The sequence below is a fragment of the Rhizobium sp. GW821-FHT14E12 genome (assembly GCF_058803745.1).
Window position 1 is genome coordinate 1 of sequence record NZ_JBXAPH010000004.1, and the last position, 55206, is coordinate 55206.

The window sequence follows — 55206 nt, forward strand, 5'->3', positions numbered from 1 at the left end:
CCGACGCAAAATCAAAAAGGCCGGATGGGATGACCAATTCCTAACCGAACTCCTCGCTCATATGCGATAGCCCTGCCGCCTCCGGGGAGAGGGCTAGGGTGAGGGGCTACCGCGGGTCCGGCAAACTCTGCCGCCGCGGCTGATATCGAGAAGGCCCCTCATCCGACCTGGAGCAATTTCGCTACGCTCAACTGCTCCAACCCACCTTCTCCCCGCTTTTGCGGGGCGAAGGGGTTAAATCACTTCCCGCCCAGATCCCTGACGGCGCCACGGTCGGCGCTGGTCGCAAAGGCCGCATAGGCCTTCAGCGCCGTGGTGACATTGCGCTTGCGCTTTTCGGCCGGGAACCAGCCCTTGGCGTTCTGGGCTTCACGACGGGCGGCGAGTTCCGTCTCGTCGACGCGCAGGCTGATCGTGCGGTTCGGGATGTCGATGTCGATCATGTCGCCTTCGCGCACCAGACCGATCGTGCCGCCGTTTGCCGCTTCCGGCGAGGCGTGGCCGATGGAAAGACCCGAGGTGCCGCCGGAGAAGCGGCCGTCAGTGATCAGTGCGCAAGCCTTGCCGAGGCCCTTCGACTTCAGATAGCTGGTCGGATAGAGCATCTCCTGCATGCCGGGGCCGCCCTTCGGGCCTTCATAGCGGATGACGACGACGTCACCGGCCACAACCTCGTTGCTGAGGATGCCCTTGACGGCGGAATCCTGGCTTTCGAAAACCTTGGCCGGACCGGAGAACTTCAGGATCGATTCATCGACGCCGGCCGTCTTCACGATGCAGCCGTCGAGCGCCAGATTGCCCTTCAAGACGGCGAGACCGCCATCCTTGGAGAACGGGTGCTGGGCATCGCGGATGACACCCTTTTCACGATCGAGATCAAGCTCTTCCCAGCGCGCACTCTGGCTGAAGGCGACCTGCGTCGGGACACCGCCAGGGGCAGCGCTGAAGAGCTCCAGAGCCGCCTTGTTGTCGGTAACGGCAATATCCCATTGCGCCAGCGCCTCGCCCAGCGTTGGGGCGTGGACGGTCGGCAGATCGGCATTCAACAGCCCGGCACGGTTCAGCTCGCCAAGGATCGCCATGATGCCGCCGGCGCGATGCACGTCTTCCATGTGAACGTCTGCCTTGGCTGGTGCCACTTTGGAAAGGCAGGGAACGCGCCGAGACAGACGATCGATGTCATCCATGGTGAAATCGATTTCACCCTCATGCGCTGCCGCAAGGATATGCAGAACGGTATTGGTCGAGCCGCCCATGGCGATGTCGAGCGCCATGGCATTCTCGAACGCACCCTTGCTGGCGATCGTCCGCGGCAGTGCCGTCACATCGTCCTGCTCGTAATAGCGCTTCGCGAGGGCGACGACACGGCGGCCAGCTTCGAGGAAGAGTTCCTTGCGGTCCGAATGGGTGGCAAGCGTCGAGCCATTGCCCGGCAACGAAAGGCCGAGCGCTTCCGTCAGGCAGTTCATCGAATTGGCTGTGAACATGCCGGAACAGGAACCGCAGGTCGGACAGGCCGAGCGCTCGATGGTCGCGACGTCCTCGTCGCTGATCTTGTCGTCGGCAGCGGCAACCATGGCGTCGACCAGGTCGAGCGCGACCTTCTTGCCGTGCATGATGACCTTGCCGGCTTCCATCGGGCCGCCGGAGACGAAGACCGTCGGGATATTGAGGCGCAGCGACGCCATCAACATGCCGGGGGTGATCTTGTCGCAGTTGGAGATGCAGACCATGGCATCGGCGCAATGGGCGTTGACCATGTACTCGACGCTATCGGCGATCAGTTCGCGCGACGGCAGCGAATAGAGCATGCCGTCATGGCCCATGGCGATACCGTCATCGACGGCGATGGTGTTGAATTCCTTGGCGACGCCGCCGGCCGCTTCGATTTCACGCGCGACGAGCTGACCGAGATCCTTCAGGTGGACGTGGCCGGGCACGAACTGGGTGAAGGAGTTGACCACCGCAATGATAGGCTTGCCGAAATCGCTGTCCTTCATACCCGTCGCGCGCCAAAGGCCGCGCGCGCCCGCCATGTTGCGGCCGTGGGTTGTGGTTCTGGAACGATAAGCTGGCATGGTGTATTCCTCGTCGTCTCGGAAATTGTGAGGCGCCGGCTGTCCCTGGCTTTGCGCTAGAGGGAGCGCCGACATTCCTGCTTTTTGGAATTGTCCTAATCCAATCGCACCGGACTGTCACTATCAACTCAACCGAATCCGGTACTGCGCATGAATGCAAAACTCAGACGAAAATCGCGAAATGGTGTTTATGTAGCTCAAATAGTCATCGGTAGCTAAAACGCTACGTTTAAGGAAACTAATTTGGAAGAGATCACGTTTGAGCCACCTCTTTACGTCTATCATTTGAGTGGGGGGCTACGCCTACTATGGGGTAGCAACGATATTTGTTGGTTGATGGAGCCTAACTCTACCGAAATGATTGTGTTTCCGGCGACCGGAAGAGACCTCGAAGAGGTATTACGGGATTATTCGGGAATACGTTTTTTGGGTTGGAACAAATATGATCTTGTAGAGGAACTTCACGACGTTATAGCGGATAACTTTTCTCTCGACGTGACCGATAAGCAAGGCTGGTGCTTGGCCTATAGTCAGCATACGCACTGGAGCGGAGTTGCAAATGGTCTTCATCAAGATGGGAAAAATGATGAAGCACTTATGTGCAACCGACTTAGCACTCAAATTATAAAGTCGACGAGACGCTTGGAAAAATTGTCTAGAGCGTATGGATTTGCATTAGAGAATTCAAAACCCGACAGGAAATCACTCTTCTCTATCAAGTCGGACAAATATTCGGCTAACGTTGGATACGAATTCGGCTCGCTGCTAGACGACCTTTACGCAACTAGAGATGCGATTGGGGCGATAGTATTACGAATATACTTAAACGATCCGGGAAATTTTTCCACGAAAAAGCTTAAAAGCAAGATTATTTCGTCGCCTAGCTCACCGCTCTTGGCGATGATTTCCGAGTCGATGTTTTTGCCTGACGCTGGCGACATGCTTATCTCGCGAATGTCGACTTATCGAGGCGTGGCGCTTCACTGTATGGGAACCTCCAACCCGATAACACACGACAGTCTGCTTATGAAATCGGAAAACGGTAGATTTGGTGAAATTTATCGAGTGATTTACCCACTTTATGACGATCTAGATGAGCTCAAGAGGATTGAGAAAGGCGAGTCCGCTCTAACGCTAAAAGATCGTACCGAGGAATTCCGCCGCTTTGCTATGTTGGAGCATCATATTGATGCGCTAGAGTTCGGTTACGATTGCCTCGTTCGCTTGCTAAAAATAGCCGAGTTGTTGGCTGCAGCTATACCATTACCCTCACAGCCGCTTCGGCTGACGGAAAAAAACATATTAAAAATTGAATATACGGACAAAAGCGGCAAGCGGGTCAGACTAAAGCGCGATGAAGCAAGTGGAAAGCTAGTCGAGGATTAACGACCGTACCGCGAATTCGATTACACAAAAAGTTGCTTTCACTTCCAAAGAAATGGCGGCCTAAGAGTGTAACAAAACCTGCGTCCGCTGCGTATGGCTCATATCGAAGCCGCTATCGCATAAAGGAATTGTTTCATGCCTTCCTATCGCCCGCCAAAAATCACCTCCTCCGAGATCACGCCGCGCTCGATCTATCTGAGGCGCCGGGAGTTCCTGACAGCTGCCGTGGCTGGAGCCGGCATGGCCATCGCCGGCGGCAAGAGTGCGCTGGCGGATCCGCTAACCGCGACCAAGAGCAGCTATACGGTCGACGAGAAGCTAACGCCGATCAAGGATGTCACCACCTACAATAATTTCTACGAATTCGGTCTCGACAAGGCCGATCCGGCAAAGCTTTCCGGCAACTTCAAACCGCGCCCGTGGACCGTCAAGGTCGATGGAATGGTCAACAAGCCCGGAACCTTCGACATCGATGCGCTGATCAAGGAATTCCCGCCGGAAGAGCGTGTCTACCGCATGCGCTGCGTCGAGGCCTGGTCGATGGTCATCCCCTGGGACGGCTTTCCGCTCTCGGCCCTGCTCGACAAGGTGGAGCCGCTGGGTAGTGCCAAGTTCGTCGCCTTCGAGACGGTCGTGCGGCCATCGGAAATGCCGGGGCAGTCGGGCCTCCTCCAGTCCCTGGACTGGCCCTATGTCGAGGGGCTGCGGCTCGATGAAGCCCGCAATCCGCTGACGTTGCTCGCCGTCGGGCTCTATGGCGAGACGCTACCGAACCAGAACGGTGCACCGATCCGCCTCGTCGTGCCTTGGAAATACGGTTTTAAGGGCATCAAGTCGATCGTGCGTATCACGCTCACCGACAAGCAGCCGATGAACACATGGCAGGTCGCCAACAGCCAGGAATATGGCTTCTACGCCAACGTCAATCCGGCGGTCGATCATCCGCGCTGGAGCCAGGCAACCGAGCGGCGTATCGGCGAAGGCGGCTTCTTCAGCGCCAACCGTCACCCCACCCTGCCCTTCAACGGCTATGCCGATCAGGTCGCAAGCCTCTATACGGGCATGGATCTGAGGGCGAATTTCTGATGGCTGTCTCTCTCGCTCTGCCCAAGCGCTGGCAGCCCGCTTCCGTCTGGGCGCTCTATGTCGTCGGGCTGATACCGGCGGCATGGGAATTCTATCTCGGCGCCACCGACCAACTCGGCGCCGATGCGGTGAAGACCTTCGAGCTCTTCCTCGGGCTCTGGGCGATCCGCTTCCTGCTTTTGACGCTCGCCGTCACTCCGGCGCGCGATCTGTTCGGCTGGAACTATCTGCGCTATCGCCGCGCGCTCGGCCTGCTCTGCTTTTACTACGCGCTGTTGCATCTGGCTGTTTACATGATCCTCGATCAGGCGCTCGACGTCGGAGCGGTGATCGACGATGTGCTGAAGCGGCCCTTCATCATGTTCGGCATGGCCGGACTGGTGATGCTGCTGGCGCTGGCTGTGACCTCCAACAGTTTCTCGATCAAGCGACTCGGCAAGAAATGGATCTGGCTGCACCGGCTGGTCTATATCGTCGCCGCCTGCGGCGCGCTGCATTTCGCACTGTCGACCAAAATCCTGTCGCTGGAGCAATTTATCTATATCGGCCTGTTGATCGCCATGATCCTTTACCGGTCATACCGGCCGATCATGATGGAGCGGCGCAGGGCGGCACGGAAACCATCCGCCTCTGCCCGATCAAAGGCTGCGTGACGCGCCGGCTTTATCCGGCGCCTCGTTTAGCAAGAGGCTATTCGACCGGTGAACCGAGCGAAGCCTGCTTTTGCTGACCGTCGGAGATCTCGACGGTCGCCGTCAGGCCGGCGATCAGCTTGGTGCCGTCTGGCACCTTGTCGAGCGCAATGCGAACCGGCACGCGCTGCGCCAGGCGAACCCAGCTGAAGGTGGGCGTGATATTGGCGAGCATGCTGCCGGATGTGCGCTCGCGATCCTCGATGCCGTTGGCGATGCTTTCCACATGGCCGGTCAGCTTTTCCGTCTGGCCCATCAGATGGATGGAGACCTCGTCACCGACATGGATGCGTGGCAGTTTGGTTTCCTCGAAATAGCCCTCGACGCGCAGGGAATCGCTATCGATCAGCGCCACTTCGGCGCTGCCGGCGGTCACGTAGTCGCCCGGACGCAGGCTGAGGTTCGAGATCCTGCCGTTGACGGTGGCGCGAACCTCGGAGCGATCGAGATTGAGCTGGGCGAGATCGCGACTGGCTTGCGCCTGACGGAAGGATGCATCGGCCTGCTGCTCGGCGGTCAGCGCCTGCTCTTTCTGCTGCAGGGAACCTGCGTCGCCAAGGCGAGATTGCCGCTGGTTTTCGCGGTGGGCCTGATCGAGCGCGGCCTTGCTGCTCTCCAGCGCCGCATCCGCCTGCGCCAGCGCGATGGCGAAGCGCTCCCGATCGACGCGGAAGAGGACATCGCCCTTGTTGACGGTCTGGTTGTCCTTGACCAGCACTTCACTGACAAGACCCGCGACATCCGGCGCGATGCCGACGACATCGGCGCGCAGGCGCGCGTCGCGCGTCCAAGGTTCATCCATATAATGCCCCCAGAGCTCACGGCCGACGAAGACGGCTCCGACGACAAAGACGAGGGTAACGAAAAGGCGGCCGATCATTTTGAACGTGTTCATGTGAAGTACCAACGGGAGAGTGAGGAGACGGCGCCAAGCAGCAGGACGTAGAGCGCGAGATCAAAGAGACCGCGATGCCAGACCAGGGCGTAGGCCCCGATCCTTGCAAGAAGGCGCCGGAGGGGAATGACGGCAAGCAGCGTCACCAGCATGAGGACGAGGAGGCGTGGGATATAGACGCCGTAAAGATCGAATTCTGCGGGCATGATGCTACTCGGCGGCAATGGAAAGAGGTGATGATGTGTCCGACATGGGTGGCTGCCAGCTCTCCGGCGGCTCCGCATGGGGAAAGAGCGCACGGCGCAGGCCAACCAGAGCATCAAGGCTCGGGCGACCCGCCGACCCATCCCGGAGCGCGATGGCTTCCAGGCTGTTATCGATCGACTGGCGCAATCCATCCGATGGGTCGATGGCGTTCCCTACCTTCACCCGCGAGCGATAGAAATCCGCGACGCCGGACAGAACCGAGCCGACCGACGAGGCACCGGCGGTGCTGAGCTGCGGGCGTTCCTTCTGAAGCATCAGCACATTGAAGCCGAGGCGAACATCGGCATAGCCGTCGACCTTTTTCAGCTCGCGGTCCTCGACGGCGGCAAGGCGGGGCACAAGTTGGCCGAGGCGATCCAGAATGCGGCCGGACAGACGCGAATGATCGCCTCTACGCGCACCGACGGCGGTTTCGGCGAGGTCGCTCCAACCGGCGCGCACCAGCCGCGATGCGGCAAGTTCGGAGCCGAACGGCCGCGTGAGTTGCGTCCAGACGAGCGCGAAGCCGACGCCCGCCAAGGCGGCGATCGCGCCATTGATGAAGGTGCTGAAATCGGCCGTATAGTGATCCTGCAGTGCGATGAAGGTGGCGCCGTTCACTGTCAGCAGCATGGCGAGCATATTCGACTGCGGCCGCGGGATCAGCAGGCCGATCACCAGGAATGGCGGCGCGAAGGCCAGCACGAGCAGTTCGTAGCTGTTGATGCCCGGCAATATGCCAAAGAGATAGATGAAGGCGATCACCAGGCTGAATGCAGTCCAGACGAACATCGAGGTGATGAACGGCGCCGGGCGGTCAAGCCCGGCGAAGAAGGAGCAGGCGACGGCGGCCATGGTCACGAAGCCGGCGCCGTCTTCCCAGCCGGTCACAATCCATAAGAAGCAGGCCACGAAGATGCCGACGACGACCGACCCGGCGGAGAAGGCCAACAAGGCATAATCGTAGTGCCGGTTGCGCCCGACAACGTCGCGATGGCGAAAGGAGGGACGCCAGGAACCAGTTTGCTTGCCAGCAACGATCTCATTGCGCAGCGTCAGGCAATCCTGCCACAGATCGACGATTTCCCTCAGTCGTGCGAGAGCGCTGGAAAGCACAAGATCATCCCAGCTCAGATCGGGATCGGCATTCTGCAAAGCCTCGATCTTTGCGGAGAGGACGATGGCCGTCTTGTCGGCCTCGCTCTTGCCGCCCTTACTCAACCAATCAGCCACGTCATTCATGACCGTGAGGAGCTCCGGCGGCAGTGCCTTCTCCCTTGCCTTCAACGCATGCAGACGATCGGCGAGCGATGAGAAGAGCGGCAGCAACATCAGGAGACGGCCGCGCAGCTCGCGGGAATGACGGACGATATCCCGGCTGTCCGCATCATAGCCGAGCTGGCTGATGATGAGATCGAGCCCGGTGACATCCGAGGCAAGCTTCTGACGCTTCAAGGGTGTGGCAGGTGACGCACCCTCCCCGCGCAGGATTTCATCGGCCCAGCCGCCGGCATCATCGAGCCATGTCGTGATGCGCTGTCCGAGGACCGAGCGCACGCTGGTCGGGAAAAAGACGGCACTGACGACGCTGGCGCAGACGATGCCGATGATGATTTCCTCGGAGCGCGCCAGCGCGACGTCGAAGACCGTCTCCGGTGAGCCGACGGTCGGCAGGGCGATCATGGGCAGCGTGTAGCCTGCCAGCATGAAGACGTAGCTGCGCGAGGTCCGGTCGAGCATCGATATAAACAGCAGCGTGCCTGTCCAGAGGGCAACGACGATGGAGAGGAGCATAGGCGCATTGACGAAGAGCGGAACGAAGAAGACAGCGGCGGACGCTCCGAGCAGCGTGCCGAGCGCGCGATAGAGCGCTTTCGAGCTCGTTGCCCCCGCAAGCGGATTGGCAACGACATAGACAGCCGCCATCGCCCAATAAGGGCGCGGAAGGTCCAGAGACAATGCGATGAACAACGCGAGCATGGCGGCCACGAAGGCCTTGGCGGAAAACAGCCAGTCACGCCAGGATGGGAGGCTCATAATGCGTCCTCGCGCTGCTGATTGGCTCCGGACGCCTTCGGCGCCTCGAAATCCTCAAAGGCCTGCAAGACACGGATCGCAGCTTCGATATCGGCCTTGTCGACATTAGCGAGGATCCTGCCCCGCAATTCGTCAAGCGTCTCCTCCATGCGCGCCGCAAGCGCCTCGCCTTCGGCGGTCAGCCACAGACCTTTCGCCCGCCGATCCGTCGGATCATCCTTGCGCACGACAAGTCCCAGACCTTCGAGCTGATCGAGCAACCGCACCAGCGACGGGCCTTCGATACCGACGTAATTCGCAAGCACCACCTGTCGTACCCCGCCACCGAGACGACCGATCCACAACAGAGGTGCTGCGGACGCCTCCGAGATCCCATGCGAGCTCAGGACAAGGTCGACGACCTTCCGCCACTGGCGGCCGGTCGACAGGAGATTGGCGGTGAAGATGCGCTGGAGAGCGTTGAACGATTTCATGGCTATCTATTAGCATTAAATTAGTTAGGATTCAAACGATATAGAGGCAATGAGCCTGCCAAATTGGAAAGGCAGCTATGCAGCCAGGGAAGAGAGCTGAAGCGGATTTTCATCCGGCAGGCTTCTATCGAACATTCCTTACAGCCATAGAGGCGGCATCAAGCGCCAGAGCGACGGCTATTCCCGCGGCATAGGCCAATATGTTCCACAGGGAAAACACCCGCCCCAGCAACAGAGCGCCCACCGTCGTCAATCGAAAGGTGTCCAGCCATGGCGTGTGAACCAGCCGGAAAAATTCGACGCAGATGGCAATCAAAGCCGCGGTTCCGGCGATTCTCTCAGGTTTCGCAGTGACCCGTATCGACGCCGATAGAAGATAAACCATCGATCCCCACAGGATCGAGCCGCCATATTTGACGACCGTAAAAGGCAGGTGCGCCTCGTATCCAAAGCGCCTGAGCGCGAGACCGCAGGCGATGATCAGGGCCAGAGCGGAAAGCAGCAGTACCCTTCTCGATGAGCTCTTTTCTTGGACTTCCAAACGTCATCCCTCACTGGCAAAGCGGGCATCAACCTTTGACGCAGGTAGCCCGCCATCCCCATGAAAAGCAAGAGCATGCCGCGCGACTCTGGATACGGAAAATTCACGGGTGCCGATACAATGTTAAGCTGCAATTTCGCCACGCTCTTCCTGTCATCAGCATTGTCACCCGAGACGTCATCAACGCCACGAGCGAGAACCATTGAATGTCTAAAGCCGCTGCACTCGAAAAGCTTCTGCCGTCTCTCGATAATTATCTTACCCGCGCGCCTGCCCGTTCCGATCTGAAGGGTGTCCGCCGATTTGCCGTCGAGTTCCTATTCTTCGGCATCAAGGAAGCACGCGCCTGTCTTTTCGTGGGGCTGTTTTTCCTGGCGATTTTCACGGTTCCGCACGCGGGGATCCTAGGCATCCCACGCTATGACGTCCTGCTGATCGTAGCGCTCTCCGTTCAAATCGGGATGGTCTGGGCGAAGCTGGAAAGTTTCGACGAGTTGAAGGCCGTCTGCCTCTTCCATGTCGTGGGCTTTGCACTCGAAGTCTTCAAGACGTCCGGCAGTATTCAATCCTGGGCCTATCCTGACTTTGCCTACACCAAGCTCTTCGGCGTGCCGCTATTTTCCGGCTTCATGTATGCCGCCATCGGCAGCTACATCATCCAGGCATGGCGCCTGCTCGATCTTCGTATCAAGCATCATCCGCCCTATTGGATGGCGGGCCTCATGGCGGTCGCGATCTACGCTAATTTCTTCACGCATCATTATATTGGCGATTATCGCTGGTATATTGTCGCTTGCACGCTGGGGCTCTATTCGCGCTCGACGGTCACCTTCCGTCCTTACGACCGCGACCGTCGCATGCCACTGCTACTGTCCTTCATCCTGATCGGGTTCTTCATCTGGCTGGCGGAGAACATCAGCACCTTCTTCGGCATCTGGAGATACCCAAATCAGCTTGGCGCCTGGTCCGTGGTCCACATCGGAAAATGGAGCTCCTGGTCTCTTCTCGTCATCATGATCTTCACCATCGTCGCCAATCTGAAGCACATCAAGAAACACGTACATATTCCCCAATAGTGCTGCGGCATGAAAAACAGCGGTCAGGACACAAGGAACACAAAAAGGCCGGATGATCGCTCATCCGGCCTTTTGATTGTCTATCTGAAGCGAGCCTTAAGCGGCTGCGGCTTCTTCCTCGGCAGCAACGCGGGCCTTGTCGGCTGCGCCCTTGGCAGAGGTGTCGCGATCGACGAATTCGACGACGGCGAGAGCGGCATTGTCGCCCTGGCGGAAGCCGGCCTTCATGATGCGCAGGTAGCCGCCGTTGCGGGTGGCGTAACGCGTTGCGATCGCATCAAACAGCTTGGCAACGACAACGGCGTCGCGGATCTGCGAGATGGCCTGACGACGAGCGTGCAGGTCGCCGCGCTTGCCGAGGGTAACCAGCTTCTCGACGATCGGACGAATTTCCTTCGCCTTCGGCAGAGTGGTGACGATCTGCTCATGGGTGATGAGCGAAGCCGCCATGTTGGCGAACATCGCCTTACGGTGGCTAGCGGTTCTATTCAGCTTGCGGCCGGCTTTACCGTGGCGCATTGCTATTCTCCTTCACTTGCAGGCTAAATCTACCTGCAGTTTGATTGGTTAGTATTGGTCTTCGTAGCGCTTGGCGAGATCTTCGATGTTCTCAGGCGGCCATGCCGGCACTTCCATGCCGAGGTGCAGACCCATGGAAGCGAGAACTTCCTTGATTTCGTTCAGCGACTTGCGACCAAAATTCGGCGTGCGGAGCATTTCTGCTTCGGTCTTCTGAATGAGGTCGCCGATATAGACGATGTTGTCGTTCTTCAGGCAGTTTGCCGAGCGAACAGACAGTTCCAGTTCGTCCACCTTCTTGAGGAGTGCCGGGTTGAAAGCAAGTTCAGTAACTGCTTCTTCTTCGGCTTCCTTCTGCGGCTCGTCGAAGTTGACGAACACGCCAAGCTGATCCTGGAGGATGCGAGCCGCAAAAGCGACAGCATCTTCACCGGTGATCGAACCATCGGTTTCGATCGACATGCTCAGCTTGTCGTAGTCGAGAACCTGTCCTTCGCGGGTATTTTCTACCTTGTAGGACACCTTCTTGACCGGCGAATAAAGGCTGTCGACCGGGATGAGACCGATCGGAGCATCTTCCGCACGATTACGCTCGGCCGGGACATAGCCCTTGCCGTTATTGACGGTGAATTCCATGCGGATTTCGGCACCCTCGTCGAGCGTGCAGATCACATGCTCGGGGTTGAGGATTTCGATATCGCCGACCGTCTGAATATCGCCAGCCGTTACGACGCCGGGGCCTTGCTTGCGGACCACCATGCGCTTGGCATCATCGCCATCCATCTTGATGGCGATTTCCTTGATGTTCAGCACGATGTCCGTCACATCTTCCCGGACGCCCGGGATAGAGGAGAACTCATGCAGCACGCCGTCGATCTGCACGGCCGTCACAGCGGCACCGCGCAGAGAGGACAGCAGAACGCGACGCAACGCGTTGCCGAGGGTGAGGCCGAAGCCACGCTCCAGCGGTTCGGCCACGAGCGTTGCCTTGGTACGGCCGCTCGAGGTGAACTCGACCTTGTTCGGCTTGATCAGTTCCTGCCAGTTTTTCTGAATCATATTCTTGCCTTCCGTTCGTTGCCACCATCCAATCGTGACAACCGAGCTTGAAAAGCACCGAGCCGGACACATGTGCGCCGGCCGGTGTCGTGAGTGGCGATGATCAGACGCGGCGCTTCTTGCGCGGGCGGCAACCATTGTGCGGGATCGGCGTCACGTCGCGGATGGACGTGATCATGAAACCAGCAGCCTGGAGCGCGCGCAGAGCCGATTCACGACCGGAACCCGGACCGCAAACTTCAACTTCCAGCGACTTCATGCCATGTTCCTGGGCCTTCTTGGCGCAGTCTTCAGCAGCGATCTGGGCAGCGAACGGGGTCGACTTGCGCGAACCCTTGAAACCCTTGGCACCAGCGGACGACCAGGCAATAGCGTTGCCCTGTGCGTCGGTGATGGTGATCATCGTGTTGTTGAAGGTCGAGTTGACGTGCGCAACGCCCGACGAAATATTCTTACGCTCGCGACGGCGAACGCGTACGGCTTCCTTGGCCATGGTAGTCCTTTCTTGGATCTCTGCACCGCCGTAATGCCAGCGGCTCCACCGGAGCGGCGCCCGATCGGCGCCGTTCCAAACTCAAAAGAGGCCGGCGCAGACCGCCAGCCTCCCAAATCCGGTTTCCCGGAAATTACTTCTTCTTACCAGCGATAGCCTTTGCCGGACCCTTGCGGGTGCGGGCATTGGTGTGGGTGCGCTGGCCGCGAACCGGAAGGCTGCGACGATGGCGCAGGCCACGGTAGCTGCCAAGGTCCATCAGACGCTTGATGTTCATCGAGGTTTCACGACGAAGGTCGCCTTCGACCTGATAATCGCGATCGATGGTTTCGCGGATCTGCAGAACTTCAGCGTCCGTCAACTGGTTGACGCGACGCTCAGCCGGAATACCGACCTTCTCGCAGATTTCCTGTGCAAACTTCGGTCCGATCCCGTGAATGTAGCGAAGCGCAATAACTACGCGCTTTGCAGTCGGGATGTTGACGCCAGCGATACGAGCCACGCCTGTTCTCCTTGCATTCCTTTTGCCTGAGCAAAGGGCTTTTGTTATGCAGCCCGGAAGCTGCTTGTTCGATTAGATCCGTAACACGTCAAAACGACCGTACCCGGACTTCCCGATGGAAATCCGCGCCGATCGCTTGGTATGTCGCGAGTTGGCGCGGTGTTTAACGGAATCAGTGCAAAAAAGCAACCGCTCCCGGCAAGTTTATTTTAAGCTATCTAAAGCTTAGAGAGGATCGCCTCGATATTGGCGGTCACATGTTCGATATCCGCCATGCCGTCGACCGACTGAAGCTTGCCCTTGGCATAGTAGTAGCCAATGAGCGGCGAGGTTTCCTTGTAGTAGACCTGTAGACGCTCGACGACCGTTTCCCTGTTGTCGTCGGCCCGGCGCTTGAAATGTGTAGAACCGCAACGGTCACACACACCCTCCACCTTAGGTCTCAGATTTTCGTCGTGATAGCCGGCGCCGCAGTTGGCGCAGGTATAACGGCCCGAAATACGATCGGCGAGCACGGCGTCATCCACCTTGATCTCGATCACGGCGGAGAGTTCGAGACCCTTCGCCTTCAACATCGCTTCCGTCGCGTCGGCCTGAACGAGCGTGCGCGGAAAACCATCGAGGATGAACCCCCTGGCGCAATCCGGTTGATCGATTCGCTCGGACACGATGGCATTGACGATGTCGTCTGAAACAAGCTTGCCGGCATCCATGACGGCCTTGGCGCGCTTGCCTACTTCAGTCCCGGCCGCCACGGCGGCCCTCAGCATATCTCCCGTGGAAAGCTGCGGAATGCCATGCTTTTCCACGATACGCTGGGCCTGGGTTCCCTTACCTGCACCCGGCGGCCCTAAAAGTATCAATCTCATCGCCCCCTCTTTCCTCCACGCAACTTCGATTTCTTGATCAGGCCTTCGTACTGCTGTGCGATCAGATGACCCTGAATCTGTGCCACCGTATCCAGCGTTACGCTAACCACGATCAGAAGCGAAGTGCCACCCAGAGCCAACGGAATACCGGTCTGGGACACGAGAATTTCGGGCAGAATGCAGACGAAGACGAGATAGATCGCGCCGATGACCGTGATGCGGGTCAGCACATAGTCGATATATTCGGCGGTACGATCGCCCGGGCGAATACCCGGAATGAAGCCGCCATGCTTCTTCAGATTATCGGCCGTATCCTTCGGATTGAAGACCAGCGCGGTATAGAAGAAGGCGAAGAAGGCGATCAGGGCGGCGTAGAGCACCATGTAGAGCGGCTGGCCGTGGCCAAGGGCCGCGACGATCGAGGTGACCCAGGTCGGCAGCGCCGTGTTATTGCCGAGACCGGCGATGGTGGCCGGCAGCAGCAGCAGCGACGACGCGAAGATCGCCGGGATAACGCCTGATGTGTTGAGCTTCAGCGGCAGATGCGACGTGTCACCCTGGAACATGCGGGTGCCGACCTGGCGCTTCGGATACTGAATCAGCAGGCGGCGCTGGGCGCGCTCCACGAAGACGATGAGCGCGATGACCAGGACGGCCACGACGAGCACGAGGAGAATGAGGCCCGTCGACAGAGCGCCGGTGCGGCCAAGCTCAAGCGTACCGGCAAGTGCCGTCGGCAGACCGGCTGCGATGCCCGCGAAGATGATCAGCGAAATACCGTTGCCGATACCGCGCGAGGTCACCTGCTCGCCGAGCCACATCAGGAACATCGTGCCGCCAAGCAGCGTGATGACCGTCGAAATACGGAAGAACCAGCCCGGATCAAGAACGACGCCGTTGCCATGCTCAAGGCCGATCGCAATGCCATAGGCCTGCAAAGCGCCGAGCAGCACCGTGCCGTAGCGGGTGTACTGGTTGATGATCTTGCGGCCCTGCTCGCCTTCCTTCTTCAGGTTCTCGAGCGCCGGCACGACCGAGGTCATGAGCTGCACGATGATCGAAGCGGAGATGTAGGGCATGATTCCGAGCGCGAAGATCGCCATGCGCTGAACGGCGCCACCGGAAAACATGTTGAAGAGGCCGAGAATGCCGCCAGACTGATTCTGGAACGCCTGGGCATAGGCCGCCGGGTTGAGACCCGGAAGCGGGATATGGGTTCCCAGTCGGTAAACCAGGAGAGCTCCGAGCGTGAACCACAAGCGCTTCTTGAGATCCTCGGCTTTGGCAAAGGTCGAGAAATTGAGATTGGACGCCAATTGTTCCGCAGCAGAAGCCATGCAAATCTCCGCACTACCAATTCCGGCAAAATCGGCCGGGTCCGGAATCAGTTTTCAAATTGTTCAAAAGCCGGGCTTTGGACGGATTGCACTGCAATCGGATGCCTCACCCTGGGGTCCCGTTATTCACCGGAAAGACACAGCTGCATCATTCAGGTTCGTGAGGCTCACATATGGGAGCAAAATCGCCCGGTGTGAAGCACCCCGGGCGACTTATTGATAAGATTATTCTGCGGCAGAAGCGAGCAGCTTGATGGAACCGCCAGCCTTTTCGATCTTTTCGACCGCCGGCTTGGAGGCGCCTGCAACTTCCAGCGAAATCTTCGCCTTCAGTTCGCCGTCCGAGAGAACCCGAACGCCGTCCTTGACGCGACGAATCACGCCGGCAGCCTTGAGAGCGGCGGCATCGATGGTCTTCTTGGCATCGAGCTTGCCGGCATCAACCGCAACCTGGATGCGTGCCAGCGATACGACAACGTAATCGGCAGCGAAGATGTTGTTGAAGCCGCGCTTCGGCAGACGACGGTAGATGGGCATCTGACCGCCTTCGAAGCCGTTGATCGCAACGCCCGAACGGGATTTCTGACCCTTCACACCACGGCCACCGGTCTTGCCGGAGCCGGAGCCGATGCCGCGGCCGAGGCGCTTGCGGCTATGGGTCGAGCCTTCGTTATCCTTGATCTCATTCAATTTCATAGCGATTACCTCCGGCTCACTTCTCGTCGACAACGCGAACGAGATGCTGGACAGCACGGATCATGCCACGAACAGCCGGGGTATCTTCCAGCGTGCGGCGACGGTGCATCTTGTTCAGTCCGAGACCGATCAGCGTCTTTTGCTGAACATCCGGACGGCGGATCGGGCTGCCAATCTGCTCGACCGTAACGGTCGCCTTGGCTTCAGCCTTCTTGGTCGTCTTGGCCATAGGTCAAACTCCCTTATTCTTCAGAGGCATTGCCCGAAGCGCCACGGCGAGCCTGCAGGGTGGCATACTTGATGCCGCGCTGAGCTGCGATGTCCTTCGGGTGAACCTGGTGCTTCAGGGCGTCGAACGTAGCGCGAACCATGTTGTACGGGTTCGACGAACCGGTCGACTTGGCAACAACGTCATGAACGCCGAGCGTTTCGAAAACGGCGCGCATCGGGCCGCCGGCGATGATACCGGTACCGACCTTGGCCGAGCGCAGCAGAACCTTACCGGCGCCATGACGGCCATGGACGTCGTGATGCAACGTACGGCCGTCACGCAGCGGTACGAAGATCAGGTCGCGCTTGGCGCTTTCGGTGGCCTTGCGGATAGCTTCCGGCACTTCGCGTGCCTTGCCATGACCGAAGCCTACGCGGCCCTTCTGGTCACCAACAACGACGAGAGCGGCGAAACCGAAACGGCGGCCACCCTTTACGACCTTGGCGACGCGGTTGATCGCGACCAGCTTGTCGACGAATTCGCTATCGCGCTCTTCACGGCTCTGACGGTCATCCCGCGAGCCCCTCTTTTCCTGTGCCATTGTCCTCTTCCTTTTTCTTTTCCGGGTGCAATCGGCAAACAACAAGGACCGCATGCCCTCCCCTTACGGGGAAACGTGCGGTCCGGTGAATATCCGGCCGGCGCATAAAGCAGCCGGCCGGAAACTTGATCAGAAGGACAGACCGCCTTCGCGGGCTGCTTCAGCCAAAGCCTTGATACGGCCATGGTAAATGAAGGCGCCGCGATCGAACACGACTTCCTTGACGCCTGCCTTGGTGGCACGCTCGGCGACGAGCTTGCCAACGAGGGCGGCGGCGGCGGTGTCGGCACCGGTCTTCAGAGAACCGCGCAGATCCTTATCGAGGGTGGAGGCAGACGCAAGCGTCTTGCCGGCCACATCATCGATGACCTGAACGTAGATGTTCTTCGACGAGCGATGAACCGACAGGCGCGGACGGCCGTTGGCCACCGACTTGAGTTGACGGCGCACGCGGTTGGCACGACGTGCAAGTGCTTCTTTCCTGCTAGCCATTTCGCGTGATCCTTACTTCTTCTTGCCTTCTTTGCGGACGATCCGCTCGCCGGCATACTTAACGCCCTTGCCCTTGTAGGGCTCAGGACCGCGATATTCGCGGATTTCAGCGGCAACCTGGCCGACCTGCTGCTTGTTGATGCCGATGACGACGATTTCCGTCGGCTTCGGCACAGCAATCGTAATGCCTTCCGGCGGTTCGTAAACCACGTCGTGGCTGAAGCCGAGCGCGAGCTGCAGGTTCTTGCCCTGCAGGGCGGCACGGTAGCCGACGCCGTTGATTTCGAGCTTCCGCTCGTAGCCGTCCTTAACACCCTTCAGGATGTTCTCGATCATCGTGCGGGACATGCCCCACTTCGAACGAGCATCCTTGGAATTGCTAAGCGGCGTTACGACAATTGCATTATCTTCCAGCTTGAGACCGATTTCGTCGTTAGCAACGAAAAACAGTTCGCCCTTGGGGCCTTTAGCAGTCACCTTCTGGCCATCAATCGAGGCCGTGATTCCTGCAGGCACCTGAACGGGCTTCTTACCGATACGAGACATTTTTTCAAACCTGTCTGTTTCGAGAGAGATCCATGTTCGGTCTTAGAAGACCGAGCAAAGAACCTCACCACCAACATTCTGTTCACGAGCCTGGTGATCGGCCATCACACCCTTCGGAGTCGAAAGGATGATGATACCGAGACCGTTCGCGACCTGCGGAATGGACTTGACCGAGACATAAACTCGGCGGCCCGGCTTAGACACACGGCCGATCTCGCGGATCACCGATGAGCCTTCATAGTACTTGAGTTCGATGCTGAGCTCAGACTTGCCGTTGCCGAAATCGACGACGGAGTAGCCACGGATGTAGCCTTCAGCCTGGAGAACATCGAGAACACGCGCACGGAGCTTGGAAGCAGGCGTCGAAACCGACGACTTGCGACGCGAAGCGCCGTTGCGGATGCGGGTGAGCATATCGCCCAAAGGATCAGTCATAGTCATCTAATCTGCTCCTTACCAGCTCGACTTGACAATGCCCGGCACCTTGCCGAAATTGCCGAGTTCACGCAGCGCGATACGCGACATGCGCAGTTTGCGGTAGTACGCGCGCGGACGGCCCGATACTTCGCAACGGTTGCGAATACGGGTCTTCGATCCATCGCGCGGGAGCGATGCCAGCTTCAGTGTGGCCTTGAACCGGTCCTCGATCGGGAGAGACTGGTTCATGATGATTGCCTTCAGAGCAGCCCGCTTCGCGGATTGAGTGGCAACCGTATTGCGGCGGCGCTTGTTCTTTTCAACTGCGCTTGTCTTCGCCATATTTAGGTTCCTTTTCTACGCTCGTCGTTACGGTTATTGACGGAACGGGAAGTTGAACTCTTTCAGAAGAGCCCGAGCTTCGTCATCCGTTGTCGCCGTCGTGCAAACGATGATGTCCATGCCCCACATCTGATCAACCTTATCGTAGTTGATCTCAGGGAACACAATGTGCTCCTTGATGCCCATGGCGAAGTTGCCACGACCGTCAAAGCTTTTCGGGTTCAGGCCGCGGAAGTCGCGAACGCGCGGGAGCGCGATGTTGACCAGACGATCCAGGAACTCATACATGCGGGCGCCGCGAAGGGTTACCTTGGCGCCGATCGGCATATTTTCGCGGACCTTGAAGCCAGCGATGGAGTTGCGCGCATGGGTGATGACCGGCTTCTGGCCGGCGATCGCTGCGAGGTCGGCGGCAGCAACAGTCGGCTTCTTCGAATCAGCCGTTGCTTCGCCAACGCCCATGTTGATCACGATCTTGTCCAGCTTCGGGATCTGCATTTCGTTGGCGTAGGAGAACTTCTCCTGCAGCGCCGCACGAATGCGGGCAACATATTCCTTCTTGAGCCGCGGCTCGTACTTTACCTCAGCCATCGATCACTTCTCCCGAGGTCTTGGCCACGCGGACCTTCTTGCCTTCTACAACCTTGAAACCGACGCGGGTCGGCTTGCCGTCCTTGTCAACGATTGCCAGGTTGGACAGGTGAAGCGAGGCTTCCTTGCTGATAATGCCAGCTTCCTGGGTCTGCGTCTGGCGCTGATGGCGCTTGATGACGTTGACGCCACGGACGACCGCACGGTCTTCCTTCGGCATTACTTGAATGACTTCGCCGGTACGGCCCTTGTCCTTGCCGGCCAATACGACAACCTTGTCGCCTTTACGGATCTTTTGCATCGCTCCGCTCCCTTACAGTACTTCTGGAGCCAGCGAGATGATCTTCATGTGGTTCTTGGCGCGAAGTTCGCGCGGAACCGGTCCGAAGATACGGGTGCCGATCGGCTCTTTCTTGTTGTCGATGAGGACTGCTGCATTGGTATCGAAGCGGATGACGCTGCCATCCGGACGACGGATATCCTTGGCGGTGCGAACGACCACCGCCTTCATCACGTCACCCTTCTTCACGCGGCCGCGCGGAATGGCTTCCTTGATCGAAACAACGATAACGTCGCCGATCGAGGCATACTTGCGCTTCGAGCCGCCCAGCACCTTGATGCACATGACACGACGTGCGCCGGAATTATCCGCCACGTCGAGGTTTGTTTGCATCTGAATCATGTCAGGTCGCCTTCTTGTTGTTACCGGAATGGTTGGGCTGAACAGCCCCCTATCCCGGCTTATGGACTAGTCTCTTGTCTGATTTCTCCAGCGCGCGGAACCACCAGGGTTACCTTTGCCGGCCATCAATAAAGCAAAAGAACGCTCGTACTCGAGCGTCCTGCTTCCAAGCTCGTGCTTCATACAGATATTTCGCCCAAGCGCAAGGGCTTGAGCGAAATTCTGTTACTTGGACTGGGCGGAAACGACCGTCCAGGTCTTGTCTTTGGAGATCGGCGCGCATTCCTCGATGGAAACGGTGTCGCCGACCTTGTACTGATTGTTTTCGTCGTGAGCCTTATACTTCTTGGAACGACGAACGGTCTTCTGGAGCAGCGGGTGAGCGAAACGACGCTCAACGCGGACAACTACCGTCTTCTCGTTCTTGTCGCTGACCACGACGCCCTGCAGAATGCGCTTCGGCATGTTATTTTTCCTTTAGGCCTTTGCTTCTGCCGCCTTCTGGCGGGCAATGGTTTTCACGCGGGCGATATCCTTGCGGACTTCGTTGATGCGCGAGGACTTTTCAAGCTGGCCAGTTGCCTTCTGAAAGCGCAGATTGAACTGCTCCTTCTTCAGCTTGGCAAGCTCGTCCTTGAGTTGGTCGGCGCTCAGGGCGCGAACATCTGCGGCTTTCATGAGCTTCTTCCTTACTCTGCAATGCGCTGCACGAAGCGCGTCTTGACCGAGAGCTTGGCGGCGCCGAGGCGCAGAGCCTCACGAGCGATTTCTTCGCTCACACCATCGATCTCGAACATCATACGGCCGGGCTTGACCTTGCATGCCCAGTATTCGACAGAGCCTTTACCCTTACCCATACGGACTTCGGTCGGCTTTGCGGTTACCGGAACATCCGGGAACACGCGGATCCATACACGGCCGGCACGCTTCATGTAGCGCGTGATCGCGCGGCGAGCCGCTTCGATCTCACGAGCGTTGACGCGGTTGGGCTCCTGCGACTTCAGGCCGAATTCGCCGAACGCCAGATCAGAACCACCCTTGGCAACGCCCTTGATGCGGCCCTTAAATTGCTTCCGGTACTTCGTACGCTTTGGCTGCAACATTTTTCTATTCTCCGAACTTATCTGCCACGTACGCTATCAAGCGTTATCGCGGCGGCGGTCTCTATCGCGATCACGGCTAGCCGGACCCTGGGCGTCGCCTTCCAGCGCACGGCGTTCGGAGGCCATCGGATCATGCTCAAGGATTTCGCCCTTGAAGATCCAAACCTTGATGCCGCAGATGCCGAATGCGGTTTCTGCTTCAGCCGTACCGTAATCGATATCGGCGCGCAGCGTATGCAACGGCACGCGACCTTCGCGATACCATTCCGTACGAGCGATTTCAGCGCCGCCGAGACGGCCACCGCAGGTGATCTTAATGCCTTCGGCGCCAAGACGCATCGCGGACTGAACAGCGCGCTTCATGGCGCGGCGGAAAGCCACGCGGCGTTCGAGCTGCTGAGCGATCGACTGGGCAACCAGAACCGCATCGATTTCCGGCTTGCGAACTTCAACGATGTTGAGGTGCGTTTCGGAATTCGTCATGTCCGACAGCTTCTTGCGGAGCTTGTCGATGTCTGCACCCTTCTTGCCGATGATCAGGCCCGGACGAGCCGAGTGGATCGTGACGCGGCACTTCTTGTGCGGACGCTCGATGACCACCTTGGAGATACCAGCCTGCTTCAGCTCGTCCATGACGAACTTACGCATCTTCAGGTCTTCGTGGAGAAGCTGGCCGTACTCGGCATTGTCCGCAAACCAGCGGCTATCCCAGGTACGGTTGATGCCGAGACGAAAACCGATTGGATTGATTTTCTGACCCATTATGCGGCCTCCCCTTGAGCTTCCACAGCTTCCACTTCACGAACAACGATCGTCAGGTGGGCGAACGGACGCTCGATGCGAGACGCACGACCACGGCCACGAGCGTGGAAACGCTTCATGACGATCGACTTGCCGACGTAGGCTTCCGCCACGACCAGCGAGTCAACGTCGAGATCATGGTTGTTCTCTGCATTGGCGATCGCAGATTCAAGCGTCTTCTTGACGGCGCCTGCGATACGCTTGCGGGAGAATTCCAGCTCTGCGAGTGCACGATCAACCTTCTTGCCGCGGATAGACGCTGCAACCAGGTTGAGCTTCTGCGGGCTGACGCGGAGCGTGCGCGCAATTGCCTGCGCTTCATTATCCTTCAGCCGGCGTTCGGCTTTTGCCTTGCCCATTGTTACTTCCTCTTCGCCTTCTTGTCCGCGCCGTGACCGTAGTAGGTGCGGGTCGGGGCGAACTCACCGAACTTGTGACCGACCATGTCTTCGTTGACACTGACCGGAATGTGCTTGCTGCCGTTGTAGACGCCGAAGGTAAGACCAACGAACTGCGGCATGATCGTGGAGCGACGGCTCCAGATCTTGATTACTTCACTGCGTCCGCCTTCGCGCACCTTCTCAGCCTTCTTGAGAAGATAGCCGTCAACAAACGGACCTTTCCATACTGAACGAGCCACTTGAGACTTCCTCTCTTACTTCTTGCGCTGATGGCGCGAGCGCATAATCATTTTATCGGTCGACTTGTTCGACCGCGTGCGCTTGCCCTTGGTCGGCTTGCCCCATGGGGTCACCGGATGGCGACCACCAGAGGTACGGCCTTCACCACCGCCGTGCGGATGGTCGACGGGGTTCATGACGACGCCGCGAACATGCGGCTTCTTACCGCGCCAACGCGAACGACCGGCCTTACCGTCGTTGATGTTGCCGTGGTCCGGGTTCGAAACCGCACCGATCGTTGCAAGGCAAGTGCCGTGCACGAGGCGCTGTTCGCCGGAGTTCAGGCGAAGGATCGCCATGCCCTGGTCGCGGCCGACGAGCTGAGCGTAACCACCGGCGGAGCGAGCGATCTGACCGCCCTTGCCCGGCTTCATTTCCACGTTGTGGATGATGGAGCCGACCGGGATGAACTGAAGCGGCATGGTGTTGCCTGGCTTCACGTCCACAGCCTTCTCGGAGGCGATGACCTTGTCACCGGTCGTCAGACGCTGCGGAGCAAGGATATAGGCCTGATCGCCGTCAGCATACTTCACCAGAGCGATGTATGCGGTGCGGTTCGGGTCGTATTCGATACGCTCGACGGTTGCTTCGACGTCGAACTTGCGACGCTTGAAGTCCACCAGGCGGTAGGTACGCTTGTGACCACCACCCTGGAAACGCACGGTGATGCGGCCGGTGTTGTTACGGCCACCCTTGGAAGACAGGCCTTCCGTCAGCGACTTGACCGGCTTGCCCTTGTAGAGGGACGAGCGATCGACGATGACCAGCTGACGCTGGCTCGGGGTCGTCGGATTGAATGTTTTCAATGCCATTTTCTTATTCCTCAGAGACCGGTGGAGACGTCGATCGACTGGCCTTCGGCGAGCGTCACGATAGCCTTCTTCACGTCCTTCTGCTTGCCGACGAGACCTTTGAACCGCTTGGTCTTGCCGAGGCGCAGCAGAGTGTTAACGGCCGTAACCTTGACGCCGAACAGAGCTTCGACGGCAGCCTTGATTTCAGGCTTCGTCGCGGTCTTGGCAACGTTGAAAACAACCTGGTTGTTGTCCGAAAGCAGAGTGGACTTTTCGGTGATCGCAGGAGAAACGATCACATCGTAATGGCGAAGATCCGTCACTTGAATCGCTCCTCTAGAGCTTCAACTGCAGCCTTGGACAGCACGAGCTTGCCGCGGCGCAGGATATCGTAAACGTTGATGCCCTGAACCGGCAGAACATCGATATTCGGGATGTTAGCGGCTGCGAGCTTGAAGTTGCTGTCGAGCTCTGCACCACCGATGAAGAGCGCGTTGGTCAGGCCGAGCGTCTCGAAAGCGCCGGCAAGAGCCTTGGTCTTGGCATCCGCTGCGACCAGGTTGTCGAGAATGATGACATCCTCGGCCTTGAGCTTGGCGGACAGAGCGAGACGCAGGCCGAGGGCGCGAACCTTCTTCGGCAGGTCATGCTCGTGGCTGCGGACAACCGGGCCATGAGCCTTACCACCGCCGCGGAACTGCGGAGCACGAGCCGAATGGTGACGAGCGCGGCCCGTACCCTTCTGCTTGTACATCTTGGCGCCGGTGCGCGAAACTTCCGCGCGGCCCTGAGCCTTGTGCGTGCCCTGGCGCTTCTTGGCGAGCTGCCAGCGAATGACGCGTGCGATAATATCTTCACGCGGCTCAAGGCCGAAAATCGCGTCAGAAAGGGAAACCTTCCCAGCGTCTTTGCCCTCGAGGGTCTTGACGTTCAATTCCATTGGTTTGGCTCCCTTACTTCGCTGCCGACTTGACGGCATCGCGTACGATGATCCAGGCACCCTTGGAGCCGGGAACTGCGCCCTTGACGAGGATCAGACCGCGATCTTCGTCGGTCGATACCACTTCGAGGTTCTGCGTCGTGACGCGCGTCTGGCCCATGTGACCAGCCATCTTCTTGTTCTTGAACACCTTGCCCGGATCCTGGCGCGAGCCGGTCGAACCGTGCGAGCGGTGCGAAACCGACACACCGTGCGTGGCGCGCAGACCGCCGAAGCCGTGGCGCTTCATGGCGCCGGCAAAGCCCTTACCGATCGTCGTGCCGGTCACATCGACGAGCTGACCCGCCGAAAAGTGAGCTGCCTTGATCTCGGTGCCGACTTCAAGCAGGTTGTCGTCCGAAACACGGAATTCAACGAGCTTGGCCTTCGGCTCAACGCTGGCAACGGCGAAGTGACCGCGAAGGGCCTTCGACGTGTTCTTGACCTTAGCCTGGCCAGCACCGAGCTGAACTGCGGTGTAGCCATTCTTTTCTACTGTGCGCTGGGCTACGACCTGGCAGCCTTCCATACGCAATACGGTTACCGGGACATGCTCGCCGGCGTCGTTATAGACGCGGGTCATTCCCACCTTCTGTGCAATCACACCTGAACGCATCGGTTCAATCCTTCTCACTCAGCTCGAGAACCAGAGGTCTCAGAGCTTGATCTCAACATCGACACCGGCGGCGAGATCGAGCTTCATCAGCGCGTCTACCGTCTGCGGGGTCGGGTCAACGATGTCGAGAAGGCGCTTATGCGTGCGCATCTCGAACTGCTCGCGGCTCTTCTTGTCGATGTGCGGGGACCGGTTAACCGTGAACTTCTCGATACGGGTCGGAAGTGGAACGGGGCCCCGGACGCTAGCACCGGTGCGCTTAGCCGTCGATACGATCTCGCGCGTGGAAGCGTCGAGAATCCGATGATCGAACGCCTTAAGGCGGATGCGGATATTCTGGCCGTTCATTCGACTTTATCCTTGTGTCTGTTACCTGCGCGCCTCTCTAAGAGACACGTCTTTAACTTTAGTTACTCGAGGCGGGCCACCGGTTTCAAAGATCGAGAGGGACACCAGTTTCGGTGTCCCTATCCTTAATCTCCGGGCTTTGGCCCAGCCGCCTAATTACTCAACGATGCTGGCGACGATGCCGGCGCCGACGGTACGGCCGCCTTCGCGGATAGCGAAGCGCAGCTTTTCTTCCATCGCGATCGGAACGATCAGCTCGACTTCAACAGTGATGTTGTCGCCAGGCATAACCATTTCCGTGCCTTCCGGAAGCGTCACGATACCCGTCACGTCCGTCGTGCGGAAGTAGAACTGCGGACGGTAGTTCGTGAAGAACGGCGTATGACGGCCGCCTTCTTCCTTCGTCAGGATGTAGGCTTCGGCCATGAACTTCTTGTGCGGCTTCACAGAACCCGGCTTGCACAGGATCTGGCCACGCTCGACGCCGTCACGGTTAACACCGCGAACCAGCGCGCCGATGTTGTCGCCTGCCTGGCCCTGATCGAGCAGCTTGCGGAACATTTCAACGCCGGTAACCGTCGTCTTCGAGGTCGGACGAATGCCGACGATCTCGACTTCTTCGCCAACCTTGACGATACCACGCTCGACGCGGCCCGTAACAACCGTACCACGGCCAGAGATCGAGAACACGTCTTCGATCGGCATCAGGAACGGCAGGTCGATCGGACGCTCAGGCGTCGGGATGTAGGCGTCAACAGCAGCCATCAGCTCGCGGATCGAATCTTCGCCGATCTTCTTGTCCGAATCTTCAAGAGCAGCAAGCGCCGAACCCTTGATCACCGGGATATCGTCGCCCGGGAAGTCGTAGGACGACAGAAGTTCGCGAACTTCAAGCTCTACGAGCTCCAGAAGCTCGGCGTCGTCAACCTGGTCGACCTTGTTCAGGAACACAACGATCGCCGGAACGCCAACCTGGCGGGCGAGCAGGATGTGTTCGCGCGTCTGCGGCATCGGGCCGTCAGCTGCCGAGCAAACCAGGATCGCGCCGTCCATCTGTGCAGCACCCGTGATCATGTTCTTCACATAGTCAGCGTGGCCGGGGCAGTCGACGTGGGCGTAGTGACGAGCAGGCGTCTCATATTCAACGTGTGCCGTCGAAATCGTGATGCCGCGAGCCTTTTCTTCCGGTGCAGCGTCGATCTGGTCATACGCCTTGAACTCACCGAAGTACTTCGTGATCGCTGCCGTCAGAGACGTCTTGCCGTGGTCAACGTGGCCAATCGTGCCGATGTTAACGTGCGGCTTATTGCGCTCAAACTTACTCTTTGCCATTTTCGGCTCTCCGTTCTTCTTGTCCCCGAAGGGATCATTTCTTGTTATCGGTCAATTGGTATTCCGGTCACTTCTGACCGGAATACTTTGCCTGGATTTCCTGTGCGACGTTCGACGGAACCGGCGCGTAATGATCGAAGGTCATCGTGTACTGTGCACGGCCCTGAGACATGGAGCGCAGGTTGTCGACGTACTTGAACATGTTTGCCAGCGGAACGTTCGCGTTGATGACAACAGCGATACCGCGAGCTTCCTGGCCCTGGATCTGGCCACGACGCGAGTTCAGATCGCCGATGACGTCGCCGACGTAATCTTCCGGCGTTACGACTTCGACCTTCATCATCGGCTCGAGGAGCTGAGCACCAGCTTCACGGGCTGCTTCACGGAAGCAAGCGCGGGAAGCGATTTCGAAGGCCAGAACCGACGAGTCGACGTCATGGAACGCACCGTCGATGAGCGTCGCCTTGACGCCGAGCATCGGAAAGCCAGCCAGCGGACCGGAGGACAGAACGCTTTCGATGCCCTTCTGAACGCCCGGAATGTATTCCTTCGGAACAGAACCGCCAACGACCTTGGAGTCGAACTTGAAGTCGTCGCCATCGGGGTTCGGTTCGAACACGATCTTGACGCGAGCGAACTGACCGGTACCACCCGACTGCTTCTTGTGGGTGTAGTCCTTTTCCGTCTGACGCGTGATGGTTTCGCGGTAGGCAACCTGCGGCGCGCCGACAGTTGCTTCAACCTTGAATTCACGACGCATGCGGTCGACGATAATGTCGAGGTGAAGTTCACCCATGCCGGCGATGATCGTCTGACCCGATTCCTGGTCAGTCTTCACGCGGAAGGAGGGATCTTCAGCAGCCAGACGGTTGAGCGCGAGGCCCATCTTTTCCTGGTCGCCCTTGGTCTTCGGCTCGATCGCGATCTGAATGACCGGCTCCGGGAATTCCATGCGCTCGAGGATAACCGGCTTCAGCGGATCGCAGAGCGTATCGCCAGTGGTGGTTTCCTTGAGGCCGGCCAGAGCAACGATGTCGCCAGCGAAGGCTTCTTCGATGTCTTCACGCGAATTCGAGTGCATCTGCAGCATACGGCCGACGCGCTCGCGCTTGTCCTTGACCGTGTTGATAACCGACGTGCCCTTTTCGAGCTTGCCGGAGTAGATGCGGGCGAAAGTCAGCGAACCGACGAAGGGGTCGTTCATGATCTTGAACGCCAGCATGGACAACGGCTCGCTGTCGTCAGCATGACGTTCGATTTCGGCTTCGGTCTTGAAGTCGATACCCTTGATCGCCGGAATGTCGAGCGGCGACGGCAGGTAGTCGACAACGGCGTCGAGCAGCGGCTGAACACCCTTGTTCTTGAAGGCAGTGCCGCAGAACATCGGATGGAACTTGACGTCGATCGTGCCACGACGAACAAGCGCGCGGATCTGATCGTTGTCAGGCAGGTTGCCTTCGAGGTAGGCTTCGGTCGCGGCTTCGTCGATCTCGACAACGGTCTCGATCAGCTTTTCGCGATATTCAGCAGCCTTCGCCTTCATGTCTTCCGGGATTTCGACGACGTCCCACTGAGCGCCGAGAGATTCGTCGCGCCAGATGAGAGCATTCATCTCGACCAGGTCGATGACGCCCTTGAACTCGGTTTCCGCGCCGATCGGCAGCTGCATGACAACAGCGGTGGCGCCGAGGCGGGTCTTGATCATCTCGACCGAACGGTAGAAGTCAGCGCCGGTCTTGTCCATCTTGTTGCAGAAGATCATCCGCGGGACATTGTACTTCTCAGCCTGACGCCAGACGGTTTCCGTCTGCGGCTCAACGCCGGCGTTGGCATCGAGCAGCGCGATGGCGCCATCGAGAACGCGCAGCGAACGCTCGACTTCGATGGTGAAGTCGACGTGGCCGGGGGTGTCAATGATGTTAAAGCGGCGAGTCTTGCCGTCGCGGCCCTTCCAGTAGGTCGTGGTGGCAGCGGAGGTGATCGTGATGCCACGCTCCTGCTCCTGCTCCATCCAGTCCATGGTGGCTGCGCCGTCGTGGACTTCGCCGATCTTGTGCGACTTGCCGGTGTAGTAAAGAATACGCTCGGTGGTCGTGGTCTTGCCGGCGTCGATGTGCGCCATGATACCGAAATTGCGGTAGTCTTCGATTTTATATTCGCGAGCCATAATGGACTGCCTTTCGGATACCGTTCGGGATTACCAGCGATAATGCGAGAACGCACGGTTGGCGTCAGCCATCTTGTGCGTGTCTTCGCGCTTCTTGACGGCAGAGCCGCGGTTGTTGGAGGCATCAAGAAGTTCGCCGCAGAGACGGTCGACCATGGTGGTTTCATTGCGCTTGCGAGCAGCAGTGATCAGCCAGCGAATGGCAAGAGCCTGACGACGCTCGGGACGAACATCGACCGGAACCTGGTAGGTTGCACCACCGACGCGGCGCGAACGGACTTCAACGTGCGGAGCGATGTTATCCAAAGCCTGATGGAACACGCCGAGCGGCTCCTGCTTTGCCTTGCCCTGCACGGCGTCGAATGCGCCGTATACGATGCTTTCTGCAACGGACTTCTTGCCGTCCAGCATGATGGCATTCATGAACTTGGTAACGATAAGATCGCCGAACTTCGGGTCCGGGTTGATCTCACGCTTTTCTGCTCTGTGACGTCGGGACATACTTCTCGTCTCTCAACTTGTTAGCGGCGCTTTATCACGCGGAGAACCTCGCGCAGCGCCGGATGATCTAAAACCGAATTACTTCGGACGCTTCGCACCGTACTTGGAACGGCGCTGCTTGCGGTTCTTGACACCCTGGGTATCGAGAACGCCGCGGATGATGTGGTAACGAACGCCCGGAAGGTCCTTTACGCGGCCGCCACGGATCATGACGACAGAGTGTTCCTGAAGGTTGTGGCCTTCACCGGGGATATAACCAATGACTTCAAAGCCGTTGGTCAGACGGATCTTGGCGACCTTACGCAGAGCCGAGTTCGGCTTCTTCGGCGTGGTCGTGTAGACGCGGGTGCAAACGCCGCGCTTCTGCGGGTTCTCCTGGAGAGCGGGAACCTTGTTACGCTTTACCTGCGCCTGGCGAGGCTTGCGGATCAGCTGGTTTACGGTAGGCATTCAACCATCCCTTGTAAATCTATCTTAACACCCTTGCGGGCTTAACTCTCGCCGTCTCCGGCAACGACACACGATCGTCTCAATGCGCAAAACGTGGCCCGATCCGCTTTCGCAGATGGACCACAGAAAAGCAGAGGACACCGAAAATGGCGTCTTGCGTGCAGCATTCTTGTCTTCAACGTGCGTTTTGAACCTTGTTTGAGGTGAACTCCAGAGCGTGTCGCTCCGAATGGCCATGCCTCACATGGGTCCGATGGCGGCGTAACTACTGGTTTCCCGCCGGTTCGTCAAGGCCGGTTAAGGAATTATCTTTGTCACAAAGCCCTAAAAGGCCCTGCAAACCAGCCCTTTGGTGTATTCGTTAACGAAATGGCGCCCCTCAGACAAGATAGACTTGGGTATTTCGCCAAAATCCCTATAAGGAATCACAGAATGACAATTTCACGGTACGGCGGCGGCAGATAGAGAGAATCGCCCCACCGAATCGAAACTTCCGAAGGACGACTCATGATTACTTCGCCAGACAACGACAACAATCTTGACGGCCCCATGGTCTTCATCATCATCGGCAAGGGATATGAGACCGACGGCAGCGAAGGCGTCGACCTGCATGTCATGCTGAAGGCACCGGATGACGATACCGCCGTGCGCGAGGCGCTAAACGCCCTTGCGGAGGAAGGCTTCATCGAGGCCGACCTCGATCAGATCGGCATGCTGACGGACGTGCCGGACGAAGAACCGCATGCCTCCGCCTATCAGGGCGCGCTGGAAGGCGAAGTGGCGATCATCCGCTTCCGCTGAGCCATTGCTCGGGCGGCGTTTCAGAGCGACCGCCCTCTCCTCTTCACATATCAAAAATGCAAAAAACCGCCCGGATCGCTCCGGGCGGTTTTGATTTGTGCTGGCTATAGCCGCTTATTCAGCGGCCGGAGCGCTTTCGCCTGCCATGTCCTGGAGCATCGGCGTGGCGACGGCGGAACCCGTGCCCTTGCGGCGCTCTTCCAGGATCAGCTCGTCGCGAGCCGTCGCGATGCGGCGGATCTGCGTCATGGTACCACCGGTACCGGCCGGGATGAGGCGGCCGACGATGACATTTTCCTTCAGGCCCTGCAGGCCGTCGGTCTTGCCGGCGATCGCAGCTTCCGTCAGCACCTTCGTCGTTTCCTGGAAGGACGCGGCGGAGATGAAGGACGGGGTCTGCAACGACGCCTTGGTGATGCCGAGCAGAACCGGATCGCCGTAGGCAGGCTTCTTGCCTTCTTCGATCAGGCGGTCGTTGTTGTCGTCCAGCTCGATACGGTCGACATTGTCGCCGACGATGTAATGGCTGTCGCCCGCATCGGTGATTTCCACCTTCTGCAGCATCTGACGGACAATCACTTCGATGTGCTTGTCGTTGATGACAACGCCCTGCAAGCGGTAGACTTCCTGGATTTCGTTGACCAGGTAAGAGGCCAAAGCCTCCACGCCCTTGATCGCCAGGATGTCGTGCGGAGCCGGGTTACCGTCGAGGATGTAGTCACCCTTTTCGATATAGTCGCCTTCCTGAAGGTGGAAGGGCTTGCCCTTCGGGATCAGGTATTCGACCGGCTCGACACCGTCTTCCGCCGGCTCGATGATGACGCGGCGCTTGTTCTTGTAGTCGCGGCCGAGGCGGATCGTACCATCGATCTCTGCGATGATGGCGTGGTCCTTCGGACGACGGGCTTCGAACAGTTCGGCAACACGCGGCAGACCGCCGGTGATGTCCTTGGTCTTGGCGCTTTCCAGCGGCGAGCGGGCAAGAACGTCACCCTGGGATACCTTCTGACCCGGTTCGACGGACAGGATCGCGTCAACCGAGAGCAGGAAGCGGGCTTCACCACCACGCGACAGCTTGGCAACATTGCCGCTGGCGTCTTTGATGACGATCGCCGGCTTCAGGTCCGAACCACGCGGTGTCGAACGCCAGTCGATAACCTGACGCTTGGTGATACCGGTCGACTCGTCGGTCGCTTCGAGAACCGAGAGACCGTCGATGACGTCTTCGAACTGAACCGTACCGGCAAGTTCCGTCATCATCGGACGGGTGTAAGGATCCCATTCCGCCAGACGCTGGCCGCGCTTCACCTTGTCGCCTTCGTCGACGTAGATCTTGGAGCCGTAAGCGACACGCTGCGAGGAGCGTTCGACGCCACGTTCATCCAGGATCTGGACGGCCATGTTGCGGCCCATGGCAACCAGGATGCCATCGGAGTTGCGCAGCATGTTGCGGTTCTTGATTTGCACCGTGCCTTCATACGACGCTTCCAGGAACGACTGGTCGACCACGGTCGCCGTGCCGCCCAAGTGGAAGGTACGCATGGTCAGCTGCGTGCCCGGCTCACCGATCGACTGAGCGGCGATAACGCCGACAGCTTCACCGAGGTTGACCGGCGTACCGCGCGCGAGGTCGCGGCCGTAGCAGATCGAGCAAACGCCCGTCTGGATTTCGCAGGTCAGCGCCGAACGGATACGGATCGACTGGATACCAGCCTTTTCGATCTCGATGACATCCGGTTCCAGGATCATGCGGCCGGCGTCAACGATACGCTCACCCGTGACCGGATGATCGATGTCGTCCAGCGCCGTACGGCCGAGAATACGGACGCCGATGGAGGCAACGACCTGACCGGCATCGATGATGGCGGTCATGGTGAGGCCCTTGTCGGTGCCGCAATCGACGTGCGTGACGATGCAATCCTGCGCGACGTCGACGAGACGGCGGGTCAGGTAACCGGAGTTTGCAGTCTTCAAGGCGGTGTCTGCCAGACCCTTACGGGCACCGTGCGTCGAGTTGAAGTACTCGTTAACGGTCAGGCCTTCCTTGAAGTTCGAGATGATCGGTGTCTCGATGATTTCGCCCGACGGCTTGGCCATGAGGCCGCGCATGCCGCCCAGCTGACGCATCTGGTTCGGAGAACCGCGGGCGCCCGAATGGCTCATCATGTAGATCGAGTTCATCGGCTTCTGACGACCGGTCGCCGGATCGAATTCGACGGCCTTAATGCGGGCCATCATTTCCTCAGCGACCTTTTCCGTGGCCTTGCCCCAGGCGTCGACAACCTTGTTGTACTTTTCGCCCTGGGTGATCAGACCGTCATTGTACTGCTGCTCGTATTCCTTCACGAGCGATTCAGTATCGCCGACGATCTTCGCCTTGGTGTCCGGAATGACCATGTCGTCCTTGCCGAACGAAATGCCGGCGCGGCAAGCATGGGCAAAGCCGAGCTGCATGATACGGTCGCAGAAAATGACCGTGTCCTTCTGGCCGCAATGGCGGTAGACCGTGTCGATCATCTTGGAGATGTTCTTCTTGGTCATTTCCTGGTTGCAGATGTCGAAGGTCACCTTGCCGTGCTTCGGCAGCAGTTCGCCGATGAGCAGACGGCCCGGGGTCGTTTCATAGATCTTCGAGTAGGCCTTGCCTTCCTCGTCAACCGACTTGAAGCGGCCGCGGATCTTCGAGTGCAGCGTCACGACCTTGTTTTCAAGAGCGTGATGCAGCTCGCCGAGGTCGGAGAAGGCCATGCCTTCGCCCGGCTCGTTCTGGTTCAGGATCGACAGATAGTAGAGACCGAGAACCATGTCCTGCGACGGAACGATGATCGGTGCCCCGTTTGCCGGATGCAGGATGTTGTTGGTCGACATCATCAGCACGCGCGCTTCAAGCTGGGCTTCAAGCGACAGCGGTACGTGAACGGCCATCTGGTCACCGTCGAAGTCGGCGTTGAAGGCCGTGCAGACGAGCGGATGCAGCTGGATGGCCTTGCCTTCGACCAGCATGGGTTCGAAGGCCTGGATGCCCAGGCGGTGCAGCGTCGGTGCGCGGTTCAGGAGAACCGGATGCTCGCGGATGACCTCGTCGAGGATATCCCAGACTTCCGGCTTTTCCTTTTCAACCAGCTTCTTGGCCTGCTTGACGGTCGAGGAATAACCCTTGGCGTCGAGGCGGGCGTAGATGAACGGCTTGAACAGCTCGAGCGCCATCTTCTTCGGCAGGCCGCACTGGTGAAGCTTCAGTTCCGGACCGGTCACGATGACCGAACGGCCGGAATAGTCGACGCGCTTGCCGAGCAGGTTCTGACGGAAGCGGCCCTGCTTGCCCTTGAGCATGTCGGACAGCGACTTCAGCGGACGCTTGTTGGCGCCGGTGATGACGCGGCCGCGGCGGCCGTTGTCGAAGAGCGCATCGACAGATTCCTGCAGCATGCGCTTTTCGTTGCGGATGATGATGCCCGGAGCGCGCAGTTCGATCAGGCGCTTCAGACGGTTGTTACGGTTGATGACGCGGCGGTACAGATCGTTCAGATCCGACGTCGCGAAACGGCCGCCGTCCAGCGGCACCAGCGGACGCAGGTCCGGCGGGATGACCGGGACGACCTTCATGATCATCCATTCCGGGCGGTTGCCGGATTCCATGAAGTTCTCGACGATCTTCAGGCGCTTCATCAGCTTCTTCTGCTTGAGATCCGACGTGGTCTCAGCAAGTTCGGCCCGCAGATCGCCGGCGATCTTCTCGAGGTTCATGCTGGCCAGAAGCTCGTAAATCGCTTCTGCGCCGATCATGGCGGTGAACTGATCTTCGCCATATTCGTCGACGGCGAGCATGTACTCTTCTTCCGAGAGGAGCTGATGCTCCTTGAGGGCGGTGAGGCCCGGCTCGGTGACGATGTAGTTTTCGAAGTAGAGGACGCGCTCGACATCCTTCAGCGTCATGTCGAGCAGCGTGGAAATGCGGCTCGGCAGGGACTTCAGGAACCAAATGTGGGCAACGGGAGCGGCAAGCTCGATATGGCCCATGCGCTCACGGCGAACGCGCGACAGCGTCACTTCGACGCCGCACTTTTCGCAGATGATGCCCTTGTACTTCATGCGCTTGTACTTGCCGCACAGGCACTCGTAATCCTTGATCGGCCCGAAGATTCGCGCGCAGAAGAGACCATCGCGTTCCGGCTTGAACGTGCGATAGTTGATCGTCTCCGGCTTCTTGATCTCACCATAAGACCAGGAAAGAATCTTCTCCGGCGATGCGATCGAAATCCGGATGGAATCGAAGTTCTGTGCAGGCACCTGCGGATTGAAAAGATTCATGACCTCTTGGTTCATGCCTGTCTCCTTTTGGGGCTATGCGCCCTCGAACTGCAATCAGCGCCGGCAAATTCCCGGGAACCGGACTGACGCGTTAAAACGACAATAACCGCTAAATGCGGCGAAAACGTTCTTGCCTGCGCTACACGAAATCGGGCGAAGGCAAGAACGGTGCGCGCTGACGGACAGCGCGCACCCTGTCGACTGTTACTCGGCTGCGTCCGGAAGCTGGCCAGCTGCCTGCAGATCGTCGACCTTGGAGTTTTCCAGTTCGACGCTGAGACCCAGCGACCGCATTTCCTTGACGAGAACGTTGAAGCTTTCCGGAATGCCCGCTTCGAAGGTGTCGTCGCCACGGACGATCGCTTCGTAGACCTTGGTGCGGCCGGCCACGTCGTCCGACTTGACCGTGAGCATTTCCTGCAACGTGTAAGCTGCACCGTAAGCTTCGAGCGCCCAGACCTCCATTTCGCCGAAGCGCTGACCGCCGAACTGCGCCTTGCCGCCCAGCGGCTGCTGGGTAACGAGCGAGTAAGGACCGATCGAACGGGCGTGGATCTTGTCGTCGACCAAGTGGTTGAGCTTCAGCATGTAGATGTAACCAACCGTGACCTGGCGGTCGAACTGTTCGCCGGTACGACCGTCATAGAGCGTCGACTGACCAGTCTCCTTCAGACCTGCCATGGCGAGCATCTCGTTGACATCGGCTTCGCCGGCACCGTCGAAGACCGGGGTCGCGATGGACACGCCACGCTTCCACTGGTCCGCCAAGCGCAGAACCGACTCATCGTCGTAGTTGTGAACGTCGTCGCTCTTCGGGCCGTCGCCGACGACCATGTCGATCGTCTTGCGCAGGGGCTCGATGTTGCCGTTCGCCTTATAGGCTTCGATCAGTTCACCGATCTGACGACCCATGCCGGCGCAAGCCCAGCCCAGATGCGTCTCGAGGATCTGACCGACGTTCATACGCGAAGGCACGCCGAGCGGGTTGAGCACGATGTCGACATGCGTACCGTCTTCGAGGAACGGCATGTCTTCGACCGGCACGATGCGCGATACGACACCCTTGTTGCCATGACGGCCGGCCATCTTGTCGCCCGGCTGGATCTTGCGCTTCACAGCGACGAAGACCTTGACCATCTTCATGACGCCCGGAGGCATTTCATCGCCGCGCTGGACCTTTTCGACCTTGTCCATGAAGCGCTGTTCGAGGTGCGACTTGGATTCGTCGTACTGGCCGCGCAGAGCTTCGAGCTCGCCCTGAACCTTCTCGTCCTCGACGGCGAACATCCACCATTGCGAACGCGGATATTCGGAGACGACGGCGTTGGAAAGTTCCGTGCCCTTCTTGAAGTTCTTCGGGCCAGCAAGTGCCACCTGGCCGCGGAGCATTTCGATCAGACGGCCGTAGACGTTACGGTCGAGGATCGCCTGCTCGTCGTCGCGGTCCTTGGCGAGACGTTCGATCTCTTCGCGCTCGATTGCCATGGCGCGTTCGTCCTTCTCAACGCCATGACGATTGAAGACACGAACTTCGACGACCGTACCGTAGGTGCCGGGCGGCATACGCATGGAGGTGTCGCGAACGTCGGACGCCTTTTCACCGAAGATGGCGCGCAGAAGCTTTTCTTCCGGCGTCATCGGGCTTTCGCCCTTCGGCGTGATCTTGCCGACGAGGATATCGCCCGGCTGAACTTCAGCGCCGATGTAAACGATGCCGGCTTCGTCCAGGTTCTTCAGCGCTTCTTCCGAAACGTTCGGAATGTCGCGGGTGATTTCTTCCGGACCGAGCTTGGTGTCGCGCGCCATCACTTCGAACTCTTCGATGTGGATGGAGGTGAACACGTCGTCGGCAACGATACGCTCGGAGAGCAGGATCGAGTCTTCGTAGTTGTAGCCGTTCCACGGCATGAACGCGACGAGCACGTTACGGCCGAGCGCCAGATCGCCGAGATCCGTCGACGGACCGTCAGCCAGAATATCGCCCTTGTTGACGAAGTCACCGACGGTGACCAGCGGGCGCTGGTTGACGCAGGTGTTCTGGTTCGAACGCTGGAACTTCATCAGGCGGTAGATATCGACGCCGGACTTCGACGGATCGAGGTCTTCGGTGGCGCGGATAACGATACGCGTCGCGTCGACCTGGTCGACCACGCCGCCGCGACGGGCACCGATGGCGGCGCCGGAGTCACGAGCAACGACCGGCTCCATGCCGGTGCCGACGAACGGAGCTTCGGCGCGCAGCAACGGCACGGCCTGACGCTGCATGTTCGAGCCCATAAGCGCGCGGTTGGCGTCGTCGTTTTCCAGGAACGGGATCAGAGCGGCAGCAACGGAAACCAGCTGCTTCGGCGAGACGTCCATCAGGTTGATGTTGTCGCGCGGAGCGAGCATGACTTCGCCGGCATGACGGCAGACGACGAATTCCTCGATGAAGGAGCCTTCGGCATCAAGCTCGGCGTTTGCCTGGGCAACGTAGTACTTCGCCTCTTCCATGGCGGAGAGGTAGAGCACATCGGTGGTCACCTTGCCGTCGATGATGCGACGATAAGGGCTTTCGATGAAGCCGTACTTGTTCACCCGGGCGAAGGTCGCCAGCGAGTTGATAAGACCGATGTTCGGGCCTTCTGGCGTCTCGATCGGGCAAATACGACCGTAGTGGGTCGGATGCACGTCGCGGACTTCGAAGCCTGCGCGCTCGCGGGTCAGACCACCCGGGCCAAGAGCCGAAAGACGGCGCTTGTGGGTGATTTCCGAAAGCGGGTTCACCTGGTCCATGAACTGCGACAGCTGCGAGGAGCCAAAGAATTCGCGAACGGCGGCGGCAGCCGGCTTGGCGTTGATCAGATCCTGCGGCATGACCGTGTCGATCTCGATCGAGGACATACGTTCCTTGATCGCGCGCTCCATGCGGAGCAGGCCGAGACGGTACTGGTTTTCCATCAGTTCGCCGACCGAGCGAACGCGGCGGTTGCCGAGGTTGTCGATGTCGTCGATTTCGCCCTTGCCGTCGCGCAGTTCGACCAGCATCCGGACCACGGCCAAGATGTCGTCCTTGCGCAGGACACGAACGGTGTCGGCCACTTCGAGGTCGAGACGCATGTTCATCTTCACGCGGCCAACGGCGGAAAGGTCGTAACGCTCCGCATCGAAGAACAGCGAGTTGAACATGGCTTCGGCTGAATCCATGGTCGGCGGTTCACCCGGACGCATGACGCGATAGATGTCGAACAGAGCGTCCTGACGGTTCTCGTTCTTGTCGGCGGACAGCGTGTTGCGGATGTAGGCGCCGACATTGATATGGTCGATGCCGAGAACCGGAATTTCGTCGAAACCAGCCTTGAGGATAACCGGCAGGGTCTTCTCGTCGATTTCGTCGCCGGCTTCGAGATAGATCTCGCCGGTCTGGAAGTTGACGATGTCTTCCGCCAGGAAGAGGCCATAGAGGTCTTCGTCGGTGGCCTTCAGGGCCTTGAGGCCCTTGTCCTGCAGCTGACGCAGCAGACGCGGGGTCAGCTTCTTGCCGCCTTCGACCACGACTTCGCCGGTGTCGGCGTCGATCATGTCGGTAACGGTCTTGGCGCCCTTCAGCGTTTCCGCGTTGAAGGGAATGCGCCAGCCGTCGCCGGAGCGCTCGTAAAGCGACTTCGTGTAGAAGGTCGACAGGATTTCTTCGCCATCCATGCCGAGCGCCATCAGCAGCGACGTCACCGGAATCTTGCGGCGGCGGTCGATACGGGCGTAAACGATGTCCTTGGCGTCGAATTCGATGTCGAGCCAGGAACCGCGATACGGGATGACGCGGGCAGCGAAGAGCAGCTTGCCGGAAGAATGGCTCTTGCCCTTGTCGTGGTCGAAGAAGACGCCCGGCGAACGGTGCATCTGCGACACGATAACGCGCTCGGTGCCGTTCACGATGAACGTACCGTTGTTCGTCATGAGCGGCATGTCGCCCATGTAAACGCTCTGTTCCTTGATGTCCTTGATGGACTTCGCGCCGGTATCCTCGTCAATATCGAACACGATCAGACGGAGAGTAACCTTCAGCGGCGCAGCGTAGGTCAGGTCGCGCTGGCGGCACTCATCGACGTCGAACTTCGGCGGCTCGAATTCATAGGATACGAACTCCAGCATCGAAGCGCCGGAGAAATCGGTGATCGGAAAAACCGACTTGAAGACGGACTGAAGACCTTCGTCTGGGCGGCCGCCCTTCGGCTCTTCGACCATAAGGAACTGATCGTAGGATGCCTTTTGAACCTCGATGAGGTTCGGCATCTCTGCGACTTCGGGAATCTTACCAAAAAACTTGCGTACGCGCCTACGACCATTGAACGAAAGGGTCTGAGCCATCGTCGCTCCTCTAAATTCTGCACCCGGGCCTGCAACGGACGGGAACCGCTGGCCAGGCGATCCCGTCAATCAATGAGTAGTTCAATCTCGTCTAACCAACCGAAAACCGCTCAGCACGGATTGCGTCGCGGTTCGGTTTGAGACCATCCTCTTGAAGAACCCATTACCCAAAAGCCGTTTTACCTGCGGCTTTTGGGTAATTTGTTCAAAAAAACGGCAAATGGGAGGGAGCAAAATGCCACCTCCCAAAGCAGTTTCAAGCTTACTTAACGTCAGCCTTGGCGCCGGCGTCTTCGAGCTTCTTCTTGATGTCAGCGGCTTCAGCCTTGGAAACAGCTTCCTTGACAGCCTTCGGAGCGGCTTCGACCAGGTCCTTGGCTTCCTTGAGGCCGAGACCGGTGATGGCGCGGACTTCCTTGATGACGTTGATCTTGTTCGCGCCGGCATCCGTGAGGATGACGTCGAACTCGGTCTTTTCTTCTTCAACGACAGCCGGGCCAGCCGGGCCGCCAACAGCAGCAACAGCTACCGGAGCAGCGGCAGAAACGCCCCACTTTTCTTCGAGAAGCTTGGACAGTTCTGCGGCTTCGAGAACGGTCAGCGAGGAGAGGTCGTCTACGATCTTTGCGAGATCAGCCATTTTTTTAGTTCCTTTTGTTCGGTTCGAACTGGTTGATTATGAACAGCGAAAAACCGCCTTAAGCGGCTTCGTCCTTCTTGGCGTAGGCCGAGAACACACGAGCAAGCTGGCTTGCCGGTGCTGCAACAACACCTGCGATGCGGGTAGCTGGCGTCTGGATCATGCCCAGCAGCTTCGCACGCAGCTCGTCCAGCGACGGCAGGGTCGCGAGCGACTTCACACCATCGGCGTTGAGCGTTGTTGTTCCCATGGCGCCGCCCAAAACAACGATCTTATCGTTGCCCTTGGCGAAATCCACGACGACCTTCGGAGCGGTAATCGGATCAGTGCTGTATGCAATCAGCGTCTGACCGGTGAAGAGATCAGAGATCCCTTCCGCATCCGTGCCCTGAAGAGCAATTTTGGCCAGGCGGTTCTTCGCGACTTTGACGGTGCCGCCTGCAGCGCGCATCTTCGAACGAAAATCGTTCATCTGTGCGACTGTAGCACCAGCATAGTGGGCCACGACAACCGAGCCCGAAGCCTTGAAGACTTCGTTCAGTTCCGTGACGAATTCGCGTTTTTCCGCTCTTTCCACTGCTTTTCTCCAGTTGACAGGACCGGGTTAACGGGCCTGCCGGGTTGCCTTTTGCCTCCTGGGATCAAAAGAGATCCCAAGCGACGCTTGAGGATCCTGTCCCCTCGCGCTCGAGCCGTAAGGCTCCAAGGCACAAGGCATCCAAGGCTCGAACCGAGTTCATCGAAGCAAAGCTTCATCAAAATTCGGGTCTTACCCGTCTCATGCAGGCTTAAGTGATTAAGGGATAACCACCTGCAATCTCGGACAGGAATTCCGGATTTCTCCGGATATCCCGGCCTCGAAAGGCCGGGAATTCTTGAGAAGCCGGGCTCAACGCCCGGCCAAAATCATTAGGCGTTCGGAGCCGTGACCGAGGCAAGCTCGATCTTGACGCCCGGACCCATGGTCGAAGAGATGGCTACGCGCTTGACGTAGTTGCCCTTGGCGCCAGCCGGCTTCGCCTTGATGACGGCGTCGGCGAAAGCGCGGATGTTTTCTTCCAGAGCCTTGGCGTCGAAAGAAGCCTTGCCGATACCGGCATGGACGATACCAGCCTTCTCGACGCGGAACTCGACTGCGCCGCCCTTGGAGGCTTCAACAGCGCCCTTGACGTCCATGGTGACGGTACCGACCTTCGGGTTCGGCATCATGCCGCGCGGGCCGAGAACCTTACCGAGGCGACCGACGAGCGGCATCATGTCCGGGGTCGCGATGCAACGATCGAAGTCGATCTTGCCGCCCTGAACGATTTCAACCAGCTCTTCCGCACCGACGATGTCAGCACCGGCAGCCTTGGCTTCGTCAGCCTTGGCACCGCGAGCGAAAACCGCAACGCGAACCGAGCGGCCAGTGCCGTTCGGCAGGTTGACAACGCCACGAACCATCTGGTCAGCGTGACGCGGGTCAACGCCGAGGTTCATGGAAACTTCGATGGTTTCATCGAACTTGGCGATAGCCCGTTCCTTGACCATGCCGATGGCCTGGGTCAGAGCATAGAGCTTTGTGGGATCAACGCCTTCGCGGATCTTCTGAATACGCTTTGCAACCATGATCTTAACCTACCACTTCCAGGCCCATGGCGCGGGCAGAGCCCTCGATCATGGCCATTGCGCCTTCGATATCGGCGGCGTTCAGATCCTTCATCTTAGCTTGGGCAATAGACTGCACCTGAGCCCTGGTGAGGGTACCAGCCTTGGCGCCCTTGCCGGGCGTCTTCGAGCCGGACTGAATCTTTGCTTCTTTCTTCAGGAAGTAGCTGACCGGCGGCTGCTTCATGATGAAGGTGAAGGACTTGTCCTGGTAGTAGGTGATGACGACCGGGATCGGCATACCCTTTTCCATTTCCTGCGTGGCGGCATTGAACGCCTTGCAGAATTCCATGATGTTAATGCCACGCTGACCAAGCGCAGGACCGATCGGCGGCGACGGATTCGCCGAGCCGGCCTTTACCTGCAGCTTGAGCTGGCCTGCAACTTTTTTAGCCATTTCTCTCTGCCTTTCTAACTGACCGGTTGCCCGGCCTCTTGTGCCGGATTGCTCCGGCGGCTGCGGTTGCGTGGTGCGGGTCAAAAGGTCCGGCTAAGACCCCTACCCTTCCACGCGGATTGCGGCGAAGCCGCGAGATGTAAATAAGTATTTACTTACTTACATCCAAACCCGAACGAAAGACCAGCCAGCAATGACTGATCTTTCCAATCCGACAAAACGATCAGACCTTCTCGACCTGACTGTATTCCAGCTCGACCGGCGTAGCGCGACCGAAGATCGAAACTTCCACCTTCAGGCGCGAACGCTCTTCGTCCACATCCTGAACCGTGCCGTTGAACGAAGCGAACGGACCATCCGAAACGCGGACCTGTTCGCCGATCTCGAACGACACGGAAGCCTTTGGCCGCTCGACGCCTTCCTGGACCTGGCCGAGAATGCGATCGGCTTCATAATCCGGAATCGGAACAGGCTTATTGTCAGAGCCGAGGAAGCCAGTGACCTTCGGCGTATTCTTGATCAGGTGGTAAGCTTCATCCGTCAGGTTGGCGCGAACCAGCACATAACCCGGGAAGAACTTGCGCTCGCTGTCGACCTTGCGACCGCGACGCACTTCAACCACCTTCTCGGTCGGCACGAGGATCTTTTCGAACAGATGCCCGAGACCCTTCTGCTTGGCCTTCTCCTCAATGGATTCAGCCACTTTCTTTTCGAAATTAGAATAAGCGTGGACGATGTACCAACGTGCCGCCATGTTCATCTCCACTCGATATCAATTGCCGGTGTTCAGCACGTAGCCGAGAATCCAGCCGATGAGCTGGTCAGCGGCGAAGAAAAACAGCGAAGCAAAAACGACCATGACCAGCACCATAACCGTCGAGATCATCGTCTCGCGGCGGGACGGCCAAGTGATTTTCGACGTCTCGGAGCGGACCTGCTGCAGAAACGCTAGTGGATTCGATTTGGATGCCATTGACTGCCCACGCAATTACGGCGCGTAAAGCTGAACATATCAGCCCCACGCACCGCGTGTCTGTTGAACCCCTACATAAACACCGATTCCCGATTTAACAAGAGAGAATTCGATGCTTTCGAAAATTTGCCGCCAATCCGGCATATCCCCAACCCAAGAAGCAGCGAAAGGACGCGCCAGTCAAATCAAGGAAAATGGCAGGGGCAGCAGGGCTCGAACCTACGACCTGCGGTTTTGGAGACCGCCGCTCTACCAACTGAGCTATACCCCTTCATGCTCCAATCACCGGCGCCGTGCGGTTGACCGTCAGCGCCTTTCGGAAACATGGCGCTCCCTTTAAGACGGGACGAAACGATTGGCAAGTGCGTTTTTTGTTTTTTCCCAATCAGGTCCGCCGCTTCGTTCGGCGCAAGCCATCGCCACGACAGCGATGGCAGGGAACCGTGGGCGTCTCACCCCCCATTCAACGGCGACGCATCGGCAGGTTTTAGCCTTCCTTCTGCTCGCCGGGCGTCCCCTTCAGAAATTTCGGCCGCAAACGGCGCAGGAAATTGTCCGTGGAGCGAATCACATTGGTCAGCGAAATCAGCTTGTCGACCTGAGCATCGGTATTGCCGAGCCGCTCGGACAGCACTTCCGCCACCGCCAGCGAAATTTCGGCGGGCGGAATTTCCGAGAAGCGCTCGGCAAGCCGGGTATAGGCATTGGCGGAAACGCCGCCATGGATGGTGATCTTGCCCAACCGGGCGAAGAGACGCAGGAAGGTCTGCTCGAAGCTCCAGTCGTGGACCGAGACTACCCTCCACTTTTCACTGCGCTTGGCCGAGAAACCGGCCAGCACGATGGCGCCGGGCAGTTTCAGATCGCTCAGCCAAAGCGCCAGGGCAAAGCCGCTGGTCGGCGTCTTGGCCTCTGTGTAGAGATCGCCGCAGAAACCGACGAGATCGAGGTGGCCGGTCGGCGCGCCCTGGAAATCGGCGGCGGGATTGAGCTTCTCCTCAAGGCCGAGGCGGATGTTCATGATGCCGAGGAAATATTCCCTCGGGAAGAACTTTACCACTTCACCCACCTCGTCCCGATAGACGATGTTGGCACCCCGCGGCTGGCCGCGCGAAACCAGCAGCGAATGCCCGAGGAAGGGGCGATCCAGCACCTTGTAGACCTTATTGAAGAAGACGAAGAGGGCTGTTGGCGGATACTGCGCCTGAAGGCTCCCGATATCGACCGTGTCGCTGTTGGCGACAAGGACGATATGGGAAAACGCCGTCAGTATGGAGCGCCAATCCTCGGTGGTCGTCAGACCTGCCGCGGCTCCCGCTGCCGGGAAAGCAGGCTTGTCGGTTCCTGTTTCGGATGTCACGCCCTGATCCTGTTCTTGCTATTTCTGCTGGACGTGCAGCAGGCGGTCGCGCATGGCGAACCATTCGTCGGCATAATCGTCGTTGCGATACTCGTCGAAATACGGCCCGCCATCGGTGAAATGTACGAGCTTGGCGTCTTCACGGCGATCGTATTCGTTGACGAGATAATTCCAGGTCACGGGAACCTCGCCGATCTGGTCATCGCTCTCCAGCCACTTGAACTGATGGAGTTGAAGGCCGGTGGCCGTGTTGACGAAATCCTTCGTCAATGCCTTGCACTTGGCATTGTTGAACAGGATCATGCTCGACCAGTTCTTCTTTTCATATTTGGTCTGGGTCTGGCCGAGGAACTTGGTTTCGACCTTCGGCTGATAATCATGCTTGACGCACATGGCGGCATAGCGATCGTCGCGCAGCTTCCAGAGCTCGGCAATATCGGCGCGGGCGAGCATGTCGCAATCCATGAAGATGCTCCAGCCCTCGAAGTCGCTGAGGTAGGGAACCAGGAAGCGGGAGAAGGAGAACTCGGTTGATTGCAGCGGATTGCGCTCGCGCGTGAAAATGCCGTCGAGATTGCTGAGCACGATCGGCGAAAACACCACCGGGATCGAGGAGCGCTCGATTATGCTTTGTGCGAGAACGTGATAGGCGACAACTTCCTTAGAGTCGAAGCCGACAAAAATACGTGCAACACCGTCGTTCATGGTCCCTCCTAAACGGCCGACCGCCTAGGAGATCAGCCGACTAAAAACATCTTTCCGTCGCAGCGCAGATTGCGCTGCCGGACATCGTGCCGGCGCATGAGCCATCGCATGCCCACTCCGAACACCGATCGCGACTGTATCGTCAAATGCCATTGCAATTTCCCCGATACGCCTTGCGAACGCAAACCTACTTACTTCAACGCTGATATTTGTCGAGTGTTTGCGGAAGCATTTTTGGTTTTCAGCCGTAACAAATGGAGAGGCTACCCTCCCCTTTCCGTAGGTTCGACCGGACGCGATAGCCGCGCCCGGTATCGTCTCGCTGCCAGCGTCGCCTCAAACCTTCACGTATTGCCGCCAATCATGCTCTTCCTTGAAGCCGAGAACCTCGCGGATCTTGCGGTTGGAGAGCAGGCCCTCATACTCGCCGATCTCGCGGGTGAAGGGCACGTTCGGAAAGTGCTTGGCGGCGAGTTCCCGCGACGGCGTGTTGGCCGATACAGTATCATTGGCGGCATTGAAAACCTGGAAGCCGAGGCCGTTCTTTTCGATGCAGAGATGAACGATCTGGCCGAGATCGCGGGCGTCGATATAGCTCCAGGCGATGCGCTTGCGGATTTCGCTATCGGCGAAAAACTCCGGGAAGCGCTCATATTCATGCGGCTCGATGACGTTGCCGATGCGCAGCGCGTAGATGTCGATGCCGAAACGTTCGGCGAAGGCGCGGGCCGTCTTTTCGTTCAGGACCTTGGAGAGGCCATAGGAATCCATCGGATTGACATCATAATCCTCCTCCAGTGGAAACTGGTGGAAATCACGATGGCCCTCGGCGAAGCAGACCCCGTAGGTGGTCTCGCTGGAGGCGACGATGATCTTCTTGATGCCGAGCTTGGCCGCTGCCTCGATGACATTATAGGTGCTCATCGTGTTGATGCGGAAGGTTTCGTTATCCGGCTTTAAGAGGATGCGCGGCACGGCGGCGAAGTGCACCACGGCGTCATAGGGCTGCACACCCTTGCCCTGATCGAGATCGGGAAAATCACGATGCATGGTGAGGACGTTATAAACCTGTCCCGCATCGGTGACATCGGCCTGCAAATTGGTGACGCCGGGGCTATTCAGCGGCACGAGATCGATATTGTGGACCTCGTAGCCGGCTTCGATCAGCCAGGGAACCGTGTGACGCCCGGCCTTGCCGCTGCCGCCGGTGAACAAAATACGCTTCTTCATGAAATCTCCTCCTGGTAAAATCGAGCGATAGATAGACCGTTTCCGGCGTTTCGCAAGACGGGTGAAGCGGTCGGATTGTCTCAGCCGGCGGATTAGATATCCGTTGGCAGTGGTGGAACGTTCAAGGGTGAGGCGCATGCGTCCGATCAAGCTTGTCGACTACGATCCCGCATGGCCCGCCCTCTTCCGAAGCCGAAGTGAGGCGATCGCCACCCTGCTCGGCCATCCCGCGGATATCCATCATATCGGCAGCACATCCGTCCCCGGACTTTGCGCCAAGCCAAAGCTCGATATCGACGCCGTGCTCTCATCAAATGAAGCCAGGATCAACGCCACGGAACATCTCAAGAAGGATGGCTATGTCTTTCACGGCGATCCGTACGGAGCTGACAGATGGACGTTCACCAAGGATGAAACGCCCTACGGAACGAGGCTTTACCTGTCTCTACCCGGCAATCCCGCCCATCGTGATCGCATCCTCTTTCGCGATTACCTGCGTGCCCATCCTGAAATGGCCGAACACTATGCAACGCTGAAGAGACGGCTGGCCGAGGAAGCGGATGGCGATTGGGATCACTATACCGGCGGCAAGAGCGATTTCGTTGCCGACATCCTTCACCGAGCCCTCGCAAATCTGACGTAGTCCATCGAGGTCACCAGGTAGAAACCTGCCCCTCCTCCGTCCCAAAATGCGAAAGGCCCCGCTGTTTCCAGCGGGGCCTTCGTAATCAAGGAATAATCCGAGGATTACTCAACGATGCTGGCGACGATGCCGGCGCCGACGGTACGGCCGCCTTCACGGATCGCGAAGCGCAGCTTTTCTTCCATCGCGATCGGAACGATCAGCTCAACGGCAACAGTGATGTTGTCGCCTGGCATAACCATTTCCGTGCCTTCCGGAAGCGTAACGATGCCCGTAACGTCCGTCGTGCGGAAGTAGAACTGCGGACGGTAGTTCGTGAAGAACGGCGTATGACGGCCGCCTTCTTCCTTCGTCAGGATGTAGGCTTCGGCCATGAACTTCTTGTGCGGCTTCACAGAACCCGGCTTGCACAGGATCTGGCCACGCTCGACGCCGTCACGGTTAACACCGCGAACCAGCGCGCCGATGTTGTCGCCTGCCTGGCCCTGATCGAGCAGCTTGCGGAACATTTCAACGCCGGTAACCGTCGTCTTCGACGTCGGACGAATGCCGACGATCTCGACTTCTTCGCCAACCTTGACGATACCACGCTCGACGCGGCCCGTAACAACCGTACCACGGCCAGAGATCGAGAACACGTCTTCGATCGGCATCAGGAACGGCTGGTCGATCGGACGCTCTGGCGTCGGGATGTAGGCGTCAACAGCAGCCATCAGCTCGCGGATCGCGTCTTCGCCGATCTTCTTGTCCGAATCTTCAAGAGCAGCAAGTGCCGAACCCTTGATCACCGGGATATCGTCGCCCGGGAAGTCGTAGGACGACAGAAGTTCGCGAACTTCAAGCTCGACGAGCTCAAGAAGCTCGGCGTCGTCAACCTGGTCGACCTTGTTCAGGAACACAACGATCGCCGGAACGCCAACCTGGCGGGCGAGCAGGATGTGTTCGCGCGTCTGCGGCATCGGGCCGTCAGCTGCCGAGCAAACCAGGATCGCGCCGTCCATCTGTGCCGCACCCGTGATCATGTTCTTCACATAGTCAGCGTGGCCGGGGCAGTCGACGTGGGCGTAGTGACGAGCTGGCGTCTCATATTCAACGTGTGCCGTCGAAATCGTGATGCCGCGAGCCTTTTCTTCCGGTGCGGCGTCGATCTGGTCATACGCCTTGAACTCACCGAAGTACTTCGTGATCGCTGCCGTCAGAGACGTCTTGCCGTGGTCAACGTGGCCAATCGTGCCGATGTTAACGTGCGGCTTATTGCGCTCAAACTTACTCTTTGCCATTTGAATGCTTCCTGTGAACGTAAATGAGTGACCCCGGCGAACCGGTTTAGTGCCGCCGTTTAAGGCTTTCATCGCATTTGCGCAAGACTTAATTGCAGGCCCTGTTCTTGGCTAGGTATGGCCGATGACGGGCAGTGAGCGGCCCTCGGCACCGATTCGCCGTGAAGGTTTCGCCGGCCGATCCGGAAAGACATAAAAGCATTTGCCGGTTCAGCCGTTTAGATAGGGATGTCGAGGAAATAGTTCCAGATGCCGGGAGCAAGATCGCATCCGCATTTATCAAGCCGATGGCGCCGCGCCAACGCAAAGCGCCCTCTCCGATAAAGGGAAAGGGCGCTGAAAGTCGCGATCTCGGGGATCGCCTGTCTAGCGTAGACTTACGGCGCCGCTCCAGAAGCAGCGCGCCATAAGCCAGCTGCGATCAATCGAGCAGATCGGCCGGCACCTTGCCGCCATTGTCCGAAAGCTTCTTCAGCAGCGCCTTGTGCAGGAAGATGTTCATCTTGGCGGAATCGCCCGCATCGCCGGTATAGCCCAGCTCCTGGGCAAGCTCCTTGCGTTCCGTAAGGCTCGCATCCATCCCCAGCGCCTTCATCAGATCCACGATCGAATGTTTCCAATCGAGCTTCTGACCGCTCTTTTTCACGGCCGCGTCGAGGATCGAAGCGATATCCACAGGGGAAGCCGATGTCGTGGAGGCCGGCGCGGTTGCAGCTGGCGTCGTCGGCGCGGAAGATGAAGGTGCCGCGCCAGCAGTGGTAGTGGCGGTTGGCGTTGCCGTGGGAGAAACTTCGGCAGCCTTTGCCTCTCCCCAGATTGCATTCTTGATCTTGTCGAAGATACCCATGTGCACTCCCCCTTTTCGGTTGGCCCACAAATATCTACCGCTCATTAAAATATAAGCAACCCCTCACGTCAAAGATGCATAGCTGAATATCTTATGAACCACTGAAGATGCAGGAGGACCGGTTTTCGCAAGAGCAGCCAGTGGCGCCGGATTCATCCGCGTTGAAGCCACAGCGATGAATCTATGATGCGCCCTTGGGGTCAACCGCGGGCTATCTGTCCTGGATGCGGCGGATATCGCCCGGAGCCACGGCGGCGAAGATCCGCATTGCGATTACCACACTATCGACTTTGCAAACAGAACGTGCATTGATAGCGCATCGACCGTTTTGGAGATTTGAGATGGCATTAGCTCAACTGACAAGCGCGGACGCGAGCATTGGCACGATCTACGTGAACCCACATAATGTGGTGTACGTCGCAGCCGGACAGAAATACACCATTATCGCCACAACAGTGTCCAATCCGAACGGCGTGCCGCTTTTGCTGTATGTCGCTGATAGCGTCGAGCAGGTGAAGCAGAAGCTCAACGTCGCCATGGGCAAAATGCTCACTCCCGCTTGATAGCGGCGGATACCTTCGATCTTACCCGGGCGTCATCAATCGACGCGACCGACGGTGGCTGTCGTTGCCTAAAGGCTGGGAGCTCTATTTGAGCGACAAGGGCCAAGTCCCTGTCCAGGAATACGTTCCCATTGCTCAAAACGAACAAGGCCGCCGCCTGATCTAAACGTGTGCACTCAAGGCGAGAGCGTCGTCAAAAGTCGCAGCCGACATACGACGACACGTTATATAACCAATTGATTGAAAATCTGGAGCGGGTAGCGGGAATCGAACCCGCGTATTCAGCTTGGAAGGCTGCTGCTCTACCATTGAGCTATACCCGCGGCGGGTGGTCAAGATCCGGTCCGGAATGGTGGAGGGAGTTGGATTTGAACCAACGTAGGCTGAGCCAACGGATTTACAGTCCGTCCCCTTTAACCACTCGGGCATCCCTCCAGTATTCCGACTGGATCTTGCAACCAAGCTTGCTAGACCGGGCGTCGCCGCTTCGATCTGCGCCGCGTATATGACCGGCCCGTTTCCGTCTGTCAACACAAGGAATTGCCAAAAATGACGAAAAAATTTCAGCCTCGGGAAAAACCCGTGGATGAAAGAGGACTATGCGCTCCGAGGCGCTGCCGCTATAAAGCCGCATGAGCAAAGACAGAACCTCCGGCCCTTCAGGCCCAGAAAACACCGCCGACGACAAATCGGCCAAGGACACACACTACGCCACCCTGCGGCGGGCGCATCGCGACGCCAAGCGCGAGCGCGGCGAAATCCCGACGCCGGTGCCGCAGAAACGCAAACGGCCCGGCGCGGACGACTGGAAGCCGCCGGCGCTCACACCTGATCAGGTCTATCTCTATGGCCTGCATACGGTTCGCGCCGCCCTTGCCAATCCCGAGCGGAAAAATATCAAGCTGTCGACGACGCAGAATGCGCTGGTGCGGCTGGAGATTGGCCCGGTCGATGCGATTGGCATTCCCGTCGAGATCGTCTCGCCGCAGGATATCGACAAGGTGCTCGGTCCTGAAGCCATCCATCAGGGCGTGATGCTGGAGACCCGCCCCCTGCCCGTTCGCCGCCTTGAAGCGCTGAAAGACAGCCCGCTGCTGCTGGTGCTCGATCAGGTGACCGATCCCCACAATGTCGGCGCGATCATGCGCTCGGCCGTCGCCTTCGACGCCGCCGCCGTCATCACCACGCAGCGTCACAGCCCGACCGAATCAGGCGTGCTGGCGAAATCCGCCTCCGGCGCGCTGGAACTCATCCCTTATATACAGATCACCAACCTCGCAGACGCTCTCGGCGAGCTGCATCGCCTCGGTTTCGTCAGCATCGGCCTTGATTCGGAAGGACCAGCGCCGCTCGAAGGCACGTTTTCGGGCGAGAAGGTCGCTCTTGTCCTCGGTTCGGAGGGCAAGGGGCTGCGCCAGAAGACGCGGGAAACCGTGAATGCGCTGGCACGGCTCGACATGCCGGGCGCGATCAAGTCACTCAACGTCTCGAACGCGGCCGCCATCGCGCTTTATGCGGCACGGTCCTATCTGAAAAGCTAGCGGCACGACGCTGTCGCAGCAGATTTTGGGGGAATTTGCCTTGATCCATAGTTCTGGTCTCGCGGCGGCTTTTGCCGCCGTCATCCTCGCCACCGGCCAGCCGGCGCGTGCTGCCGATGACGAACTTGTACAGGCGCAGGCGGGCACCTGGCTGCTGGCGCCCGAGAATGGCGCCAAGGGCTGCCGCCTCACCTTCGAGACCGCGAAAACGGCTGGCGGCTATACCATCAGCGGCGCGGATGCCTGCGCAACCGCCCTGCCCGCGCTCGCCAAGGCAGCCGCCTGGAATTTCACCGACGATGGCTCGCTCACCATCAGCGATGCGGCGCAGAAGGTCCTGCTTCGCCTTCAGGAAGAGGAAGGCTCGCCCTGGGAAAGCGAAGGGAGCGACGCGATGTGGCTGCTGCCGGCGCTCGGCGATGTCGACCATGTCCCCACCACCGCAAGCCTGAGCGGCGTCTGGCAGGTCCGGCAGCCGGATGGAAAGGCCATGTGCGATGTTACGTTGACCAGCGAGACCGACAAGGATGGCACGCCGAAAATGTCACCGGGTGGCGACTGCCCGGCCAACATTGCCGATCTCAAGCTTTCCCTTTGGGCCATGGAAGGCTTTGGGCTGGTGCTGATGGGGGGCGACGGCTCCTCGCTCTCCTTCGACATGCAGCCGGACGGCAGCTTCAAGACATCCGACGAGGAAGAGGGAGACCCGATGCTGCTGGTGCGCAAGCAAGGCGGCTAAAAACCCGATATCCAGCTACGGGTTGAAATCCCCGCAATATGACTATCTAACATTAGATCAGCCTAAAACTGATTGAGATAAGACATATTGCAAAACAGGCGCAGCGTGCATGATTCCATCGAATATCCGTAAATTCATCTTCCACGATTTGCGAAGTGTTGAAGGATATATCGATCCGCCCGATGCCCTTGTTTACCTTTCCATCCTGGAGCGTCAACGCGAGCATGGATTGCAAGGCGGCGTCGCCGAGATCGGTGTTTATTTCGGCCGCTCCTATTTTCTCCTGAAAAAGATCACCTCGCCGGACGACCGCGTACTCGGCATCGATCTCTTCGACATCGGCGAAATGTCGAACGGCACCTCCGAACAATATCGCTCATTCCTACGGAATGGTGACCGTCTTGGCCTGCCGGTCGACAGAGATCTGCTCGTCGTCGGCGATAGCGCGGAACTGTCGCCAAAGGACGTATTCGACAAGGTCGGCAAGGTGCGCTTCTTCAGCATAGACGGCGGCCACACATTGGCGAATCTGCAGGCCGACTGCAGACTGGCACAACAGACGATCGCCGACCACGGCGTCATCGTCTTCGACGACACCTTCAATCCCGCCTGGCCGGAAGTGACTGTCGGTGTCGCCGATTTCCTGCGTAACAACGATCAGGGCTTTTCGGCCTTCTGTATGACGAAATACAAGACCTATGTCTGCCGGCGCGAATTTCACGATTTCTACCGCGCGGCGATCCTGCGGGCGCCGCATCTCAGAGCCTTCGAACGGGCTGAGACGCACTTCCTGGGATCCGACGCCATCCGCCTGCACAATCCCTTCGGTCGGCGCATTCTCTATGAGCTCATGACCCGCTCAGGCATGGGAGCGCTATCAGAGCGCGCCTACCGCTGCCATTAGAGCAGGCCTATTCAGCGAACTGCAATCGACTGCGGGCGCCAAGCTGATTGTTGCCATGGCGATCGCTGGGTGACCGGACAGCCATCCTGCAATTTCGCCCAGGAGGTGACGTTGAGGTTCATCTCGCACTGGGCAAGATAGCTCCGACCGCCCACAGTCATGCAGGTAACCTCGCCAATGGCATGCTGTTTTCCATCGCTGTTCTTGCAGTAGCAGTCCTGGCCGGCCAACGCCGGCGCACTTGCAATGACCGCGCCCGCGACGAGCGACAGTTCCAAGACGATATGCCTGAATGCGTTGCGCATGGCCGTTCCCTCGTCCGCAGTTGAGGGAGAAAGTGTATGCCCATTTCGGGCATTGTAAATACGCCCGCATCCGCACCGGATTCGCCCCAGAGAGGCCCGTCAGGCGCACGAGCCTCGGCTAGTGAACCGCCGGATCGGTATCGTCGAAGAACGTCTTGATACCATCGCGGGCGACCGTCGCCAGGAACTCGTCAAACGCCTCACGATCCGTCGCAAAGGGCTCTTCCCATTCGATCAGATCCTCGTCGGGCGTGATCACTTCCATCCGCCAGTCCTGCTCAGTACCTGCTGGACGAAAGATATCTACGAGCACGGTCATGCCGTCGTCGGTGAATTCACCGGAGAGTTCGGAATGTTCAAGTTTGGGCTTCTTGGGCTTACCGGTCATATTTTCACACCTAGCAAAAAGAGAATCGCATGTCGGCGATCATCGTGAATACCCAAAGGATGACACTTCCAATCATGCCGACGCAAATGCCTTCTCGCGCTGGGCGATCTGGCAGCCAACTCATGAGATCTTTCATCACTGGGAAAAAGTGGTGCCCCCGCCAGGGTTCGAACCCGGGACCCCCTGATTACAAATCAGGTGCTCTACCAACTGAGCTACAAGGGCACAACGGCATGCCAAGTAGCAGATTTTGATTTCCTGTAAAGAGGAAAATCGCCCATTCCGCTTGATCCGGTGGATCGGCCATCCCCTTGTGGATTCACCAGTCTTTGCGAAACGTCTTGTCGCATAGGGGGAATATCATTTACCTAGTATGACTGTTTAAAGGACGTTGCATGTCACGCGCTTTTCAATCTGTTTGTTTTCTCGCCTCGACCGCGCCGGAAGCCCAGGCCGCGCAAGAGGAACTGATTCGTCTTTACGGCCAGACGCCGCAGGCGAATGCCGATATTGTCGTGGCGCTCGGCGGCGACGGCTTCATGTTGCAGACGCTGCATACGACGATGAACTCCGGCAAGCGCGTCTATGGCATGAATCGCGGCTCCATCGGCTTCCTGATGAACGATTATCGCACGGAAAACCTGCTGGAGCGCATCGAGGCCGCCGTCGAGAACGCCTTTCATCCGCTGCAGATGACCACCCGCAATGCGGATGGCAGCAGCTGCGTTGCGCTCGCCATCAATGAGGTGTCGCTGTTTCGCCAGTCCTATCAGACGGCAAAGCTGAAGGTCGAGATCGACGGCCGGGTGCGCCTGCCGGAATTGATCTGTGATGGGCTGATGGTGACGACGCCGGCGGGCTCCACCGCCTATAATCTTTCCGCCCATGGCCCCATCCTGCCGCTGGAAGCGCCGCTGCTCGCCATGACGCCGGTCAGCGCCTTCCGCCCCCGCCGCTGGCGCGGCGCGCTTCTGCCGAACAAGGTCACGGTCGATATCACCGTGCTCGAAGCGGAAAAGCGCCCGGTCAACGCCGCAGCCGACAATACCGAGGTCAAATCGGTTGTCGGCGTCCGGATCACCCAGAGTGAGGACACGACAGCGCGCATCCTGTCCGATCCGGACAGGTCGTGGTCGGACCGGATCCTGGCGGAACAGTTTTCGGGTTGAGAATGACTTTGCCCACTGCCGTGACGGCATATCGCTAACCAACAAAAAAACCCCGTTTCCGGGGCTTTCTTTTATTCAGACAAATCCTGATCTCAGTCCACGTCATCCACAACGGCATCGGCTGCGCCGCTGATGCGGTGGGCGAGCGCTGCTTCCATGAACTCGTTGAGATCGCCGTCGAGCACGTCGTCCGGAGCGGTGCTGGTGACGCCGGTGCGCAGGTCCTTGACGAGCTGGTAGGGCTGCAGGACGTAGGAGCGGATCTGGTGGCCCCAGCCGATATCGGTCTTTGACGCAGCTTCGGCGTTGGCCGCCTCTTCCCGCTTCATCAACTCCGCTTCGTACATGCGGGCACGCAGCATGTCCCACGCCTTGGCGCGGTTCTTGTGCTGCGAGCGTTCCTGCTGGCACTGCACGACGATGCCGGTCGGGATGTGCGTGATACGCACGGCCGAATCGGTCGTATTGACGTGCTGGCCGCCGGCGCCGGACGAACGGTAAGTATCGATACGGCAATCGCCTTCGTTGATATCGATCTGGATCGAGTCGTCGACCACAGGATAGATCCAGATCGACGAGAAGGACGTATGACGGCGCGCGTTGCTGTCATAGGGCGAGATACGCACCAGGCGATGAACGCCCGATTCGGTCTTCAGCCAGCCATAGGCATTGTGGCCTTTGACCAGAAGCGTCGCGGACTTGATGCCGGCTTCTTCGCCGTCATGAACTTCCAGAAGCTCCACCTTGAAACGCTGGCGCTCGGCCCAGCGGGTGTACA

64 protein-coding genes and 4 tRNA genes (1 of these 68 only partly in view) are annotated in these 55206 nt (G+C 58.6%); 11 read left to right on the top strand and 57 right to left on the bottom strand.

Annotated elements, in window-relative coordinates; translation table 11 throughout:
* Positions 1-239: 239 nt before the first annotated feature.
* The gene (ilvD, locus tag AC1RO0_RS16825; RefSeq protein WP_498594045.1) at positions 240-2078 is read right to left on the bottom strand and encodes a dihydroxy-acid dehydratase; all 1839 of its coding nucleotides are present in this window, start codon (positions 2076-2078) and stop codon (positions 240-242) included.
* A 243-nt stretch (positions 2079-2321) separates the two neighbouring features.
* Between ilvD and AC1RO0_RS16830 the strand changes: the two genes are divergently transcribed.
* The 3 genes from AC1RO0_RS16830 to msrQ all read left to right on the top strand — a co-directional run bounded on the left by AC1RO0_RS16830 (position 2322) and on the right by msrQ (position 5203).
* On the top strand, positions 2322-3464 hold the full coding sequence (locus AC1RO0_RS16830; RefSeq protein ID WP_498594046.1) for a hypothetical protein: 1143 nt from the start codon (positions 2322-2324) through the stop codon (positions 3462-3464).
* A gap of 135 nt (positions 3465-3599) precedes the next feature.
* Positions 3600-4550, top strand: a complete 951-nt coding sequence (gene msrP, locus AC1RO0_RS16835) for a protein-methionine-sulfoxide reductase catalytic subunit MsrP (protein ID WP_498594047.1) — start codon at positions 3600-3602, stop codon at positions 4548-4550.
* Positions 4547-5203, top strand: a complete 657-nt coding sequence (gene msrQ, locus AC1RO0_RS16840) for a protein-methionine-sulfoxide reductase heme-binding subunit MsrQ (protein ID WP_498594424.1) — start codon at positions 4547-4549, stop codon at positions 5201-5203. Before msrP ends, msrQ begins: the two co-directional genes overlap by 4 nt.
* A 37-nt stretch (positions 5204-5240) precedes the next feature.
* Here msrQ and AC1RO0_RS16845 read toward each other — a convergent pair whose 3' ends face one another.
* The 5 genes from AC1RO0_RS16845 to AC1RO0_RS16865 form a co-directional block, all read right to left on the bottom strand.
* Positions 5241-6137 (bottom strand): efflux RND transporter periplasmic adaptor subunit, encoded by an 897-nt coding sequence (locus AC1RO0_RS16845; protein ID WP_498594048.1) that lies wholly within the window; start codon positions 6135-6137, stop codon positions 5241-5243.
* Positions 6134-6343 carry a DUF1656 domain-containing protein gene (locus AC1RO0_RS16850; RefSeq protein ID WP_498594049.1) on the bottom strand — a complete coding sequence of 70 codons (210 nt, stop codon included), beginning with the start codon at positions 6341-6343 and terminating at the stop codon, positions 6134-6136. Before AC1RO0_RS16850 ends, AC1RO0_RS16845 begins: the two co-directional genes overlap by 4 nt.
* Positions 6344-6347: 4 nt before the next feature.
* On the bottom strand, positions 6348-8420 hold the full coding sequence (locus AC1RO0_RS16855) for an FUSC family protein (protein ID WP_498594050.1): 2073 nt from the start codon (positions 8418-8420) through the stop codon (positions 6348-6350).
* The gene (locus AC1RO0_RS16860) at positions 8417-8893 is read right to left on the bottom strand and encodes a MarR family winged helix-turn-helix transcriptional regulator (RefSeq protein WP_498594051.1); all 477 of its coding nucleotides are present in this window, start codon (positions 8891-8893) and stop codon (positions 8417-8419) included. Before AC1RO0_RS16860 ends, AC1RO0_RS16855 begins: the two co-directional genes overlap by 4 nt.
* 124 nt (positions 8894-9017) lie before the next feature.
* The gene (locus tag AC1RO0_RS16865) at positions 9018-9434 is read right to left on the bottom strand and encodes a ribosomal maturation YjgA family protein (RefSeq protein ID WP_498594052.1); all 417 of its coding nucleotides are present in this window, start codon (positions 9432-9434) and stop codon (positions 9018-9020) included.
* Positions 9435-9640: 206 nt separating this feature from the next.
* Between AC1RO0_RS16865 and AC1RO0_RS16870 the strand changes: the two genes are divergently transcribed.
* On the top strand, positions 9641-10510 hold the full coding sequence (locus tag AC1RO0_RS16870; RefSeq protein ID WP_498594053.1) for a DUF817 domain-containing protein: 870 nt from the start codon (positions 9641-9643) through the stop codon (positions 10508-10510).
* Positions 10511-10606: 96 nt separating this feature from the next.
* Here AC1RO0_RS16870 and rplQ read toward each other — a convergent pair whose 3' ends face one another.
* From rplQ to rpsL, 31 genes are all read right to left on the bottom strand, one after another.
* A complete protein-coding gene (rplQ, locus tag AC1RO0_RS16875) occupies positions 10607-11029 on the bottom strand; it encodes a 50S ribosomal protein L17 (protein WP_007690793.1) in 423 nt (140 codons plus the stop codon).
* A gap of 48 nt (positions 11030-11077) precedes the next feature.
* Positions 11078-12088 carry a DNA-directed RNA polymerase subunit alpha gene (locus AC1RO0_RS16880; protein ID WP_007690792.1) on the bottom strand — a complete coding sequence of 337 codons (1011 nt, stop codon included), beginning with the start codon at positions 12086-12088 and terminating at the stop codon, positions 11078-11080.
* A 103-nt stretch (positions 12089-12191) separates the two neighbouring features.
* Positions 12192-12581, bottom strand: coding sequence for a 30S ribosomal protein S11 (gene rpsK / locus AC1RO0_RS16885; protein WP_003547577.1), 390 nt, complete (start codon positions 12579-12581; stop codon positions 12192-12194).
* Between the two features lie 133 nt (positions 12582-12714).
* A complete protein-coding gene (rpsM, locus tag AC1RO0_RS16890; protein WP_007690791.1) occupies positions 12715-13083 on the bottom strand; it encodes a 30S ribosomal protein S13 in 369 nt (122 codons plus the stop codon).
* 218 nt (positions 13084-13301) lie between these two features.
* Positions 13302-13952, bottom strand: a complete 651-nt coding sequence (locus AC1RO0_RS16895) for an adenylate kinase (protein ID WP_007690790.1) — start codon at positions 13950-13952, stop codon at positions 13302-13304.
* Positions 13949-15289, bottom strand: coding sequence for a preprotein translocase subunit SecY (gene secY, locus AC1RO0_RS16900; RefSeq protein ID WP_174015509.1), 1341 nt, complete (start codon positions 15287-15289; stop codon positions 13949-13951). The genes AC1RO0_RS16895 and secY overlap by 4 nt, the downstream gene beginning before the upstream one ends.
* Before the next feature lie 225 nt (positions 15290-15514).
* The gene (rplO, locus tag AC1RO0_RS16905; protein WP_007690788.1) at positions 15515-15985 is read right to left on the bottom strand and encodes a 50S ribosomal protein L15; all 471 of its coding nucleotides are present in this window, start codon (positions 15983-15985) and stop codon (positions 15515-15517) included.
* 16 nt (positions 15986-16001) lie between these two features.
* Positions 16002-16214 carry a 50S ribosomal protein L30 gene (gene rpmD / locus AC1RO0_RS16910; RefSeq protein ID WP_007690786.1) on the bottom strand — a complete coding sequence of 71 codons (213 nt, stop codon included), beginning with the start codon at positions 16212-16214 and terminating at the stop codon, positions 16002-16004.
* Between the two features lie 13 nt (positions 16215-16227).
* Complete coding sequence (gene rpsE, locus AC1RO0_RS16915; RefSeq protein ID WP_371112355.1) at positions 16228-16797, bottom strand: 30S ribosomal protein S5; 570 nt, start codon at positions 16795-16797, stop codon at positions 16228-16230.
* Between the two features lie 129 nt (positions 16798-16926).
* Positions 16927-17289: a 50S ribosomal protein L18 gene (gene rplR, locus AC1RO0_RS16920; protein ID WP_371112354.1), complete on the bottom strand. Its 363-nt coding sequence runs from the start codon at positions 17287-17289 to the stop codon at positions 16927-16929.
* Between the two features lie 12 nt (positions 17290-17301).
* Positions 17302-17835 carry a 50S ribosomal protein L6 gene (rplF, locus tag AC1RO0_RS16925; protein WP_498594054.1) on the bottom strand — a complete coding sequence of 178 codons (534 nt, stop codon included), beginning with the start codon at positions 17833-17835 and terminating at the stop codon, positions 17302-17304.
* Positions 17836-17877: 42 nt separating this feature from the next.
* Entirely contained in the window at positions 17878-18276 is a 399-nt protein-coding gene (gene rpsH, locus AC1RO0_RS16930; protein WP_007690778.1) for a 30S ribosomal protein S8, read from the bottom strand.
* Between the two features lie 12 nt (positions 18277-18288).
* A complete protein-coding gene (rpsN, locus tag AC1RO0_RS16935; RefSeq protein ID WP_007690775.1) occupies positions 18289-18594 on the bottom strand; it encodes a 30S ribosomal protein S14 in 306 nt (101 codons plus the stop codon).
* A gap of 33 nt (positions 18595-18627) precedes the next feature.
* Positions 18628-19185, bottom strand: a complete 558-nt coding sequence (gene rplE, locus AC1RO0_RS16940) for a 50S ribosomal protein L5 (RefSeq protein WP_007690773.1) — start codon at positions 19183-19185, stop codon at positions 18628-18630.
* A complete protein-coding gene (gene rplX / locus AC1RO0_RS16945; protein ID WP_007690770.1) occupies positions 19178-19486 on the bottom strand; it encodes a 50S ribosomal protein L24 in 309 nt (102 codons plus the stop codon). The genes rplE and rplX overlap by 8 nt, the downstream gene beginning before the upstream one ends.
* A gap of 12 nt (positions 19487-19498) precedes the next feature.
* Complete coding sequence (gene rplN, locus AC1RO0_RS16950) at positions 19499-19867, bottom strand: 50S ribosomal protein L14 (protein ID WP_003573790.1); 369 nt, start codon at positions 19865-19867, stop codon at positions 19499-19501.
* Between the two features lie 225 nt (positions 19868-20092).
* Positions 20093-20332 carry a 30S ribosomal protein S17 gene (rpsQ, locus tag AC1RO0_RS16955; RefSeq protein WP_007690764.1) on the bottom strand — a complete coding sequence of 80 codons (240 nt, stop codon included), beginning with the start codon at positions 20330-20332 and terminating at the stop codon, positions 20093-20095.
* 12 nt (positions 20333-20344) lie between these two features.
* Complete coding sequence (gene rpmC, locus AC1RO0_RS16960; protein ID WP_007690763.1) at positions 20345-20545, bottom strand: 50S ribosomal protein L29; 201 nt, start codon at positions 20543-20545, stop codon at positions 20345-20347.
* Between the two features lie 11 nt (positions 20546-20556).
* Complete coding sequence (gene rplP / locus AC1RO0_RS16965; protein ID WP_004118395.1) at positions 20557-20970, bottom strand: 50S ribosomal protein L16; 414 nt, start codon at positions 20968-20970, stop codon at positions 20557-20559.
* Between the two features lie 36 nt (positions 20971-21006).
* Positions 21007-21732, bottom strand: coding sequence for a 30S ribosomal protein S3 (gene rpsC, locus AC1RO0_RS16970; protein ID WP_007690761.1), 726 nt, complete (start codon positions 21730-21732; stop codon positions 21007-21009).
* Positions 21732-22130, bottom strand: coding sequence for a 50S ribosomal protein L22 (gene rplV, locus AC1RO0_RS16975; protein WP_183692769.1), 399 nt, complete (start codon positions 22128-22130; stop codon positions 21732-21734). The genes rpsC and rplV overlap by 1 nt, the downstream gene beginning before the upstream one ends.
* Positions 22131-22132: 2 nt before the next feature.
* Positions 22133-22411, bottom strand: coding sequence for a 30S ribosomal protein S19 (rpsS, locus tag AC1RO0_RS16980; RefSeq protein ID WP_007690757.1), 279 nt, complete (start codon positions 22409-22411; stop codon positions 22133-22135).
* A gap of 15 nt (positions 22412-22426) precedes the next feature.
* A complete protein-coding gene (gene rplB, locus AC1RO0_RS16985) occupies positions 22427-23263 on the bottom strand; it encodes a 50S ribosomal protein L2 (protein ID WP_047454374.1) in 837 nt (278 codons plus the stop codon).
* A gap of 11 nt (positions 23264-23274) precedes the next feature.
* The gene (locus AC1RO0_RS16990; protein ID WP_007690755.1) at positions 23275-23568 is read right to left on the bottom strand and encodes a 50S ribosomal protein L23; all 294 of its coding nucleotides are present in this window, start codon (positions 23566-23568) and stop codon (positions 23275-23277) included.
* On the bottom strand, positions 23565-24185 hold the full coding sequence (rplD, locus tag AC1RO0_RS16995; RefSeq protein WP_007690753.1) for a 50S ribosomal protein L4: 621 nt from the start codon (positions 24183-24185) through the stop codon (positions 23565-23567). The genes AC1RO0_RS16990 and rplD overlap by 4 nt, the downstream gene beginning before the upstream one ends.
* 13 nt (positions 24186-24198) lie before the next feature.
* Positions 24199-24840: a 50S ribosomal protein L3 gene (gene rplC, locus AC1RO0_RS17000; RefSeq protein WP_007690750.1), complete on the bottom strand. Its 642-nt coding sequence runs from the start codon at positions 24838-24840 to the stop codon at positions 24199-24201.
* A gap of 39 nt (positions 24841-24879) precedes the next feature.
* The gene (rpsJ, locus tag AC1RO0_RS17005; RefSeq protein WP_003547547.1) at positions 24880-25188 is read right to left on the bottom strand and encodes a 30S ribosomal protein S10; all 309 of its coding nucleotides are present in this window, start codon (positions 25186-25188) and stop codon (positions 24880-24882) included.
* 156 nt (positions 25189-25344) lie between these two features.
* On the bottom strand, positions 25345-26520 hold the full coding sequence (gene tuf / locus AC1RO0_RS17010) for an elongation factor Tu (RefSeq protein WP_012651262.1): 1176 nt from the start codon (positions 26518-26520) through the stop codon (positions 25345-25347).
* A 67-nt stretch (positions 26521-26587) separates the two neighbouring features.
* Positions 26588-28687 carry an elongation factor G gene (fusA, locus tag AC1RO0_RS17015; RefSeq protein WP_498594055.1) on the bottom strand — a complete coding sequence of 700 codons (2100 nt, stop codon included), beginning with the start codon at positions 28685-28687 and terminating at the stop codon, positions 26588-26590.
* Positions 28688-28717: 30 nt separating this feature from the next.
* On the bottom strand, positions 28718-29188 hold the full coding sequence (gene rpsG, locus AC1RO0_RS17020; protein WP_007702208.1) for a 30S ribosomal protein S7: 471 nt from the start codon (positions 29186-29188) through the stop codon (positions 28718-28720).
* Positions 29189-29266: 78 nt separating this feature from the next.
* A complete protein-coding gene (gene rpsL / locus AC1RO0_RS17025) occupies positions 29267-29638 on the bottom strand; it encodes a 30S ribosomal protein S12 (RefSeq protein WP_003507760.1) in 372 nt (123 codons plus the stop codon).
* A gap of 507 nt (positions 29639-30145) precedes the next feature.
* Here rpsL and AC1RO0_RS17030 point away from each other — a divergent pair.
* Positions 30146-30439 carry a hypothetical protein gene (locus tag AC1RO0_RS17030; RefSeq protein WP_034518456.1) on the top strand — a complete coding sequence of 98 codons (294 nt, stop codon included), beginning with the start codon at positions 30146-30148 and terminating at the stop codon, positions 30437-30439.
* Between the two features lie 114 nt (positions 30440-30553).
* On the opposite strand, the gene rpoC is transcribed toward AC1RO0_RS17030, so the two are convergent.
* From rpoC to AC1RO0_RS17090, 12 genes are all read right to left on the bottom strand, one after another.
* Positions 30554-34765, bottom strand: a complete 4212-nt coding sequence (gene rpoC, locus AC1RO0_RS17035; RefSeq protein ID WP_498594056.1) for a DNA-directed RNA polymerase subunit beta' — start codon at positions 34763-34765, stop codon at positions 30554-30556.
* 189 nt (positions 34766-34954) lie between these two features.
* Positions 34955-39097 carry a DNA-directed RNA polymerase subunit beta gene (rpoB, locus tag AC1RO0_RS17040; protein ID WP_498594057.1) on the bottom strand — a complete coding sequence of 1381 codons (4143 nt, stop codon included), beginning with the start codon at positions 39095-39097 and terminating at the stop codon, positions 34955-34957.
* A gap of 262 nt (positions 39098-39359) precedes the next feature.
* Positions 39360-39737: a 50S ribosomal protein L7/L12 gene (gene rplL / locus AC1RO0_RS17045; protein ID WP_498594058.1), complete on the bottom strand. Its 378-nt coding sequence runs from the start codon at positions 39735-39737 to the stop codon at positions 39360-39362.
* A gap of 58 nt (positions 39738-39795) precedes the next feature.
* The gene (rplJ, locus tag AC1RO0_RS17050; protein ID WP_498594059.1) at positions 39796-40314 is read right to left on the bottom strand and encodes a 50S ribosomal protein L10; all 519 of its coding nucleotides are present in this window, start codon (positions 40312-40314) and stop codon (positions 39796-39798) included.
* A 332-nt stretch (positions 40315-40646) separates the two neighbouring features.
* Complete coding sequence (gene rplA, locus AC1RO0_RS17055) at positions 40647-41345, bottom strand: 50S ribosomal protein L1 (protein ID WP_007702186.1); 699 nt, start codon at positions 41343-41345, stop codon at positions 40647-40649.
* 4 nt (positions 41346-41349) lie between these two features.
* A complete protein-coding gene (gene rplK, locus AC1RO0_RS17060) occupies positions 41350-41781 on the bottom strand; it encodes a 50S ribosomal protein L11 (protein WP_153370594.1) in 432 nt (143 codons plus the stop codon).
* Positions 41782-42004: 223 nt separating this feature from the next.
* The gene (nusG, locus tag AC1RO0_RS17065) at positions 42005-42535 is read right to left on the bottom strand and encodes a transcription termination/antitermination protein NusG (protein ID WP_007702181.1); all 531 of its coding nucleotides are present in this window, start codon (positions 42533-42535) and stop codon (positions 42005-42007) included.
* Positions 42536-42553: 18 nt separating this feature from the next.
* Entirely contained in the window at positions 42554-42754 is a 201-nt protein-coding gene (secE, locus tag AC1RO0_RS17070; protein WP_007702178.1) for a preprotein translocase subunit SecE, read from the bottom strand.
* A gap of 195 nt (positions 42755-42949) precedes the next feature.
* A tRNA-Trp gene (locus tag AC1RO0_RS17075) sits at positions 42950-43025 on the bottom strand.
* 216 nt (positions 43026-43241) lie between these two features.
* Complete coding sequence (locus AC1RO0_RS17080; protein ID WP_498594060.1) at positions 43242-44114, bottom strand: 3-deoxy-manno-octulosonate cytidylyltransferase; 873 nt, start codon at positions 44112-44114, stop codon at positions 43242-43244.
* Between the two features lie 18 nt (positions 44115-44132).
* Complete coding sequence (locus AC1RO0_RS17085) at positions 44133-44819, bottom strand: glycosyltransferase (protein WP_498594061.1); 687 nt, start codon at positions 44817-44819, stop codon at positions 44133-44135.
* 336 nt (positions 44820-45155) lie between these two features.
* Positions 45156-46049, bottom strand: coding sequence for an NAD-dependent epimerase/dehydratase family protein (locus tag AC1RO0_RS17090; protein WP_498594062.1), 894 nt, complete (start codon positions 46047-46049; stop codon positions 45156-45158).
* Positions 46050-46185: 136 nt separating this feature from the next.
* Between AC1RO0_RS17090 and AC1RO0_RS17095 the strand changes: the two genes are divergently transcribed.
* A complete protein-coding gene (locus tag AC1RO0_RS17095; RefSeq protein ID WP_498594063.1) occupies positions 46186-46692 on the top strand; it encodes a GrpB family protein in 507 nt (168 codons plus the stop codon).
* A gap of 104 nt (positions 46693-46796) precedes the next feature.
* On the opposite strand, the gene tuf (AC1RO0_RS17100) is transcribed toward AC1RO0_RS17095, so the two are convergent.
* Positions 46797-47972, bottom strand: coding sequence for an elongation factor Tu (gene tuf, locus AC1RO0_RS17100; RefSeq protein WP_498594064.1), 1176 nt, complete (start codon positions 47970-47972; stop codon positions 46797-46799).
* 421 nt (positions 47973-48393) lie between these two features.
* On the bottom strand, positions 48394-48819 hold the full coding sequence (locus tag AC1RO0_RS17105; RefSeq protein WP_498594065.1) for a DUF3597 domain-containing protein: 426 nt from the start codon (positions 48817-48819) through the stop codon (positions 48394-48396).
* Between the two features lie 341 nt (positions 48820-49160).
* Between AC1RO0_RS17105 and AC1RO0_RS17110 the strand changes: the two genes are divergently transcribed.
* Positions 49161-49382, top strand: a complete 222-nt coding sequence (locus AC1RO0_RS17110; RefSeq protein ID WP_498594066.1) for a hypothetical protein — start codon at positions 49161-49163, stop codon at positions 49380-49382.
* A 249-nt stretch (positions 49383-49631) separates the two neighbouring features.
* Here the strand turns inward: AC1RO0_RS17110 and AC1RO0_RS17115 are convergent.
* A tRNA-Gly gene (locus AC1RO0_RS17115) sits at positions 49632-49705 on the bottom strand.
* 27 nt (positions 49706-49732) lie between these two features.
* Positions 49733-49817, bottom strand: a tRNA-Tyr gene (locus AC1RO0_RS17120).
* A gap of 197 nt (positions 49818-50014) precedes the next feature.
* Between AC1RO0_RS17120 and rlmB the strand changes: the two genes are divergently transcribed.
* The 3 genes from rlmB to AC1RO0_RS17135 all read left to right on the top strand — a co-directional run bounded on the left by rlmB (position 50015) and on the right by AC1RO0_RS17135 (position 52566).
* The gene (rlmB, locus tag AC1RO0_RS17125; RefSeq protein ID WP_498594067.1) at positions 50015-50923 is read left to right on the top strand and encodes a 23S rRNA (guanosine(2251)-2'-O)-methyltransferase RlmB; all 909 of its coding nucleotides are present in this window, start codon (positions 50015-50017) and stop codon (positions 50921-50923) included.
* A 40-nt stretch (positions 50924-50963) separates the two neighbouring features.
* Entirely contained in the window at positions 50964-51662 is a 699-nt protein-coding gene (locus AC1RO0_RS17130; RefSeq protein ID WP_498594068.1) for a protease inhibitor Inh/omp19 family protein, read from the top strand.
* Between the two features lie 109 nt (positions 51663-51771).
* A complete protein-coding gene (locus tag AC1RO0_RS17135; RefSeq protein ID WP_498594069.1) occupies positions 51772-52566 on the top strand; it encodes a class I SAM-dependent methyltransferase in 795 nt (264 codons plus the stop codon).
* 11 nt (positions 52567-52577) lie between these two features.
* Here AC1RO0_RS17135 and AC1RO0_RS17140 read toward each other — a convergent pair whose 3' ends face one another.
* From AC1RO0_RS17140 to AC1RO0_RS17150, 3 genes are all read right to left on the bottom strand, one after another.
* Positions 52578-52871, bottom strand: a complete 294-nt coding sequence (locus tag AC1RO0_RS17140) for a hypothetical protein (protein WP_498594070.1) — start codon at positions 52869-52871, stop codon at positions 52578-52580.
* Positions 52872-52989: 118 nt separating this feature from the next.
* Positions 52990-53259 (bottom strand): hypothetical protein, encoded by a 270-nt coding sequence (locus AC1RO0_RS17145; protein ID WP_498594071.1) that lies wholly within the window; start codon positions 53257-53259, stop codon positions 52990-52992.
* Positions 53260-53408: 149 nt separating this feature from the next.
* Positions 53409-53484 (bottom strand) — tRNA-Thr (locus AC1RO0_RS17150).
* Positions 53485-53654: 170 nt separating this feature from the next.
* On the opposite strand from AC1RO0_RS17150, the gene AC1RO0_RS17155 reads away from it, so the two are divergent.
* The gene (locus AC1RO0_RS17155; RefSeq protein WP_007691966.1) at positions 53655-54428 is read left to right on the top strand and encodes an NAD kinase; all 774 of its coding nucleotides are present in this window, start codon (positions 53655-53657) and stop codon (positions 54426-54428) included.
* A 92-nt stretch (positions 54429-54520) separates the two neighbouring features.
* Here the strand turns inward: AC1RO0_RS17155 and prfB are convergent.
* Positions 54521-55206, bottom strand: a protein-coding gene (gene prfB / locus AC1RO0_RS17160; RefSeq protein WP_110924596.1) for a peptide chain release factor 2; it runs 446 nt beyond the window's last position. Within the gene, positions 54521-55206 belong to an annotated coding region that runs on past the window's edge; the region does not span the whole gene.

Coding starts and splice junctions, on each gene's coding strand:
- AC1RO0_RS16895 (WP_007690790.1), bottom strand. CDS start 13,952: ATGAGATTGATACTTTTAGGGCCGCCGGGTGCAGGTAAGGGAACCCAG.
- rplF (WP_498594054.1), bottom strand. CDS start 17,835: ATGTCTCGTATCGGTAAGAAGCCCGTTCAGGTGCCTGCAGGAATCACG.
- rplN (WP_003573790.1), bottom strand. CDS start 19,867: ATGATTCAGATGCAAACAAACCTCGACGTGGCGGATAATTCCGGCGCA.
- rlmB (WP_498594067.1), top strand. CDS start 50,015: ATGAGCAAAGACAGAACCTCCGGCCCTTCAGGCCCAGAAAACACCGCC.
- AC1RO0_RS17095 (WP_498594063.1), top strand. CDS start 46,186: ATGCGTCCGATCAAGCTTGTCGACTACGATCCCGCATGGCCCGCCCTC.
- secE (WP_007702178.1), bottom strand. CDS start 42,754: ATGGCATCCAAATCGAATCCACTAGCGTTTCTGCAGCAGGTCCGCTCC.
- rpmD (WP_007690786.1), bottom strand. CDS start 16,214: ATGGCCAAGACGACCAAGAAGGCTGAAGCCAAGGCGACCGTTACGGTC.
- rplX (WP_007690770.1), bottom strand. CDS start 19,486: ATGCAAAAGATCCGTAAAGGCGACAAGGTTGTCGTATTGGCCGGCAAG.
- rpsH (WP_007690778.1), bottom strand. CDS start 18,276: ATGACTATGACTGATCCTTTGGGCGATATGCTCACCCGCATCCGCAAC.
- rplE (WP_007690773.1), bottom strand. CDS start 19,185: ATGGCTGAGGTAAAGTACGAGCCGCGGCTCAAGAAGGAATATGTTGCC.
- AC1RO0_RS16860 (WP_498594051.1), bottom strand. CDS start 8,893: ATGAAATCGTTCAACGCTCTCCAGCGCATCTTCACCGCCAATCTCCTG.
- AC1RO0_RS17105 (WP_498594065.1), bottom strand. CDS start 48,819: ATGGGTATCTTCGACAAGATCAAGAATGCAATCTGGGGAGAGGCAAAG.
- rplP (WP_004118395.1), bottom strand. CDS start 20,970: ATGTTGCAGCCAAAGCGTACGAAGTACCGGAAGCAATTTAAGGGCCGC.
- rpsG (WP_007702208.1), bottom strand. CDS start 29,188: ATGTCCCGACGTCACAGAGCAGAAAAGCGTGAGATCAACCCGGACCCG.
- rpmC (WP_007690763.1), bottom strand. CDS start 20,545: ATGAAAGCCGCAGATGTTCGCGCCCTGAGCGCCGACCAACTCAAGGAC.
- fusA (WP_498594055.1), bottom strand. CDS start 28,687: ATGGCTCGCGAATATAAAATCGAAGACTACCGCAATTTCGGTATCATG.
- rpoB (WP_498594057.1), bottom strand. CDS start 39,097: ATGGCTCAGACCCTTTCGTTCAATGGTCGTAGGCGCGTACGCAAGTTT.
- rplL (WP_498594058.1), bottom strand. CDS start 39,737: ATGGCTGATCTCGCAAAGATCGTAGACGACCTCTCCTCGCTGACCGTT.
- AC1RO0_RS16870 (WP_498594053.1), top strand. CDS start 9,641: ATGTCTAAAGCCGCTGCACTCGAAAAGCTTCTGCCGTCTCTCGATAAT.
- rplO (WP_007690788.1), bottom strand. CDS start 15,985: ATGAAATTGAATGAGATCAAGGATAACGAAGGCTCGACCCATAGCCGC.
- secY (WP_174015509.1), bottom strand. CDS start 15,289: ATGGCTTCTGCTGCGGAACAATTGGCGTCCAATCTCAATTTCTCGACC.
- AC1RO0_RS17155 (WP_007691966.1), top strand. CDS start 53,655: ATGTCACGCGCTTTTCAATCTGTTTGTTTTCTCGCCTCGACCGCGCCG.
- rpsK (WP_003547577.1), bottom strand. CDS start 12,581: ATGGCCAAGGAAGCCGTACGCGTTCGCCGTCGCGAGCGTAAGAATATT.
- AC1RO0_RS17090 (WP_498594062.1), bottom strand. CDS start 46,049: ATGAAGAAGCGTATTTTGTTCACCGGCGGCAGCGGCAAGGCCGGGCGT.
- rplB (WP_047454374.1), bottom strand. CDS start 23,263: ATGGCATTGAAAACATTCAATCCGACGACCCCGAGCCAGCGTCAGCTG.
- rplD (WP_007690753.1), bottom strand. CDS start 24,185: ATGGAATTGAACGTCAAGACCCTCGAGGGCAAAGACGCTGGGAAGGTT.
- tuf (WP_012651262.1), bottom strand. CDS start 26,520: ATGGCAAAGAGTAAGTTTGAGCGCAATAAGCCGCACGTTAACATCGGC.
- AC1RO0_RS17110 (WP_498594066.1), top strand. CDS start 49,161: ATGGCATTAGCTCAACTGACAAGCGCGGACGCGAGCATTGGCACGATC.
- rplC (WP_007690750.1), bottom strand. CDS start 24,840: ATGCGTTCAGGTGTGATTGCACAGAAGGTGGGAATGACCCGCGTCTAT.
- rpsE (WP_371112355.1), bottom strand. CDS start 16,797: ATGGCACAGGAAAAGAGGGGCTCGCGGGATGACCGTCAGAGCCGTGAA.
- AC1RO0_RS16845 (WP_498594048.1), bottom strand. CDS start 6,137: ATGAACACGTTCAAAATGATCGGCCGCCTTTTCGTTACCCTCGTCTTT.
- AC1RO0_RS16880 (WP_007690792.1), bottom strand. CDS start 12,088: ATGATTCAGAAAAACTGGCAGGAACTGATCAAGCCGAACAAGGTCGAG.
- AC1RO0_RS17085 (WP_498594061.1), bottom strand. CDS start 44,819: ATGAACGACGGTGTTGCACGTATTTTTGTCGGCTTCGACTCTAAGGAA.
- rpsL (WP_003507760.1), bottom strand. CDS start 29,638: ATGCCTACCGTAAACCAGCTGATCCGCAAGCCTCGCCAGGCGCAGGTA.
- AC1RO0_RS17145 (WP_498594071.1), bottom strand. CDS start 53,259: ATGACCGGTAAGCCCAAGAAGCCCAAACTTGAACATTCCGAACTCTCC.
- ilvD (WP_498594045.1), bottom strand. CDS start 2,078: ATGCCAGCTTATCGTTCCAGAACCACAACCCACGGCCGCAACATGGCG.
- AC1RO0_RS16855 (WP_498594050.1), bottom strand. CDS start 8,420: ATGAGCCTCCCATCCTGGCGTGACTGGCTGTTTTCCGCCAAGGCCTTC.
- msrP (WP_498594047.1), top strand. CDS start 3,600: ATGCCTTCCTATCGCCCGCCAAAAATCACCTCCTCCGAGATCACGCCG.
- rpsJ (WP_003547547.1), bottom strand. CDS start 25,188: ATGAACGGCCAGAATATCCGCATCCGCCTTAAGGCGTTCGATCATCGG.
- rplK (WP_153370594.1), bottom strand. CDS start 41,781: ATGGCTAAAAAAGTTGCAGGCCAGCTCAAGCTGCAGGTAAAGGCCGGC.
- tuf (WP_498594064.1), bottom strand. CDS start 47,972: ATGGCAAAGAGTAAGTTTGAGCGCAATAAGCCGCACGTTAACATCGGC.
- nusG (WP_007702181.1), bottom strand. CDS start 42,535: ATGGCGGCACGTTGGTACATCGTCCACGCTTATTCTAATTTCGAAAAG.
- rplV (WP_183692769.1), bottom strand. CDS start 22,130: ATGGGCAAGGCAAAAGCCGAACGCCGGCTGAAGGATAATGAAGCGCAG.
- rplQ (WP_007690793.1), bottom strand. CDS start 11,029: ATGCGCCACGGTAAAGCCGGCCGCAAGCTGAATAGAACCGCTAGCCAC.
- rpoC (WP_498594056.1), bottom strand. CDS start 34,765: ATGAACCAAGAGGTCATGAATCTTTTCAATCCGCAGGTGCCTGCACAG.
- AC1RO0_RS17030 (WP_034518456.1), top strand. CDS start 30,146: ATGATTACTTCGCCAGACAACGACAACAATCTTGACGGCCCCATGGTC.
- rplA (WP_007702186.1), bottom strand. CDS start 41,345: ATGGTTGCAAAGCGTATTCAGAAGATCCGCGAAGGCGTTGATCCCACA.
- rpsQ (WP_007690764.1), bottom strand. CDS start 20,332: ATGCCGAAGCGCATTCTGCAGGGCGTCGTGGTCAGCGACAAGAACGAG.
- rpsC (WP_007690761.1), bottom strand. CDS start 21,732: ATGGGTCAGAAAATCAATCCAATCGGTTTTCGTCTCGGCATCAACCGT.
- rpsN (WP_007690775.1), bottom strand. CDS start 18,594: ATGGCGAAGACAAGCGCAGTTGAAAAGAACAAGCGCCGCCGCAATACG.
- AC1RO0_RS17135 (WP_498594069.1), top strand. CDS start 51,772: ATGATTCCATCGAATATCCGTAAATTCATCTTCCACGATTTGCGAAGT.
- rplR (WP_371112354.1), bottom strand. CDS start 17,289: ATGGCTAGCAGGAAAGAAGCACTTGCACGTCGTGCCAACCGCGTGCGC.
- AC1RO0_RS17140 (WP_498594070.1), bottom strand. CDS start 52,871: ATGCGCAACGCATTCAGGCATATCGTCTTGGAACTGTCGCTCGTCGCG.
- AC1RO0_RS16850 (WP_498594049.1), bottom strand. CDS start 6,343: ATGCCCGCAGAATTCGATCTTTACGGCGTCTATATCCCACGCCTCCTC.